The 57,671-nt window shown below is 72.0% G+C and carries 43 protein-coding genes, 2 rRNA genes and 2 pseudogenes (2 of these 47 cut by a window edge); 15 read left to right on the top strand and 32 right to left on the bottom strand.

The window, feature by feature from the left end; translation table 11 throughout:
- A protein-coding gene (locus JGS22_RS19750) for a DUF5685 family protein (RefSeq protein ID WP_211043611.1) crosses the window boundary here: on the bottom strand, positions 1–607 show its 5' portion. 527 nt of this gene lie to the left of the window's left edge; 607 of the gene's 1,134 nt are visible here — the first part of the coding sequence; its start codon is at positions 605–607; its stop codon lies beyond the left edge, outside the window.
- Between the two features lie 265 nt (positions 608–872).
- Here JGS22_RS19750 and JGS22_RS19745 point away from each other — a divergent pair, with 265 nt between their 5' ends.
- Positions 873–1,319, top strand: a complete 447-nt coding sequence (locus JGS22_RS19745) for a cell division protein SepF (RefSeq protein WP_211043609.1) — start codon at positions 873–875, stop codon at positions 1,317–1,319.
- Between the two features lie 282 nt (positions 1,320–1,601).
- Here the strand turns inward: JGS22_RS19745 and JGS22_RS19740 are convergent, their stop codons facing one another.
- Positions 1,602–2,789: an acyl-CoA dehydrogenase family protein gene (locus JGS22_RS19740; RefSeq protein ID WP_211041607.1), complete on the bottom strand. Its 1,188-nt coding sequence runs from the start codon at positions 2,787–2,789 to the stop codon at positions 1,602–1,604.
- 44 nt (positions 2,790–2,833) lie between these two features.
- Positions 2,834–4,612, bottom strand: a complete 1,779-nt coding sequence (locus tag JGS22_RS19735; RefSeq protein ID WP_211041606.1) for an MFS transporter — start codon at positions 4,610–4,612, stop codon at positions 2,834–2,836.
- A 434-nt stretch (positions 4,613–5,046) separates the two neighbouring features.
- Between JGS22_RS19735 and JGS22_RS19730 the strand changes: the two genes are divergently transcribed.
- Positions 5,047–6,219: a putative hexosyltransferase gene (locus tag JGS22_RS19730; protein WP_211041609.1), complete on the top strand. Its 1,173-nt coding sequence runs from the start codon at positions 5,047–5,049 to the stop codon at positions 6,217–6,219.
- Between the two features lie 241 nt (positions 6,220–6,460).
- Positions 6,461–7,435, top strand: coding sequence for a phosphatase PAP2 family protein (locus JGS22_RS19725; RefSeq protein WP_308405760.1), 975 nt, complete (start codon positions 6,461–6,463; stop codon positions 7,433–7,435).
- Between the two features lie 118 nt (positions 7,436–7,553).
- Here the strand turns inward: JGS22_RS19725 and JGS22_RS19720 are convergent, their stop codons facing one another.
- The 4 genes from JGS22_RS19720 to JGS22_RS27155 all read right to left on the bottom strand — a co-directional run bounded on the left by JGS22_RS19720 (position 7,554) and on the right by JGS22_RS27155 (position 10,937).
- Positions 7,554–7,769, bottom strand: coding sequence for an I78 family peptidase inhibitor (locus JGS22_RS19720; protein WP_211041605.1), 216 nt, complete (start codon positions 7,767–7,769; stop codon positions 7,554–7,556).
- Positions 7,770–8,020: 251 nt separating this feature from the next.
- Positions 8,021–8,992 (bottom strand): helix-turn-helix transcriptional regulator, encoded by a 972-nt coding sequence (locus JGS22_RS19715; RefSeq protein WP_211041604.1) that lies wholly within the window; start codon positions 8,990–8,992, stop codon positions 8,021–8,023.
- A gap of 130 nt (positions 8,993–9,122) precedes the next feature.
- On the bottom strand, positions 9,123–10,001 hold the full coding sequence (locus JGS22_RS19710; RefSeq protein WP_211041603.1) for a hypothetical protein: 879 nt from the start codon (positions 9,999–10,001) through the stop codon (positions 9,123–9,125).
- Between the two features lie 642 nt (positions 10,002–10,643).
- Entirely contained in the window at positions 10,644–10,937 is a 294-nt protein-coding gene (locus JGS22_RS27155; RefSeq protein ID WP_308405759.1) for a transglycosylase family protein, read from the bottom strand.
- A 308-nt stretch (positions 10,938–11,245) separates the two neighbouring features.
- On the opposite strand from JGS22_RS27155, the gene JGS22_RS19700 reads away from it, so the two are divergent.
- Both JGS22_RS19700 and JGS22_RS19695 read left to right on the top strand, forming a co-directional pair.
- The gene (locus JGS22_RS19700) at positions 11,246–12,022 is read left to right on the top strand and encodes a DUF8842 C-terminal domain-containing protein (protein ID WP_211041601.1); all 777 of its coding nucleotides are present in this window, start codon (positions 11,246–11,248) and stop codon (positions 12,020–12,022) included.
- Between the two features lie 133 nt (positions 12,023–12,155).
- Entirely contained in the window at positions 12,156–12,425 is a 270-nt protein-coding gene (locus JGS22_RS19695) for a hypothetical protein (RefSeq protein ID WP_211041610.1), read from the top strand.
- A gap of 102 nt (positions 12,426–12,527) precedes the next feature.
- Here JGS22_RS19695 and der read toward each other — a convergent pair whose 3' ends face one another.
- The 12 genes and pseudogenes from der to pyrG all read right to left on the bottom strand — a co-directional run bounded on the left by der (position 12,528) and on the right by pyrG (position 27,840).
- Positions 12,528–14,006 carry a ribosome biogenesis GTPase Der gene (gene der / locus JGS22_RS19690; RefSeq protein WP_211041600.1) on the bottom strand — a complete coding sequence of 493 codons (1,479 nt, stop codon included), beginning with the start codon at positions 14,004–14,006 and terminating at the stop codon, positions 12,528–12,530.
- A gap of 175 nt (positions 14,007–14,181) precedes the next feature.
- Positions 14,182–14,907, bottom strand: a complete 726-nt coding sequence (gene cmk, locus JGS22_RS19685; protein WP_211041599.1) for a (d)CMP kinase — start codon at positions 14,905–14,907, stop codon at positions 14,182–14,184.
- A 140-nt stretch (positions 14,908–15,047) separates the two neighbouring features.
- Entirely contained in the window at positions 15,048–16,136 is a 1,089-nt protein-coding gene (locus tag JGS22_RS19680) for a prephenate dehydrogenase (protein ID WP_211041598.1), read from the bottom strand.
- Positions 16,137–16,281: 145 nt separating this feature from the next.
- Positions 16,282–17,613 carry a pseudouridine synthase gene (locus JGS22_RS19675; RefSeq protein ID WP_216815042.1) on the bottom strand — a complete coding sequence of 444 codons (1,332 nt, stop codon included), beginning with the start codon at positions 17,611–17,613 and terminating at the stop codon, positions 16,282–16,284.
- 27 nt (positions 17,614–17,640) lie between these two features.
- Positions 17,641–18,366, bottom strand: a complete 726-nt coding sequence (gene scpB / locus JGS22_RS19670; protein WP_211041362.1) for an SMC-Scp complex subunit ScpB — start codon at positions 18,364–18,366, stop codon at positions 17,641–17,643.
- Positions 18,367–18,376: 10 nt separating this feature from the next.
- Positions 18,377–19,579 (bottom strand): segregation and condensation protein A, encoded by a 1,203-nt coding sequence (locus JGS22_RS19665; protein WP_236073215.1) that lies wholly within the window; start codon positions 19,577–19,579, stop codon positions 18,377–18,379.
- 128 nt (positions 19,580–19,707) lie between these two features.
- On the bottom strand, positions 19,708–20,262 hold the full coding sequence (locus JGS22_RS19660; protein ID WP_211041361.1) for a hypothetical protein: 555 nt from the start codon (positions 20,260–20,262) through the stop codon (positions 19,708–19,710).
- Positions 20,247–21,176: pseudogene (locus JGS22_RS19655) on the bottom strand (ParA family protein); the annotation flags it as partial. The gene JGS22_RS19660 and the pseudogene JGS22_RS19655, both read right to left, overlap by 16 nt.
- Positions 21,177–22,003: 827 nt before the next feature.
- On the bottom strand, positions 22,004–23,119 hold the full coding sequence (gene ald, locus JGS22_RS19650; RefSeq protein ID WP_211041368.1) for an alanine dehydrogenase: 1,116 nt from the start codon (positions 23,117–23,119) through the stop codon (positions 22,004–22,006).
- A gap of 193 nt (positions 23,120–23,312) precedes the next feature.
- Positions 23,313–25,421 (bottom strand): tetratricopeptide repeat protein, encoded by a 2,109-nt coding sequence (locus JGS22_RS19645; RefSeq protein WP_211041360.1) that lies wholly within the window; start codon positions 25,419–25,421, stop codon positions 23,313–23,315.
- A 127-nt stretch (positions 25,422–25,548) separates the two neighbouring features.
- Positions 25,549–26,190: an NUDIX domain-containing protein gene (locus JGS22_RS19640; RefSeq protein WP_211041359.1), complete on the bottom strand. Its 642-nt coding sequence runs from the start codon at positions 26,188–26,190 to the stop codon at positions 25,549–25,551.
- Between the two features lie 3 nt (positions 26,191–26,193).
- Positions 26,194–27,840 (bottom strand): CTP synthase, encoded by a 1,647-nt coding sequence (gene pyrG / locus JGS22_RS19635; RefSeq protein WP_211041367.1) that lies wholly within the window; start codon positions 27,838–27,840, stop codon positions 26,194–26,196.
- A 427-nt stretch (positions 27,841–28,267) separates the two neighbouring features.
- Between pyrG and JGS22_RS19630 the strand changes: the two genes are divergently transcribed.
- The 3 genes from JGS22_RS19630 (at position 28,268) to JGS22_RS19620 (ending at position 32,951) form a co-directional block, all read left to right on the top strand.
- Entirely contained in the window at positions 28,268–30,082 is a 1,815-nt protein-coding gene (locus JGS22_RS19630) for a glycoside hydrolase family 15 protein (RefSeq protein WP_211041358.1), read from the top strand.
- 371 nt (positions 30,083–30,453) lie between these two features.
- On the top strand, positions 30,454–31,056 hold the full coding sequence (locus JGS22_RS19625) for a nucleotidyltransferase (RefSeq protein ID WP_308405756.1): 603 nt from the start codon (positions 30,454–30,456) through the stop codon (positions 31,054–31,056).
- A gap of 827 nt (positions 31,057–31,883) precedes the next feature.
- On the top strand, positions 31,884–32,951 hold the full coding sequence (locus JGS22_RS19620) for a LacI family DNA-binding transcriptional regulator (RefSeq protein ID WP_211041357.1): 1,068 nt from the start codon (positions 31,884–31,886) through the stop codon (positions 32,949–32,951).
- Between the two features lie 114 nt (positions 32,952–33,065).
- On the opposite strand, the gene JGS22_RS19615 is transcribed toward JGS22_RS19620, so the two are convergent.
- The 8 genes from JGS22_RS19615 to JGS22_RS19580 all read right to left on the bottom strand — a co-directional run bounded on the left by JGS22_RS19615 (position 33,066) and on the right by JGS22_RS19580 (position 42,136).
- Entirely contained in the window at positions 33,066–34,220 is a 1,155-nt protein-coding gene (locus JGS22_RS19615) for a glycosyltransferase family 4 protein (protein WP_211041366.1), read from the bottom strand.
- An 843-nt stretch (positions 34,221–35,063) separates the two neighbouring features.
- Positions 35,064–36,809, bottom strand: coding sequence for a DNA repair protein RecN (gene recN / locus JGS22_RS19610; RefSeq protein WP_211041356.1), 1,746 nt, complete (start codon positions 36,807–36,809; stop codon positions 35,064–35,066).
- A 102-nt stretch (positions 36,810–36,911) separates the two neighbouring features.
- The gene (locus tag JGS22_RS19605; protein WP_211041355.1) at positions 36,912–37,838 is read right to left on the bottom strand and encodes an NAD kinase; all 927 of its coding nucleotides are present in this window, start codon (positions 37,836–37,838) and stop codon (positions 36,912–36,914) included.
- Entirely contained in the window at positions 37,835–38,641 is an 807-nt protein-coding gene (locus JGS22_RS19600) for a TlyA family RNA methyltransferase (RefSeq protein WP_211041365.1), read from the bottom strand. Before JGS22_RS19600 ends, JGS22_RS19605 begins: the two co-directional genes overlap by 4 nt.
- 21 nt (positions 38,642–38,662) lie before the next feature.
- Entirely contained in the window at positions 38,663–39,121 is a 459-nt protein-coding gene (locus JGS22_RS27445) for a hypothetical protein (protein ID WP_211041354.1), read from the bottom strand.
- Between the two features lie 10 nt (positions 39,122–39,131).
- Positions 39,132–39,902, bottom strand: coding sequence for an ABC transporter ATP-binding protein (locus JGS22_RS19590; RefSeq protein WP_211041364.1), 771 nt, complete (start codon positions 39,900–39,902; stop codon positions 39,132–39,134).
- A gap of 147 nt (positions 39,903–40,049) precedes the next feature.
- Entirely contained in the window at positions 40,050–41,078 is a 1,029-nt protein-coding gene (locus JGS22_RS19585) for a FecCD family ABC transporter permease (protein WP_211041353.1), read from the bottom strand.
- Positions 41,075–42,136, bottom strand: a complete 1,062-nt coding sequence (locus JGS22_RS19580; RefSeq protein WP_211041352.1) for a FecCD family ABC transporter permease — start codon at positions 42,134–42,136, stop codon at positions 41,075–41,077. The genes JGS22_RS19585 and JGS22_RS19580 overlap by 4 nt, the downstream gene beginning before the upstream one ends.
- Before the next feature lie 166 nt (positions 42,137–42,302).
- Here JGS22_RS19580 and JGS22_RS19575 point away from each other — a divergent pair, with 166 nt between their 5' ends.
- Both JGS22_RS19575 and JGS22_RS19570 read left to right on the top strand, forming a co-directional pair.
- On the top strand, positions 42,303–43,361 hold the full coding sequence (locus tag JGS22_RS19575) for an ABC transporter substrate-binding protein (RefSeq protein ID WP_211041351.1): 1,059 nt from the start codon (positions 42,303–42,305) through the stop codon (positions 43,359–43,361).
- A gap of 160 nt (positions 43,362–43,521) precedes the next feature.
- Entirely contained in the window at positions 43,522–44,418 is an 897-nt protein-coding gene (locus JGS22_RS19570) for a siderophore-interacting protein (RefSeq protein WP_211041350.1), read from the top strand.
- Between the two features lie 184 nt (positions 44,419–44,602).
- Here the strand turns inward: JGS22_RS19570 and JGS22_RS19565 are convergent, their stop codons facing one another.
- Positions 44,603–45,643 (bottom strand): HAD hydrolase-like protein, encoded by a 1,041-nt coding sequence (locus JGS22_RS19565; RefSeq protein ID WP_216815041.1) that lies wholly within the window; start codon positions 45,641–45,643, stop codon positions 44,603–44,605.
- A gap of 207 nt (positions 45,644–45,850) precedes the next feature.
- Between JGS22_RS19565 and JGS22_RS19560 the strand changes: the two genes are divergently transcribed.
- Positions 45,851–47,116, top strand: coding sequence for a DUF1015 family protein (locus JGS22_RS19560; protein ID WP_211041349.1), 1,266 nt, complete (start codon positions 45,851–45,853; stop codon positions 47,114–47,116).
- A 129-nt stretch (positions 47,117–47,245) separates the two neighbouring features.
- Here the strand turns inward: JGS22_RS19560 and JGS22_RS26465 are convergent.
- Positions 47,246–47,335, bottom strand: a pseudogene (locus JGS22_RS26465) (mini-circle protein); the annotation flags it as partial.
- A 342-nt stretch (positions 47,336–47,677) separates the two neighbouring features.
- On the opposite strand from JGS22_RS26465, the gene JGS22_RS19555 reads away from it, so the two are divergent.
- From JGS22_RS19555 to JGS22_RS19540, 4 genes are read left to right on the top strand one after another with little or no spacing between them, the layout of a single operon-like run.
- A complete protein-coding gene (locus JGS22_RS19555; protein ID WP_308405755.1) occupies positions 47,678–49,318 on the top strand; it encodes a pyridoxal phosphate-dependent decarboxylase family protein in 1,641 nt (546 codons plus the stop codon).
- A gap of 29 nt (positions 49,319–49,347) precedes the next feature.
- Entirely contained in the window at positions 49,348–50,670 is a 1,323-nt protein-coding gene (locus tag JGS22_RS19550; protein ID WP_211041347.1) for a lysine N(6)-hydroxylase/L-ornithine N(5)-oxygenase family protein, read from the top strand.
- Positions 50,667–51,302, top strand: a complete 636-nt coding sequence (locus JGS22_RS19545) for a GNAT family N-acetyltransferase (RefSeq protein WP_211041346.1) — start codon at positions 50,667–50,669, stop codon at positions 51,300–51,302. Before JGS22_RS19550 ends, JGS22_RS19545 begins: the two co-directional genes overlap by 4 nt.
- Positions 51,299–53,104, top strand: coding sequence for an IucA/IucC family protein (locus JGS22_RS19540; RefSeq protein ID WP_211041345.1), 1,806 nt, complete (start codon positions 51,299–51,301; stop codon positions 53,102–53,104). The genes JGS22_RS19545 and JGS22_RS19540 overlap by 4 nt, the downstream gene beginning before the upstream one ends.
- Positions 53,105–53,436: 332 nt before the next feature.
- Here JGS22_RS19540 and JGS22_RS19535 read toward each other — a convergent pair whose 3' ends face one another.
- The 3 genes from JGS22_RS19535 to JGS22_RS19525 all read right to left on the bottom strand — a co-directional run.
- Entirely contained in the window at positions 53,437–54,162 is a 726-nt protein-coding gene (locus tag JGS22_RS19535) for a hypothetical protein (protein WP_236074163.1), read from the bottom strand.
- Between the two features lie 1,039 nt (positions 54,163–55,201).
- A 5S ribosomal RNA gene (gene rrf / locus JGS22_RS19530) occupies positions 55,202–55,318 on the bottom strand.
- A 125-nt stretch (positions 55,319–55,443) separates the two neighbouring features.
- A 23S ribosomal RNA gene (locus JGS22_RS19525) occupies positions 55,444–57,671 on the bottom strand; it runs 901 nt beyond the window's last position.

Here is a 57,671-nt window from a genome sequence, read left to right as displayed (position 1 = left end):
CCGCCTCGAAGAGCGGAGCCGAGTTGCCGGGCCTGCCGGCGAGCACCGCGGTGTGCGCGAACGCCGCCGCGGTGGCCATCTCGGTCGGCTCGGTCACCGCCAGGACAGAGGTGCCCCGGCCCGCCGCCGACTCCAGCTCCTGCTGGCGCCCCACCGCGTCGAGCAGCACCGCGGTGTCGAACCCCAGGCCCGCACCCGCGCGTTCACCGCCGCGGTCCCAGCTGCGTGCAACGCGCTCCGCGGCAGCGGCGACCGGCCGCCTTCGCATCGCGCCGTCACCGTCCACGACATGGTCGCGCAGCTTGGCGGAGGCCAGCACCAGCGAGACCGTCGCCGCCAGATGCGCTCCCTGTCCCTTGGCAACCGAGGCGGTGCGCATCCCGCGCAGCGGGCACGGGCCGGCCGTACGGCGCTCGGGCGCCAGCTCCCGCGGCAGCTGAGCGTCCGTCAGGACGGAGAGCACGAGCCCGTCGTAGTTGGTCGCGACGCGCGCGAACTGACCGTGGTCGGCGCGCAACGCGAGGCAGAGGCCGCACAGATGGGCCATCCATTCCGTGCGCAACCGTTTACTCAGCCGGTGTGAACACGGTCTGATGATTCCGAACACTCAACCCACCCCGTTGAACTGGCTATGCGTCATGGTGGTGTGTGACTCACTCTTTTGGGCGGTCACTCACCCTTGCGGCGGGAGAGACGTGATCTTTCCCTCCGCCCCCACTCGTATACCGCAACACCGCAGCTCCGGGAGCTGCCGTTCTGCACCAGAACTGTCACGAAACCCGCCCGAGGCGCATATCCGCTTGGCGCATCGTCCGCCTCATGCAGGACGATAGGCATGCGGACAGCACAGACCGCACGCGAGAGGAGGCGTCATGGGATCGGTGCGTAAGGCGAGTGCCTGGCTTGGCCTCGTCGACGACAGCGAGATGCGCTACTACGACGATGACTACGCCGAGGGGCCCGAGCCCGGGGACGCCGCACGCGAGACGTGGGTGACCGACCCCCGTATCCGTGCGACCGCGGAGACGGCCCAGGACCAGGGCACCAGGATCGCGACCGTCACTCCCAACGGCTTCCGGGACGCCCGGGGCATCGGCGAGCTGTTCCGGGACGGCGTTCCGGTGATCGTGAACCTGACCGCGATGGAGCCCGGCGACGCCAAGCGAGTGGTGGACTTCGCGGCCGGACTGACCTTCGGGCTGCGCGGCTCCATCGAGCGGGTGGCGACCCGGGTCTTCCTGCTGACCCCGCCCGACTACCAGGTCCTCACCGGCGAGGATCGCAGAACGACCGAGGGCGGATTCTTCAACCAGAGCTGACCCGTATCCGCTGCCGCCGAGGAGGGCGGCAGCGGGTGCGGTCATGATCGGCTGGACGCGGCTGACGCGTTCGGCGTAGACCGCATACGTCCAACTGCCCACCGCAACCACCTGAGTTGACGGTAGGCGGTCCGGGCGAATCTCCGGCGGACGCGCGACCGGCGCGAGAGCCGGCCGGCGGCCGGAAGCGGCGGCAACCGGGGCTCCCCGGGCCACGGGCCTTCGGACGCCCGCCCGCTGATGCGCTCCCCACCCGCGCGCCCCCGCCCGCCGTTGGGTTCCCTAGCGGAAGGCGTCCTGGCCGGTGAGCGCCTTCCCCAGCACCAACTGGTGCATTTCCACGGTGCCTTCGTAGGTCAGCACCGATTCCAGGTTGGTCGCGTGCCGCATCACCGGGTACTCCAGCGAGATCCCGTTCGCGCCCATGATGGTGCGCGAGGTGCGGCAGATCTCGATCGCCTCCCGCACGTTGTTCAGCTTTCCGAAGCTCACCTGCTCCGGGCGGAGCCTGCCCGCGTCCATCCGCACACCGAGGTGGTGGGCGAGCAGCACGCCCTTGTGGAGCTCGACGGCCATGTCCGCCAACTTCGCCTGGGTCAACTGGAATCCGGAGATCGGCCGGCCGAACTGCTCGCGGGATCCGGCGTAGTCGAGAGCGGCATCGAAGCTCGCCCTGGCCGCGCCCATCGCGCCCCAGACGATGCCGTACCGCGCGTGGCTGAGGCAGCTGAGCGGGCCGCGCAGGCCGACCGCGTCCGGCAGTACGGCGTCGGCGGGCAGCCGTACGCCCTCCAGCACCAACTCGCTGGTCACAGAGGCCCGCAGTGACCACTTGTGCTTGATCTCCGGTGCGGAGAAGCCCGGGGCGTCGGTGGGTACGACGAAGCCCCTGATGCCGTCCTCGGTCTGTGCCCAGACGACCGCCACCGCGGCGACCGAACCGTTGGTGATCCACATCTTGCGACCGTCGAGCACCCAGTCACCACCCTCGCGCCGCGCACGGGTGCGCATCCCGGCGGGGTCGGACCCGTGGTCGGGCTCGGTCAGGCCGAAACAGCCGATGAGTTCGCCCGCGGCCATCCCCGGCAGCCAGGCCTGCTTCTGCTCCTCGGAGCCGAAGCGGTGGATCGCGTACATCGCGAGGGAGCCCTGGACGGAGACGAGCGAGCGGATGCCGGAGTCGGCGGCCTCCAGCTCCAGACAGGCCAGGCCGTACTGGACCGCGGACGCACCCGCGCAGCCGTACCCCTCCAGCGGCATGCCCAGGGCGCCGATCGCACCGAGCTCCCTGGCGAGTTCGCGGATGACAGGGAGCTCTCCGCGCTCGTACCAGTCGGCCACGTGCGGCAGCACCCGGTCGGTGGCCCAGGACCGTACGGTGTCGCGGACGGCCAGGTCCTCGGGCGAAAGCAGATCGTCGATGCCGAGCGGGTCGGCGCGGTCGAACGGCGGCAGGGTCGAACGGGACATCGGCGGCCTCCGGCGGCGTGGATCAGACGAGGGTTCGACCGACGTTACGGCCGGGTAATCCGGCTCGGCAAGCGGGTCCCGCCGTCGCCGCCCCGAGGCGAGCCGGTGCCGTCGTCGCCCGGTTCATCACGGTCCGGGCGGGCCTCGGCCGGTTCGTCGCAGTCCGGGCTGGTGTCGGCCGGCTTGTCGCGGTCCGGGCGGGTGGGCTCTCCGCCGCGGGGCTGCCGCTCGCGGAGGCCCGGTTCGCGGTGGCCCGTCCCCCGGCTCTGCGAGGTGCGCGGCCCGCCACCGGGCTTCGGCTCGGCGCGGCTCTGTTCCGGCACCGGGGAGCGGCGGGGCGCGAGGGCTCGGGGCAGCCGCAGCGCGGCGAGCGCGCCGCCGAGCAGCAGTACGGCGCTGACCACCAGCGCCGCCCGCATCCCGTGCACGAAGGCGAGTTGGGCGTGGTCGCGCAGCGCAGCGCCGGCGGCGTCTCCCAGGTCCTCCGCGACGGCGTACGCCTCGCTCAGCGAGTTGCCCGCGGCTCCACTGTTCTCTGCGATCTCCTCGTTCCGGCGGAACGCGGCGGCGTAGGCACCGTGCATCACGCTGCCCAGCGCGGCGATGCCGAGCCCGGCGCCGAGTTGGTACGCCGTCTCTCCGATCGCCGCGGCGCCGCCGGCCTCGCGCGGGGGTGCGTCGCTCAGCATCGACTCGTAGCAGCCGAAGAGGGTGGTCTCCAATCCGAAACCGAGCAGCACGAAGCCCGAGATCATCACGGCCGGATTGTCGTCCGCGCCGAGCGAACTGAGGGCGAGCACGGCGACCGCGGTGGCCAGGAAGCCGAGCGCGACCATCCTGCGGGGGCCGACCAGCGGCAGCACGCGGGGGCCGAGCAGTCCCGCGGTGACGGCGGCGATCGAGAGCGGCAGCAGCCGCAGGCCGGTCTCCAACGGGGAGAGGCCGAGGACCAGTTGGAGGTACTGAGCGGCGATCAGGGCCAGTCCGACGAGCGCCATCACCGTCAGCACGATGCAGCCGACAGCCGTACCGAAGGCGGGCCGGGCGAACGCGGTGAAGTCGATCAGCGGGTGTGCCAGCCGTCGCTGCCGCACGACGAAGAAGGTCAGCAGGCCGGCACCGAGCACGAGGGCCGCCGCGGTGTCGGGTGCCAGCGGGTCACCGCCGCCGGCGCGCTTGATCGCGAAGATGACGGCGAACAGGCCGACGGCGGCGAGCAGCGCACCGGCGGCGTCCCAGGGGCCCTCCCGGTCACCGGTGGACTCGGGGAGCAGCATCCGGCCGACAGGGACGCTCAGGATCATCAGCGGGATGTTGATCAGGAAGACCGAACCCCACCAGAAGTGCTCCAGCATCGCCCCGCCCACCAGGGGCCCGATCGCGGCACCGATCGCCGCCACCGCGCTCCAGATGCCGATGGCCAGGGCGCGTTCGCGTCGGTCGGGAAAGACCTGCCGCAGTATCGAGAGCGTGGCGGGCATGATCATCGCGCCGCCCGCGCCGAGCAGCGCCCTGGCGATGATCAGCAGCGCCGGGCTGTCGGCCACTACCGCGAGGGTGGAGGCGAGCCCGAAGACGACGTAGCCGCACAGCAGCACCCTTCGCCGTCCGATCCGGTCGCCGAGTGTGCCGAAGAGGATCAGCAGTGAGGCGCACACCAGCGGATAGGCGTCGACGATCCACAGCAGCTCCATCGGCCCCGGGCGCAGATCGGCCGACACCTCGGGTATCGCCACGTGCAGCACGGTGGCGTCGACGGTCACCAGCAGCAGGCTTGCGCACAGAACGACCAGCACGGTCCAGCGGTTTGACTTGGCACCCATACCTGTTTGTTGACCCGTCGCTTCCCTAGGGGCTGTCGCGAGCCGCCGGCGCACACAACCGTCCGGTGTCCGTACAGCCGCTCCCACCACCCGCGTCGGCGCCCGGGCCCTGTGATGGGGCGTCAGGGGCGGTCAGAGGGGCGGGTGCCGCAACAGCGTACGCGAGGCCCGGTCGCCGTCCCGAGCGCAGGTGGCAACAGCGGGCGGGCCGTGCGAGCCCTACCGGTACGCGGCGGCGGTGCATCCCGCTCTCGGAGGCCGTTCGGCGGTGGCCGATAATCGTGCAGGTGAGCGATCCAGCCGGCCGCCCGAAGACCGGGACGGGCCACATACCCCGAAGCCCGACCCCCGACCCGCGTCGGGTCCCCGACCCGCTTCGGATCCGCGGCCCGCGTCGGATCCCCGAGGCCGGCCGCACTCCCGGCCCGCGCCTCCTGCCGGGCCCGCGCCGCTCCCCGGCCCCGGCGCCCGCGAGCGGCCCGACCGGGCGCCGTGCCGCCCATGCTCTGCGCCGCGCGGCACCGGCACTGCTGGGTTACGCGGCCGTACGGGCGCTGGTCGCCGTGGTGCTGCTGGTCTGGGCCGAGCTGAGCGACCGAGACGGCCACCAACTGCTCTCCGCACGCTGGGACTCGCTCTGGTATTCCCGTATCGCCGAGAACGGCTACGGCTACACCGCCGTGCTGGAGGACGGCACCACCCACCCCGATCTCGCGTTCTTCCCCCTGCTTCCCTGGCTGGAACGCGGCATTGCCGAGGCCTCCGGCCTCTCGGTCGCCGACGCGGGCCTGCTGGTGTCCGCCGTCGCCTCCCTGGCCGCGGCCTGGGGGCTCTTCGCTGTCGGGGACCTGCTGCACGGACGCCGCGCCGGTGTGCTGCTCGCCGTGCTGTGGGCGGCGGTTCCGGTCGGCATCGTGCAGTCGATGGCGTACAGCGAATCGCTGTTCACCGCACTGGCCGCGTGGGCGCTGTACGCGGTGCTCACCGATCGCTGGGTGTGGGCCGGCGGGCTGACCGCGCTGGCGGGTCTGACACGGCCGGTGGGTGCGGCGCTGGTCGCCGCCCTGTGGCTGACCGCGGCGCTGCGGCTGTACCGCGAACGCCGCCTGCCGGGACGTGCGGTGTGCGGGCTGCTGCTGGCGCCGGTCGGCTTCCTCGGGTACGCGGTCTGGGTGGGCGTGCGCCGGGAGAGCGTCACCGGCTACCTGGACGTCCAGGGGGAATGGGGCAACGGCTTCGACGGCGGGCTCGCCTTCGCCCGGTTCATCGGCGGGTTCCTGGTCGGCGGCCCGCTCTCGCTGCTCGCCGGGCTGGCGCTGCTCGCCGGAGTGGGCCTGGTGGTGTGGGCGCTGGTGCTCTGCTTCCACGGAGGCCAGCCCCCGCCGCTGCTGGCGTACACCGCGCTGGTGGTGGCGCTCGCACTGTGCGCCAAGGGGTACTTCGGGTCCAAGCCCCGGCTGCTGCTGCCGGCCTTCCCGCTGCTGCTGCCGCTCGCGGTGACGATGGCGCGGTCACGGACCCGGACCGCTGTCGCCGTACTGGGCCTGCTGAGCGCGGGGGCGGCGGTGTACGGAGCGTTCTGGCTGCACGGATCCGGTCCGCCGTGAGCGGCGGTACGGGAAGTGGCCGGTGCTTTTCCGGTTAATCCCCGATGGACGGCACGGTAAGTGAAGGAGAATCCGAGTCCCGCACTCTCCGGATTATCCGTGGATAGGTAAACCGGGAGTCCATAAAGGCGGTAACGCCGCAGGCCGGAAGTGCGGCGCAGACCACATTCCACATCACATCGAGATTACGAAGCCCATCCCGAGAGCGGCGACTGCCGTCACCCGCTGTAATCTCTATTGCGTGCGTACCGACCGTGTCCTCGCCCGCCTGGAGCAGGAGCCAGCGCGGCCAACGATCCCGCCCCCCGGCATGAGCGCCGTGCGCCGGTCGCTGTTCGCGGCGACGCTGGGGTTCTACGTGGCGATCGTCGTGGCCGTACTGAACACCTCGCTCCTGGTCCGGATGGACTGGCAGGTGATGCTCTTCCGCCCGTACAAGCAGTGGCCGGAGCTGCACGCGTTCCTCGACTACTTCGTCGTGATGGGGCAGCGCGGGCCGACCGCGGTGCTGGTCGCCGCCTGGCTCGGCTGGCGCTCCTGGCGGCAGCGGACGATACGGCCGCTGCTCGTGCTGGCCTCCTCGCTGCTGGCGCTGAACGTGACGGTCGGGGCGGCGAAGCTGGGCATGGGTCGCGAGGGACCGCACTACGCGAACCTCATGGGCTCCAACGAGATGTTCCTGACCGGGGACATATTTCCCTCGGGTCACACGGCCAACGCCGTCGTGACCTGGGGCGTGCTCGCCTATCTGGCCAGCACGCCCAGAGCCCGCCGCTGGCTGTCGATCCTCGCCGCGGTCTTCGCCCTGGGGGTCGGCACGACCACGGTCTACCTCGGTACGCACTGGGTCAGCGACGTCCTCCTCGGCTGGGCCGCAGGGCTGCTGATCCTGCTGGCCCTGCCCTGGGGCGAGCCGGTGATCGCCCGTATCCAGGAGCACATCGAGGTCTACTGGGCCAGGATGCGTTCCGCCGCGCGGCTCCCGTTCCTCGGCCTCCCGCCGGTGGGCACCGGTACGGCCTGGCCGGTGCGTCCGGCCGCCGACCGGGCGAGCAGCGGCGCGGCCTCGTCCGACCGGCACCGCGGCGGCACGGGCGGGCCGCCGCACGGCGGCACCCGTACCCACGCGGTACGGGCCCCCGCGCTGCGCGGCGCGCGGCGCGGACCGCGGGACGGGCGGACCGGCCGTACGCTCTCGCCGGCGCCGTGGAACTGACGCCCCGGGACGTGCGTGCATCCGCTCACCGGGACGCACTCCGCCCCGTGTTCCGTCGCGGAACACGGGGCGGGGCCGCCTGCTCGGGCGGGTGCGGCGGCTGCCGCGGCGGCGGGCCTCAGCCCTGCCAGCAGCGCACGACCTTCTCGTCCTCGACGGTGAAGTTCAGCCGGCCCTCCACGTACTCCATGGTGATCATCGCGCCCGGCGGCAGACTCCGTACGTTGGCCCAGCCGCGGCTGCGTGCCTGCTCCTCGGCCTGCCCGCCGGGCAGGCCGACGTAGGCCTCCGGGTCGTCGGTCCGTTCGGTCGGCTCTGCGGGTCGGTCATCCATGTCCGCCACCGTACGGGCCGGGCGCACCACACGGAAGTGCCGTACGGATCTTCGAGCCGTCACGCTTGTGTCACAGTCGGGCCGCGTTTCGTCCGATGGTCGGAGGTTGCTTTTCCCGGCGCTCGGAACCGTATTGGAGCGGTATTCCGGCGACCTCCCCGAGCGGGTTCCGCGCTTCGCCCACAATGGCCCGCGGGGTAATGGCCGCGACCGTTCCCGGACCTGCGTCCGCAGGAATGAACGGGCGTCGCTCAGCCCTTCGAGGAGTCGAGCGAACGGCTCAACCGGTCCCGCATTGCGGCCAGTTGATCAAGCATCTCGACCGGCTCCAGCACGGTGAAGTCCACGCCGTAGAAGAGCAGGTGGATCACCACCGCCTCCAGCGAATAGGACCCGGTCCGCAGCAGGCAGCTGTCCGCGTCCACGGCCTCCAGGGATCCGGTGGACGGCCGGACGACCGCCGCCGCCCGCTCTACGGGCATCCGCAGGAGAACGGTGGCGCGGACCGCGTGGGCGCGGGTGGAGACCCCCTCGGAGACATAGGCGGCCAGGTCCTCGGCAGGGGGCGTACGGGGCTCGAAACGCGGGCCGTGGGGCGGCGCGAGCGTCAGGCGGTCGACCCGGAACGTGCGCCAGTCCCCGCGACCGGTGTCCCAGCCGACCAGGTACCAGCGCCGGTAGCTGCTCACCAGCCCGCAGGGCTCGACGACGCGTGCGGTGGCGCTGCCGTCGTGGGATTCGTAGTGGAAACGCAGTCGGGTGTGGTCGCGGCAGGCGTGGGCGAGCTCCACCAGGGTCGCCGCCTCGATCGAGGGGCCCTCGACGCGGTGACGCATGGGCGCGGTGAAGGAGTTCAGCGCGCCCACCCGGCGACGCAGCCGGTGCGGAAGGACCTGCTCCAGCTTGCCCAGCGCCCGCACCGAGGATTCCTCCACTCCCGACACACCGCTGTTGACCGCCGCGCGCAGTCCGACCGCGACCGCCACCGCCTCCTCGTCGTCCAGCAGCAACGGCGGCAACTGAGCGCCCGCGCCCAGCCGGTAGCCGCCGGCGGTACCGGTGGCCGAGTGCACCGGGTACCCCAGCCCCCGCAGCCGTTCCACATCGCGGCGCACGGTGCGGGGGCTCACACCCAGACGGTCCGAGAGGGCACCGCCGGACCACTCCCGTCGCGTCTGGAGAAGGGCCAGCAGACGCAGCAGACGCGCGGAGGTCTCGACCATGGGAGGAGTCTGCCAGCACGCTCGGCCGTCGCCCTCCCGGGCCCGGCGGGCCAACGGGCGGGCCAACGGGCGGGGCCGGGGGCCGCGGCGGGAGGCGTACGGGCTGCGGCCGGACCTGCGTACGTACGTCTCAGCCGGGCAGGGTGCTCCCGCCGGTGCGCAGATCACCGGCGGGCGGGCGGCTCTCCCAGCGGATGGCCAGGTCGTTGTCCCCGGTGTAGCAGGGGCGTACGCCCTGGGTGCCGGACAGCAGCGGAACGGCCGGGTAGCGGACCGCGTGACGCTTGTCCACCAGATCGTCGAGGATGCGGGCAACCCGTACCGCCGGGGTGTCACCGCCCGGACGCAGCCACAGCAACCAGCCGCTCTCCTGCGGCTGTTCGGCCAGGGCGCCCAGCGGCAGCCTCGCGGTGAAGCTGTGCTCGTCCCTCACCAGGGGCACACCGAGCGCCACCTCGCCGCTGTCGCGGGTACGGACCTCCAGCCGCGCCCCGTCCGTGAACTCCGCGCCGTGCAGCCGGCCGCGCACGGTCATCCCGCCGTCCTCCACCCGCAGTTCACTCGCCTCGGCGTGCGGCCAGCGGTGCCAGGACCGCACCGAGAGACCTCCGCCCTGGGTGCGGTACGGGATGCGGACCCCCAGCCAGGTGCGACCGCTTCGCGGCACCCTGGCCACCAGCGAGCGCAGATCGTGCGTCCCGGACCTGAGCCTGCGCGGCGCCCGGTCGCCCAGCACCAGGCTTGCCCGCCACCGCCCCTCGGCCAACCGCATCGTGCTCGGAAGCACCGCGCGCAGCACACCCGCCCCCGCGGGCACCAGCGGCAGCCGTACGGGGTCCGCGCCGTCCTGCGCGCCGTGCAGCAGCAGAGCGGCGTCCCACCGCTCCTTCCGGCCTCCCAGCGCGATGTCGAAGGTGAGCCCGCCCGCGGTGTCTGCGGTGCACTCCGCGACCGGAGCGCCGGCGGTGGGGCGGGGGCCCGGAACCGACCGGCGGGCAGCGGTGGTCACAGAGCGCCTCTCCTTCCGGGCGCGCTGCCGACCGCGGGGGCGATGAGCTGCGGGAGGGCGCTGAACATGGGTCCTCTGTCCGTGGTGCGGTGCGGGGAGCGCGTCCGCTGCCTCCGCCCTTCAAGGAGTCAGACGCCCCAGAGGCCTCTCGGGTTGGCCCGATCGGCGGGTTTTGTTGGGAAGTTGTGCGCAGTCGGTGAAGCCGTCGCCGCGGCGGGACGGCGGGCGGGGGCTGCTACGTGCCGTCGCGGCGCCCGCCCGAGGACGGATCACGGCCCGTCCGCCCCACGAGCCGGCCGGTGCGCGCAGGGTCCGGACACGCGTTCCAGGAGGTGAGGAACGTACGCGCCGAGCCGGCCGGATACGCGTTCGGGGCGGGCAGGTCTCGGGCCGGGGCCTCGGGCCGACATGGCTCGGGCCGGGGCCTCGGGCCAGGAAGAGGGCGGAGCCGGCGCAGAGCCGATCGGGCCGGTCGCCGAGCAACTCCCCGTTGAGCCGGTGCAGTTCGCGCCAGCCGCCGGGGACCCCGTGCAGTCGGGCGATCGAGTTCAGCGTCTCGCTCGGCGGCACCAGGTGCACCGGGCTGCCAGCGTCGGCGTGCGTGGTCAGTTCGCAGCGTTGCGAGCAGACCGGCCACGCCTTTCAGCCCTGCCGGGCCGGTACGCGTTCGGCGACAGCGATCTGCTCGGTTCGGGCGGCCAGGTCCGCGCGGGGCGCGTACCGCAGCCCGCCGAACTCCTCCCAGGTCGGCTGCCAGAACCGGAGGCCGCCGTAAAACCCGTTTCCGGTGTTCGCGCTCCAGTCGCCGCCGGCCTCGCACCGGGAGAGGCAGTCCCAGGGCGACTGCCCGGCGGCACAGGGCCCGCGGTCCGCACCGCGGGCGTGCGCGGGACGGTCGGCCGGCAGGGCCAGGGCCGTGACCGCCAGGGCCGGCACACCTGCACGCAGCGCCCCGTCCGCAGTCCGCCGGCCCGCGGCTGTCCGTGGAGCATCCGGCCCCCGCCGGTGTGGGGCGCTGTGACGCGCCGCCGATGCGTCGGCTTCATCCGCGCCACACGGTAGGTCGGCGCCGCGTGCGGGGTCCGCTCGCGGCGCCGCACGGGTGGGCGTACTGCAGCCGGCCACCCGGTCGGCGGAGGGGCCGGCAGGAGCGGCGGATGTCATACCGGCGGGGCCGGTTGCGTGACCGAGGGGCCGCAGACCCGTTGTCCTTGTGAAACAGCACCGAACGCCAGGAGTCTCCTGTGTCCCCCATCCTTGACGTCAGTGACGACGTACGCGCCGAGATCGGCGAAGAAGAGGTCACCCGCCTCCTCGCCGGCGAGACCGCCCCCGGCAGCTACGACTGCACCTCCTGCCGCACTCCGGGCGACACCGGCAGGGAGCGCACCAGCACCGTACTGTTCATCGGCGACGAGACGGCCGTCCTCGCCTTCGCCCACGCCACCTGCGTGCCCTCGCAGATCGTGCGGGTCAGCGAGGAGCAGATCCAGGGTGCCGTGCGCACCATCACCGGTGACTCCGCCGACGCCCCCGGCAGCCCGGGCGAGCAGGCGGTCCTGAAGGTCACGTGCGGTCAGGTGCTGGTCGGCGACCAGCTCCGCGCGGCGATCGTCGTCGAGCCGAGCGCCGCGATCGTTCGCCCCGGCTCGACGGGGACGCAGGACGAGTTCCTCACCCTGCTGCTGGAGCACGGGTTCAGCACGCTCGGCGACATCGACCGGATGCCCGCGGCCATCCCCGGCTGGTCGGTCCTGATGGCGGCCGGGCAGCTGCACGCGGTGCTCCAGCCCGGCCCGGAGGGCACTCCGACCGAGTCGTGGTGGCAGGCGCACCAGCCGCTGCCGGTCACCGACGAGTGGCGAAGCACCGCCAACCGCAACAGCACCGTGCTGGTGTACGCCACTCCCACCGGCTGGGTCGGCGACCAGCCGCGCGAGGACCTGATGCGCCAGGCGCTGGAGAAGGCCGCGGCGAACGGCAGCCTGGTGGCCGCCGCGATGCCGCTGGCGGGCACCTGACCGGTGGCGATCCGGCACACGTTCGCCCGCACGGCCCCGCATCCAGCGGGGCCGTGCGGTCGTTGGCCACGGTGTGCAGCCATACGAACCTTCCCGACCCCGTCCGCAGCCCGTCCACAGCCAGATTCCCGGCATGCGACCCGCCCGCGAGACCGCCGACCGCGCTTCCCGGGAGCGCTCCAACACCCCCATCTACGACGCTCTCTACGCGGAGTACCGACGGCTCTTCCGCACTCTGCCCGGCGATCGCTCGGGCGAGGAGTCGTTGCGCTTCGAGGGCTTCGGCACGCTGTACAGCACCGGTCTCTCCGGCTCCTGGCACGAAGACCGCCGGCTGCGGGGCCACTCGCGGCCGGCCGCGCTGCCGCCCGGGCGCGGTGACGCGCGCGAGCACGGGCTCTGACCCGAAGGCACCCGCCCACGGGCCAGAGCCCTCCGGGCGGGTGCGCGCGGGCCCGGCGCCGGGCGGTCCGGGCACGCGGCCCGGACTCCCGTACCGCCGCTGCTACTTGCGGGCGTTGCGACCGCCCCGGCCGCGCTTCTCCCGAACCCGTACCGACACCTGGATCGGGGTGCCGCGGAAGCCGAACTCCTCGCGCAGCCGGCGCTCGATGAAGCGACGGTAGCCCGCCTCCAGGAAGCCGGAGGCGAAGAGCACGAACCGCGGCGGGCGGGTGCCGGCCTGGGTGCCGAACAGCACGCGCGGCTGCTTGCCGCCACGCACCGGGTGCGGGTGGGAGGCGGCGATCTCACCGAGGAAGGCGTTCAGCCGCCCGGTCGGTACGCGCGTCTCCCAGCCCTCCAACGCGGTGTCCATGGCCGGCACCAGCTTCTCGGTGTGCCGGCCGGTGGCGGCCGAGATGTTGACCCTGGGCGCCCACTGGACCTGGACGAGATCGCGCTCGATCTCGCGCTCCAGATAGAACCGGCGCTCCTCGTCGAGGGTGTCCCACTTGTTGTACGCGATCACCACGGCCCGGCCGGAGTCCACCGCCATGCTGATGATCCGGGTGTCCTGCACGCTGATCGGCTCGCTGACGTCGATCAGTACGACCGCGACCTCCGCCTTCTCCAGCGCGGCTGCGGTGCGCAGCGAGGCGTAGTAGTCCGCGCCCTCGGTGAGGTGGACGCGTCGCCGGATGCCGGCGGTGTCGACGAACGTCCAGGTGCGGCCGGCCAGTTCGATGCGCTCGTCCACCGGGTCGCGGGTGGTGCCGGCGACCTCGTTGACCACCACGCGGTTCTCGCCCGCGACCTTGTTCAGCAGCGAGGACTTGCCGACGTTCGGGCGGCCGATGAGGGCGATGCGCCGCGGGCCGCCGAGGGCCTGCCCGAAGGTCTGGGCGGGCGCCTCGGGAAGGACGTTCAGCACCTCGTCGAGCATGTCGCCGGTGCCGCGGCCGTGCAGCGCGGAGACCGGGTGCGGCTCGCCGAGGCCCAGCGACCACAGCATCGCCGCGTCCGCCTCGCCGGACTGGCCGTCGACCTTGTTGGCGCAGAGCACCACGGGCTTGCCCGCGCGGCGCAGCAGCTTGACGACTGCCTCGTCGGTGTCGGTGGCGCCGACGCCGGCGTCGACCACGAAGATGACCGCATCGGCCGCCTCGATGGCGAACTCGGCCTGGGCTGCCACCGAGGCGTCGATACCGAGGACGTCCTGCTCCCAACCACCGGTGTCGACCACCTTGAAGCGGCGGCCGGCCCACTCGGCCTCGTAGGTCACCCGGTCCCTGGTGACGCCCGGCCGGTCCTCGACGACCGCCTCGCGGCGGCCGAGGATCCGGTTCACCAGGGTCGACTTGCCGACATTGGGGCGGCCGACGACGGCCAGTACGGGCAGCGGCCCGTGGCCCGCCTCGTCCAGCGCGCCCTCGATGTCCTCGGGGTCGAAGCCCTCCTGCGCGGCGAGCTCCATGAACTCCGCGTACTCGGCGTCGCCGAGCTCACCGTGCCCGTCGTCGCCGGAGTGGATCTGGTCGTTCATGAAGTCCTGTCCCTGTTCTCATCAGTCGATAGGTGGCTGTACGGGCCGACCCGTACGGGCTGGGCAGTCGCGCCCCTCGCTCCTGCCGCGCCCGCCGCCCGGTGGCGCCCGGCGCACTTGCGTGGCGCCCGGCCGCACACGCGTGACGGGGTGCTCCCGCCCGGCCGCGAACCCGTCAGGCCCGCTGCTTCTCCACGATCAGGGTGACGACGCACTCGATGACCTGCTCCAGCGTCAGCTCGGTGGTGTCGACCTCCACCGCGTCGTCCGCCTTCAGCAGCGGCGACACGGCTCGGCTGGAGTCGGCCCGGTCGCGCTTGAGCAGCGCCTCCTGGGTGGCGGCCAGATCGGCCTGGCCGTTCTTGGCCTTGAGCTCGCCGCCCCTGCGCTCGGCCCTCGCCTCGGGAGAGGCGGTGAGGAAGATCTTCAGATCTGCGTTCGGCAGAACGGTGGTCCCGATGTCCCGGCCCTCGACGACCATGCCCTCGGGTGCCGAGGCGGCGATGGAGCGCTGGAGCTCGGTGATTCGGCTGCGCACCGCGGGCACCGCGCTGACCGCGCTCACCGCGGCGGTGACCTCCTGGGTGCGGATCGGCCCGGAGGCGTCCTCCCCGTCGGCGGTGATACCGGGAGCGGCGGGGTCGGTGGTGGAGACGATGGCGGGCCTGCCGGCGGCCTCTGCCACGGCCGCCGCGTCGTTCACGTCCACCCCGTGGGTGAGCATCCACCAGGTGATCGCGCGGTACTGCGCGCCGGTGTCGAGGTAGCGCAGCCCCAGTTTGGCGGCGACCGCCTTGGAGGTGCTGGACTTGCCCGTCCCCGACGGGCCGTCGATGGCGACGACGACGGGAGCCCGGGCACCAGGGCGTACGGGGTTCGTCTCCTGGGGGGATGCAGCCACGGTGACAGGGACCTTTCGTGAACGCGGGAGTCGCGAGGAGGTGTCGTCGGCGTCGGGACGCGGGCACGACGGGCGACCGGCACAAGGCTACCGGCTAGCCCTACCGGTCCTGAAACGCGTATCCGCCCGGGACCGCACCCTCAGCGCGCCCTGATCGCCCAGCCCCTGGCGCGCAGCGCGGCGGCCAACGAGGCGGCCGAGCGCGGCTCGACCATCAGCTGTACGTGCCCCGCCTGCTGGCCGGCGGCGTGCTCGATACGCACGTCCTCGATGTTGACCCCCGCCTGGCCAGCGTCGGCGAAGATCCGGGCCAGCTCGCCCGGTTCGTCGGAGATCAGCACGGTGACCGTCTGGTACGCGGTCGGGGCCTGGCCGTGCTTGCCCGGCACCCGCGCCCTGCCGCTGTTGCCGCGGCGCAGTATGTCGGAGATGCCGGCGCCGCCCTCGGACCGCTCGACGCCGTCGGCCGAGGCGAGCGCCCGCAGCGAGGCGACCGTCTCGGTCAGGTCCTCGGCGACGGCCGCCAGTACGTCGGCGACCGGGTCCGGGTTCGCGGCCAGGATGTCCAGCCACATGTCGGGGTCGGACGCCGCGATCCTGGTGACGTCCCTGATGCCCTGGCCGCAGAGCCGCACCGCCGTCTCGTCGGCCGCCTCCAGCCTGGCGGCCACCAGGCTGGAGAGCAGTTGCGGCGTGTGCGAGACCAGGGCCACGGCACGGTCGTGCGCCTCGGCCTCCATCACGACCGGTACCGCGCGGCACAGCGAGATCAGCTCCAGTGCCAGATTCAGCACCTCGGTCTCGGTGGCGGGAGTGGGAGTGAGCACCCACGGCCTGCCCTCGAAGAGGTCGGCGGAGGCGGCGAGCGGACCCGCCTTCTCCTTGCCGGCCATCGGATGCGTACCGAGGTAGGTGCTCAAGTCGCCGCCGAGCGAGGCGAGTTCACCGCGCGGACCGCTCTTGACGCTGCCCACGTCGAGGTACCCGCGGGCAACACCCTCCTGCTGGGCCGCCACCACCGCGGCGGCGATGTGCGCCGGCGGCACCGCGATGACGGCGAGGTCGACCGGCTCCTGCGACTCGGCGTCCGAACCCGCGCCCCGCGAGGCGGCGAGCGAGGCGTTGTGCGGATCGACGTCGCGCAGCCGCACCGCCACACCCCGGGCGGAGAGGGCCAGGCCGACCGAGGTGCCGATCAGTCCGGTGCCGATGACGAGTGCGGTACGCATGTGTGTGCGGTGTCCTTGCGCTGTGCGGGCCCCGCCCCCGGGCGGTACGGCCCTGGTCCGGTGCCGAGTGCTGCCAGGATACGGACCGGCCGGACCGCGTCACCCGGTGTCCAACAGGTGATCGGCCCGGCCGCACCGACTTCGGTCAGAGACCGACCTCGTTCATCAGCATGCCGACCTCGGTGTTGGTCATCCGGCGCAGCCAGCCCGACTTCTGGTCGCCCAGCGGAATCGGGCCGAACTTCGTCCGCACCAGCTTCTCGACCGGGAAGCCCGCCTCGGCGAGCATCCGGCGCACGATGTGCTTGCGGCCCTCGTGCAGGGTGACCTCGACGAGGTAGTTCTTGCCGGTGTTCTCCACCACGCGGAAGTGGTCGGCGCGGGCGTACCCGTCGTCCAGCTTGATGCCGTCCTTGAGGCGCTTGCCCAGCTCGCGCGGCAACGGCCCCTGGATCGCGGCCAGATAGGTCTTGCGCACGTGGTAGCGGGGGTGCGTGAGGCGGTGGGCGAGCTCACCGTGGTTGGTGAGCAGGATGATGCCCTCGGTCTCGGTGTCGAGCCGGCCGACGTGGAAGAGACGCGTCTCACGGTTCTGCACGTAGTCGCCGAGGCACTGGCGCCCGTCCGGGTCCTCCATGGAGGCGACCACGCCGGCGGGCTTGTTGAGCGCGAAGAAGAGGTACGACTGGGTCGCAACGGTCAGCCCGTCGACCTTGATCTCGTCCTTCTCCGCGTCCACCCGCAGACCCTGCTCCAGCACGATCTGGCCGTTGACCTCGACCCTCGCCCGCTCGATCAGCTCCTCGCAGGCACGGCGCGAACCCATGCCGGCACGGGCGAGCACCTTCTGCAGACGCTCGCCCTCGACCTCGCCGAAGGTCTTGGGCAGCTTGGCGAGCGGCTTGTCGTGCCGGGCGCGGTTGCGCTCCTCGATCTGCGCCTCGTACTCGCGGGGCCTTGAGGGAACGGTCCGCTTGCGGCCCTGCTGACCCTTGCCGCCCTTGGGACCGCCGAAGCCCTTGGGGCCGCCGGAGCCGGTGGGCTTGCCGCCGGCCTTGTACGCGGGCTTCGGCCGGCCCGAGCCGCCGGCTCCGCCCTGATCCCGACCGCCCCGACTCCGGTCGTCCCGGCCCCGGTCGTCCCGGCCGCCGCGGTCCCGGTCGTTCCGGCTGCGGTCGTCCCGGCCACCACGACCCCGGTCGTCCCGGCCCCGGCTGTCCCGACCCCGGTCGTCCCGGCCGCTCTGGCTCCTGCCACCACGGTCCCGGTCGTCCCGGCTCCGGTCGCTGCGGCTGCGCTCTCCCTGGCCCGCGCCGCCCCTCGGGCCCTGGCCGGGGCCGCCCTCGCCGACGTCGTAGCGCCGCTCCTCGGGACGGGGACGGCGCTTGCGCTGCTCGTCGCGGCCCTTGCCCGCGCCCCCGGGATTCCGGTTCCCGCCGCGGGTATTCCGGTTGCTGTCGTTGCCGCTGCTTCGCATTGCGTCTTCCGTCTTAACTGTCGGGGCTCAGCCGGCGGGCCGCGTCGGCTCGTCGCTGTCGTCGTCTACGTCGAATGACGGCACACCTTCCTGACTCTCGCCCTCGACCGCCTCCGCCTCCGGGAGGAAGGGGGCAAGGTCCGGCAGCTCGTCCAGGCCTCGCAGGCCCATTCGCTCCAGGAAGTAGTGCGTCGTCGCATACAGGATCGCACCTGTTTCGGGTTCGGTGCCCGCCTCGGCCACCAGCCCGCGCTGTAGAAGGGTACGCATCACGCCGTCGCAGTTCACCCCGCGGACCGCGGAGACCCTGGATCGGCTGACGGGCTGACGGTAGGCGACCACCGCCAGCGTCTCCAGCGCGGCCTGGGTGAGACGGGCGTGCTGCCCGTCCAGGACGAACCCCTCCACCGCGTCCGCGTACGCGACACGGCTGTAGAAGCGCCATCCGCCGGCGACCTCGCGCAGCTCGAAGCCCCGGCCCTGGGCCGTGTACTCCGCGGCGAGCTCACGAAGCGCCCCGCTGATCGCCCGCCGCGGTCGCTGCAAGACCCTGGCCAGCAGTTCCTCGCTCGCCGGCTCGTCGACGACCATCAGTACGGCCTCCAGCGCAGGCCGCAGTTCCAGTTCCGCGACGGCGCTCTCCCCCGCCGGCGGGCCGGACTGCTGCTCCGGCAGCGAGGTCGGGTCCGCGGCACCGGCCGCGCTGTACGTGTCGACGCGGGCGGCGGAGCCCGCGGCGCTGCGTTCGGTCATGGATGCGCCCTCATACGTGTGTGTCGTGGTCCAGCGTCCCGGCCGCGGCCCGGGGGCTCGCGGGCGTCGTCTCCTGGTCGAACTCGTCGCTCACGACGGGCCGTTGACTGCTCTCGCCGCTCCAGCGCACGAGGAGCGCCCCGAGCGCCTCCGGCTGGTCGAGAGCCACCGCGCGTTCGCGGTAGAGCTCCAGCAGCGCGAGAAAGCGGGCGACGACGGTGAGGGTGTCCTCGACGTCGTCGGTCAGCTCGGCGAAGCTCAACTCCCCGCTCCCGCGGAGACGTTCGACCATCAGGTCGGCCTGCTCCCGCACGCTGACCAGCGGCGCGTGAATGTGGTCGACGTACACCTCGGGCCGCGGTCTGGGCTGCATCGCCTTCACGGCGAGAGCGGCGAAACCCTCCGGCCCCAGCCGGATGACCACCTCGGGCAGCAGCTCCGCAAGGTGCGGTTCCAGGCCGACCGTCCGCGGGTGTCTGCGCGCCTCGGCGGCCATCCGCGCGGAGAGGATCTCCACGATCTCCTTGTATGCGCGGTACTGGAGCAGCCGGGCGAACAGCAGGTCACGCGCCTCCAGCAGCGCGAGGTCGGCTTCGTCCTCGATCTCGGCGTCCGGCAGCAGCCGGGCCGCCTTCAGATCCAGCAGGGTCGCCGCCACCACCAGGAACTCGGTGGTCTGGTCCAGGTCCCAGTCCGGTCCCATCGCCCGCAGGTGCGCCATGAACTCGTCGGTCACCCGGGAGAGCGCGACCTCGGTGACATCCATCTTGTGTTTGGCGATGAGCTGCAGCAGCAGGTCGAAGGGGCCCTCGAAGTTCTCCAGCACCACCTTGAACCGGCCGTCGTCCGGGGCCGCTTCGGCGACTGCCGAGTCGGCGGACGGGCCCGCGGCCGAGGCGTCGGCGGCGGAGCGCTCGACAGCCGTCGCCGGTGTCGCGGCGGAGCGTGTGGTGGAAAAGGGGCGTGTGGCGGAAAACACGACGGGCTCGGGCTCTTCGGAGGTCTCGGCGGGCGATAGCGCGGGAGGAGCGGGCTCGTCGGACGGGAGCACCTCGAAGGACTCGACCGGCGCGGGGCTCTCCGAGGGCTCGTGCGCGGGCTGCCCGTGCGACTCGCCGCCGTGCGCCCCGCTGCCGTACGCCTCCTGCGGGCCGCGCCCAAGAAGGCGGCGGGTGGGGCGTACGCGGTCGGCGGGCTCCTCGGGCACGGTCATCGCTGGCACATTACCGCGCCGGGCTCCGCCGTCCGCGGGGGCGAGGACGTGGCGCTGCGGCCTGTCGGCCTCCGCCCGGCACTCCATCACTCGTGGTGCGACGAACACTCGTGGTGCGCGATCCGCGGCTAACGGCCGCGCAGACGGCGGACCAGGATGCTGGCGTCGCCGCGCGACTCCAGATCAGCCAGCACCACGGCCACCGCTTCCCGCACGATCCGCCCGCGGTCGACCGCGAGTCCGTGCTCTCCGCGCAGTACGAGTCGTGCGTGCTCCAGGTCCATCAGTTCTTCGGCGGAGACATAGACCGTGATCTTCTCGTCGTGTCGCTCGCGGCCACTGGGCCTGCGTGCCGCACGGGGGCGGCGGCCGGCGCTGTCCGTACCGCCGCCGGAACCGGTGGCGCCGCCCTGCCGGGCGGTACGGCCCTCGCCGCCCGCGGACGAACGCGTCTGCCGCGGCGTACGGGCGCTCCCCCGGCTGGTCTGCTCGGATCCCTCGCCCTGGTCCTCGGCGGTGGCGTGCTCGGTGGGCTCGGAGTCGCCGCCCGGCGCGGGCACTCTGGAAGCCGCCCTGGCACGGGTGTTGTCCTCGCCGCTCGACGGCGCGGACGGCTGTACACCCGGCCCTCCGGTGTTGCGGAAGAGCTCGTCGGCCGCCGGGAGGCTCACTCGGCGTGGCACCGGGCGAGCACCTCCCTGGCCAACTGGCGATACGCGGCGGCACCGACCGAGTTGGAGGCGTACGTGGTGATGGGCTCGCCGGCGACCGTGGTCTCGGGGAAGCGCACGGTGCGGCCGATCACGGTGTGATAGACGCTGTCGTCGAACGCCTCGACCACCCGGGCCAGCACCTCTCTGCTGTGCACCGTGCGCGAGTCGTACATCGTGGCGAGGATGCCGTCGAGGTTGAGAGCCGGGTTGAGCCGCTCCTGGACCTTCTCGATCGTCTCGGTGAGCAGCGCCACACCGCGCAGCGCGAAGAACTCGCACTCCAGCGGGACGATCACCTTGTGCGCGGCGGTCAGGGCGTTGACCGTCAGCAGACCGAGCGAGGGCTGGCAGTCGATGACGATGAAGTCGTACTCGGACATCAGCGGCGCGAGCGCGCGCTGGAGCGAGGACTCCCGTGCCACCTCACTGACCAGCTGGACCTCGGCGGCGGAGAGGTCGATGTTGCTCGGCAGCAGGTCCATCCCCGCGACCGCCGTCTTCAGCAGCACCTCGTCGGGCGTCATGCCCCGCTCCATGAGCAGGTTGTAGACGGTGAGGTCCAGCTCCATGGGGTTGACGCCGAGGCCCACGGACAGCGCGCCCTGCGGGTCGAAGTCGACGAGCAGTACGCGGCGGCCGTACTCGGCGAGCGCGGCACCCAGGTTGATGGTCGAGGTCGTCTTGCCGACCCCGCCCTTCTGGTTGCACATCGCGATGACCTTGGCCGGTCCGTGCTCGGACACCGGCCCGGGGATCGGGAAGTACGGGAGCGGGCGTCCGGTCGGGCCGATGCGCTCGCGCCGCTGACGCGCGGCGTCGGGCGCGAGTGTGGCCGCGTACTCCGGGTCGGGCTCGAACTCCGCGTCCGGGTCGTAGAACTGGGCGTCGGGCATCCCTGCGTGGTCCCTGCTGTGCGTGTCTCCGGTATCGGACAACTGAGCCGATCCCCCCGGGTGTTCACCGATGGCGGCGCCGGCGTGCGGTGTGTTGGCGCCCTGCTGGGTGTTGTGATGGACAGTCATGCTCAATGGGTCCTGAGGGGCGGGGTGGGTGTGTACAGCGACGGTGCCGACGTCTGCGGTCCCCACGGACCCCTGGCCAGGCGCTGTGCTCCTGGTCGTTCTCCCCCGGGAGAAAATGTCGACTCATTCACAAGCCGTCTCGCCTCCTTGGGTGACCAGGATCCTTATCGACAAGGTCAGCGTGGCACCGTGCCGACGGTCTGCGACTCTATGGCGTGTCGGCCGTTCGCAGCAACACAATCCACCGGACGCGACGCGATCCGTCAGTGAGTGAACACACACTTGTCAAGGGCGCACAGAGTCCCTCGAAGCGCCGGTCGTGCGGTGCGAATCGGTAAAACCGTGATGTTCGAGGCGAGTTGAGTCCGGAAATCGCACCTCACACAGATATCGCCGGCGCACCCCGTCAATTCGGAGCACACCGGCGACACTTCGCGGGCTCCTCTCTGATCGAGAGGGATCCCACTTTCGAAGTACACGGCACCTACGCGAAGTTGACGTCGCGGGTCCGTAAAAGTCGATGATGCGAGTTCGGCACTTTGTCGACACCGGGCCTTCCCGAAGCCGTGTCACCGGCGAGGCGGATCACTCCCCTCGCCGGGACACACGCGATCCGGGTCGGCCACGCCGCCGGGCCGGCCCCGTTCGGACCGGCCCCACTCGGGCCGGCTCCGACCCGAGCGCGGCCATCAGCCCAGCAGGGCCGCCAGTTCGACGCTCTCCAGTCCGTGCGCCTCGGCGACGGGACCGTAGACCACCTTGCCGTCATGGGTGTTGAGGCCGAGCCCGAGGGCGCCGTCCCTGCGCAGCGCCTCGACCCAGCCGCGGTTGGCGAGCTCGACGATGTACGGGAGCGTGGCGTTGGTGAGCGCGTAGGTGGAGGTGTTGGGCACCGCGCCGGGCATGTTCGCCACGCAGTAGAAGACCGAGTCGTGCACCCGGAACGTGGGCTCGGCGTGCGTGGTGGGCCGCGAGTCCTCGAAGCACCCGCCCTGGTCGATCGCGATGTCGACGAGCACACTGCCCGACTTCATCCGGGAGACCAGCTCGTTGGTCACCAGCTTCGGCGCCTTCGCCCCGGGGACGAGGACCGCGCCGATCACCAGGTCCGCCTCCAGGACTGCCTGCTCCAGCACGAGCGCGTTGGAGGAGATCGCACGGACCTTCGTGCCGAAGATCCGGTCCGCCTCGCGGAGCTTGTTGATGTCCTTGTCCAGCAGGGTCACGTGGAAGCCCATGCCGACGGCGATCTGGGTGGCGTTCCAGCCGGAGACACCGCCGCCGATCACCACGGCGCGGCCCGCGTGCACCCCGGGCACCCCGCCGGGGAGCACACCGCGGCCACCGGCCGAGCGCATCAGGTGGTACGCGCCCACCTGCGGCGCGATACGGCCGGCCACCTCCGACATCGGCGCCAGCAGCGGCAGCGCACGGCCGGCCGTCTCCACGGTCTCGTAGGCGATGGCCGTGGTGCCCGAGTCCAGCAGCGCGTCGGTGCACTCGCGAGAGGCGGCGAGGTGGAGGTAGGTGAAGAGGATCTGGTCCTTGCGCAGCCGGTGGTACTCCTCGGCGATGGGCTCCTTGACCTTCAGCAGCAGGTCGGCGACGGCCCAGACCTCGTCGGCGGTGTCCAGGATGGCGGCACCGGCGGCGACGTACTCCGCATCGGAGATGGAGGACCCGAGACCGGCCTCTCGCTCGACGACGACCTGGTGGCCGTTGCGAACGAGCTCGTTCACGCCGGCCGGGGTGATGGCCACGCGGAACTCGTTGTTCTTGACCTCGCGGGGGATGCCCACCTTCACGTCGATCACGGTCCTGTTCTGGGTACTGAGGGGCGTCGGTCGCGCCGGGCGACTGGGGGCCTCGTACCTGAGGTGAACACGCCGGCACCGGAGCAACTCCGTACTCATCAGTACACATCGGCACAGAAGAGATAAGCCGGGAGTAGCCAGTACCGCCTCGACTACGCAAGTCTAATGAAGGATCCCTTCGTGTCTAGCCTTGCAATCGGTTAGATTCTTGAAGCTTGCCTTGGCTTTCACAGGTCAGCCCTTTGGTCTGGCTCTCCACCGCAGGTGATTCGCCCGACTCGGCGACGAAATCGGGGCCCTCCGGCGGCCGGTCGGCTGCCGTCAGCGGCTCGGCCGACGCCCGGTGGCCCCGCGCCGCCCCGTACTCGCCCAACCGGTCCAGGGTGTCCGCGAGACGCAGGTGGAGAGCGGCCCGCATCCGCCGATCGTCCGCCTGCTCGGCCCATTTGAGCGCTTCCTGACAGGTCCTGAGCGCCTCGTGCGGACGGCCGGCGTACTCCTGGGCACGAGCCACCTCGCTCAGGGCATGGGCGCAGGCACCGGCCTCGCGCAGCCTGCGATGGCCCGACGCCGCCGCGCGCCAGGCAGCCAGCGCTTCCGTCCACTGCCCCGCGCACATCTGCACCGCGCCGATACGGGCCTGAAGCGCGGTGCCGGCCGCGATGTCGCCGCCGGTCTGCACGAGGACCAGCGCCCGGCCGTACCAGTCCGCGGCCCGTGCCCAGTCGCCCAGTTCACCGTAGGTCCCGCCCAGCGAGGTCATCGAGCGGACCGAGGCCCGGCCCCGGTCGGACTCGTCCGCGATCCGCCGGGCCGCCTCCAGCGCAGCGCGGTAGCGGGGCAGCGCCTGCGCGGGACGGCCGCCGCGCACGTCGAGGTCGCCGAGGTTGAGCAGGGCCGCCGAACGCTCCGCGTGCAGCTCCCGCCGCTCCGCCACCCGCAGAACGAGTTCGTGCAGCCGGTACTGGTCCGGTTCCACCTCTCCGGGGCTGCGGTGGGCCGCCAGCGCCTGGGCCAGCCCGGCGATCAACCGCCGGGCGAGGGTGTCCAGTTCGCCGGCCGCCACCGCCTGCCGGGCCGCCGTCATCAGCGCCGGAAGCCGGGAGCGCAGCCAGCGCTCGGCCGCCTGCTCGGAGACGAACCTGATCGCCGCGGGCTCCGCGTCGAGCTCCCTGCGCGCCGGCGACCCCGGCGGTTCGGTGATCGCCCAGCACGCCCGCAACTGCCGTACCGTGCGCTCCCACATGCGTGCCCGCGCGAGCGTCACGTCCGCGGGGCGCTCCTCGCGCTCGGCGACCTCCAGCAGCAGCGGATGCAGGCAGGCGGGCAGCGTGTAAGCGCCCGCGCCCAGGGGCCGCAGCAATCCGAGCCGGGCGAAGTCCTCCAGCGCCGCCCGGGCCGCGGCGAGCGAGCAGCCCGCCAGTCCGGAGACCAGCTGGGCGTCCACGAAGCCCGCGGGCACCAGGGGCAGCATCCGGGCCAGCCGGGCCGCGTTTCTCGGCAGTGCGTCCATCACGAGCCGGAACGCCCGTACCAGTGCGCGGGGTTCGTCGCGGTGGACGGCGAGCGCGCGGGCCGCCTCCAGCACCGAGACCTGGGGATGCGCGGCGAGCCACCCGCCGACCAGGAGCAGCGCGGCCGGCTGCATCCCGCACAGCTCGGCGACCCGGCGGGCGGCGGTCGGGTCGACGGTGATCCGGATCTCGCTGCCCGCACGGCGGGAGAGTAGCGTCACGGCCGAGCGCGGGTCGAGCCCGCCGATGGTGCACGGCCGTACGTCCGGCACACCGGTCAGCGGCCCCTCGGCGGTGGCCACCACCAGGGCGCCCCGGTGGTCGGGCACGAGCTCCAACAGCTGCTCGGCAGCGGCCACCTCGTCCAGCAGCAGCAGTGCGCGACGCTCGTGCACGGCCGCGCGGACGGCCTGGAGCAGCTCGTCCTCCGCGGTGCCGGCGGGCGCCGGGACCCCGAGCCCTTCCAGCAGCTCCCTGGCGACGCGCTCCAGCGGTACGACGGAGCCGTCCGGTTCGGTGAGCACGGCCCGTACGACTCCGCCCGGGTACTCCCCCCGCACCTGACGGGCGAACTCCTCGGCCAGTGCCGTCCGCCCGGAACCCGGCTGGCCCGCGATGAGCAGCACCCGGGCGCGGGCAGCCGGCCTGCCACCGAGGGTGTCGAGTCCGGCCCGTTCGACATCGGCCCGCAGCTCCTCGAGCTCCCGCTCCCGGCCGAGCCAACCTTCGCCTGTGGCAGCGGCCCCGGGGACGCTGCTTCGCACCGCCTGATCCGTCACGGGGCGAGCCTACGGCCTGGCCGCAGCACTTTTGTGGATCAGCGGTGAGGGCCGGGGGCCTCGTACGCCGCACGGCCCGCACCCGACGAGCCGGGCGGGCCGTACGGGAGTGCGCGGCCGGGCCGAGTCAGTCGCCCGTGCCGGTGAACGGGCGGGCCGGCCAGGGCGAGTCGGCGGGGCGCAGGGACTCCAGCCCCTCCCCCGCACACGCAGCCGCGTAGCCGAGCACGCCCACCGCCAGTGCGTTGTTCTGCAGCTCGCCCGCGAGGACGCCGCGCACCAGGTCGGCCACCGGCACCCGGTCCAGCTCCATGTCGGCCTCCTCCTCGCTCACGGCGTACCGCTCGCCCGAAGCACGGGTCAGCCCGGTCGCCAGGAAGACGCGCACCGCCTCGTCGGTCCCGCCGGGGCTGGAGAAGATGTCGCACAGCACTCGCCACCGAGCGGCCTCCAGATGGGCCTCCTCGTAGAGCTCGCGCGCTGCGGCCAGTCGCGGGTTCTCGCCGGGGACGTCGAGCAGCCCGGCGGGGATCTCCCACAGCTTGTGCCGCACCGGGTGGCGGTACTGGCGGATCACCACCGCCCGCTCCCGGTCGTCCACCGCCAGCACCGCGACCGAACCGGGATGGGTCTGGTAGTCGCGACGGGCGGTGCTGCCGTCCGGCATCACCACCTCGTCGGTGACCACGCCCGTCTTGGCCCCGGTGAACGGAGTGCTGGTCGCGGTGACCGCCCACTCCTGCGGCATGTCGCGCAACGGACTGCCCATCGCTCAGGCCTCCTTGCGCTCGACGGCCGCCTTGACCAGGCCGGCGAAGAGCGGGTGCGGCCGGGTCGGACGGGAGCACAGCTCGGGGTGTGCCTGGGTGGCGACGAGGTAGGGGTGCGTCTGGCGCGGGTACTCCACGAACTCGACGAGCTTGTTGTCCGGGGAGGTGCCGGAGAAGACGATGCCGGCCTTCTTCTCCAGCTCGCCGCGGTAGGCGTTGTTGACCTCGTAGCGGTGCCGGTGGCGCTCCTCGACGTACGGCTCGCCGCCGTACACCTCGCGCACGATCGAGCCCTCGGCGAGCTTGGCCGGGTAGAGGCCGAGCCGCATGGTGCCTCCCATGTCGCCGTCGCCGGCGACGATGTCCAGCTGCTCGGCCATGGTGGAGATCACCGGATGCGCGGTGGCCCGGTCGAACTCGGTGGAGTTCGCGCCCTCGATGCCGGCGAGGTTGCGGGCGGCCTCGATCACGACGCACTGCAGGCCCAGGCAGAGGCCGAGCAGCGGTACGCCGTTCTCCCGGGCGTAGGTGATGGCCTGGAGCTTGCCGTCGACACCGCGGTCGCCGAAGCCGCCGGGCACGCAGATCGCGTCGACGTCGCCGAGCTGGGCGCGGACGCCCTCGGGGGTCTTCAGGTCGTCGGAGGCGACCCACTTGATCGAGGCCCGGGCGTTGTTGGCGAAACCGCCGGCGCGGATGGCCTCGGTGACCGAGAGGTAGGCGTCGGGGAGGTCGATGTACTTGCCGACCAGCGCCACCTTCACCTCGTGCGCGGGCTGGTGGACACGGCGCAGCAGGTCGTCCCACTGGGTCCAGTCCACGTCCCGGAAGGGCAGGTCCAGGCGGCGCACGACATAGGCGTCGAGCCCCTCGGTGTGGAGGACCTTGGGAATGTCGTAGATCGACTTGGCGTCGATGGCGGCGACCACCGCGGCGTCGTCGACGTCGCACATCAGCGAGATCTTCCGCTTGATGGCGGTGGGCACCTCGCGGTCGGCGCGCAGCACGATCGCGTCCGGCTGGATGCCGATGTTGCGCAGCGCGGCTACCGAGTGCTGGGTGGGCTTGGTCTTCAGCTCGCCGGAGGGGCCGATGTAGGGCAGCAGCGAGATGTGGACGACGAAGACGTTGTCCCGGCCGACCTCGTGGCGCACCTGGCGCACCGCCTCCAGGAACGGCAGCGACTCGATGTCGCCGACCGTGCCGCCGACCTCGGTGATGACCACGTCGACGTCGTCGGTGGCCATCCGGCGGATGCGGTGCTTGATCTCGTTGGTGATGTGCGGGATGACCTGGACGGTGTCGCCCAGGTACTCGCCGCGGCGCTCCTTGGCGATGACCGAGGAGTAGACCTGGCCGGTGGTGACGTTGGCCGAGGCGTCCAGCTCGACGTCGAGGAAGCGCTCGTAGTGGCCGATGTCCAGGTCGGTCTCGGCGCCGTCGGCGGTGACGAAGACCTCGCCGTGCTGGAAGGGGTTCATCGTGCCGGGGTCGACGTTCAGGTACGGGTCGAGCTTCTGCATGGTGACCCGCAGGCCGCGCGCCTTGAGCAGCGCGCCGAGGCTGGAGGCGGTGAGCCCCTTGCCGAGCGAGGAGGCGACGCCCCCGGTGACGAAGAGGTGCTTGGTCGTCCTGGAGGAAGGTGGCAAGGCCAAGAGGGGGCTCCCGTGGTCGCGATTGAGGTGCGGGTCGGTCCCTGGAGCCGGATCTTCCGGCGGGGTCGCCGTCGCTGCGGTGCGGGGGATTTTCACCCTCCGTCCACGGGCCACCAGGGTATCAGCCGGACAGAGGGCCTCTGCGGTGTGCAGGTACCCGCTGTCCACCGGGCTGTCCACCGAGCTGTCCACCGGGGGCGCCGCCCCGGGGCGGCGCGACCGCGTCCGCGTCGGGGCGGGGCTCCGCCACGGTGTGTGCAAGTCAACGGGGCCGCGGCTTGTCGGGCGACGCCCGCCGAGTCCACCATCGAGCGGTGGTGCGGCCCGCCTCGTTATCCTGCTCTGATACTCCACCGGGCAGCACCGACGGGCACAGCCCGCAGACCGTACACCCTTCGGGGCCACCACCGTTCGACTGGAGATGCACGTGGCCGGGCGCATCGAGGACTACGCACTCATCGGGGACATGCAGACCGCAGCCCTCATCCGCCGCGACGGAACGGCGGACTGGCTCTGCTTCCCGCGGTTCGACTCCCCCGCGGTCTTCGCCGGACTGCTCGGCACCGAGGAGCACGGCTTCTGGCGGCTCGGTCCGGCCACAGCCGGCGGCGGGGCTCCCCCGTACGCGACCCGGCGCCGCTACGTGGGCGACTCGCTGGTGCTGGAGTCGGAGTGGGACACCGCTCGGGGCACGGTGCGCGTCACCGACTTCATGCCGCCCCGGGACAGCGAGACCCCGCGGCTCACGCGAATCGTCGAAGGTGTCAGCGGCCGGGTGCCGATGACCTCGACGCTGCGGATGCGGTTCGCGTACGGCTGGGTGGTGCCGTGGGTGCACCGCTCGGACGACGGGCGCACGGTCGCCGTCGCCGGCCCGGACTCGGTGTGGCTGGACACCGAGTTGGAGACGTACGGCAAGGACCTCACCACCTACGCCGACTTCACCGTCGCCGCCGGTGAGCGGATCGCCTTCACCATCAGCTGGCAGCCCTCGCACCTGCCCCCGCCCCCGATGCCCGAGCCCGAGGCGGCGCTGGTGGCGACGGAGGAGTTCTGGCGGGAGTGGGTGAGCCACTGCACGTACCAAGGCCCGTACCGGGAGGCGGTGGTGCGTTCGCTGATCACGCTCAAGGCGCTGACGTACGCCCCCACCGGCGGCATCGTGGCGGCGCCGACGACCTCGCTGCCGGAGGCCATCGGCGGCAGTCGCAACTGGGACTACCGCTTCACCTGGCTGCGGGACGCGGCAATCACGCTCTCCTCGCTGCTGCGCACCGGCTACCGCGACGAGGCGCGCGCCTGGCGCGAGTGGCTTCTTCGCGCCGTGGCGGGCGACCCGGAGAACCTCCAGATCATGTACGGCATCGCGGGCGAACGCGAGCTGAGCGAGGCCGAGTTGGAGTGGCTGCCCGGCTACGAGGACTCGCGTCCGGTACGGGTGGGCAACGGCGCGGCCGGCCAGCTCCAGCTCGACGTCTACGGCGAGGTCACCGAAGCCCTGCATTTGGGCCACATGACCGGGCTGGCGCGCAACGACTACGCAAGCCTGCTCCAGCTCAAGCTGATCCAGTACATGGAGGACCACTGGCAGGAGCCGGACGAGGGGATCTGGGAGATCCGCGGGCCGCGCCGCCACTTCGTCCACTCCAAGGTGATGGCCTGGGTCGCGGTCGACCGGACGATCAAGCTGATCGAGTCGGGCGAGGTCGACGGACCGCTGGAGCGCTGGCAGGAGCTGCGGGACACCATCCACCGCGAGGTGTGCGACAAGGGCTACGACCGCGAACGCAACACCTTCACCCAGTCCTACGGATCCAAGGAGCTGGACGCCTCGCTGCTGCTCATCCCGCAGATGGGCTTCCTGCCGCCGGACGACAAGCGGGTGATCGGGACCGTGGAGGCGATCCAGCGCGAGCTGTCGACCGAGGACGGGTTCATCCTGCGCTACCCGACTGCCGCCGAGGGCCCGGGAGTCGACGGGTTGGAGGGCGAGGAGGGCGCGTTCCTGGCCTGCTCGTTCTGGCTGGCGGACGATCTGGCGATGATCGGCCGGGTGGACGAGGCGCGGAAGCTGTTCGAGAAGCTGCTGTCGCTGCGCAACGATCTGGGCCTGCTGGCCGAGGAGTGGGACTCCCGGGAGCAGCGCCAGGTCGGCAACTTCCCGCAGGCGTTCAGCCATGTGCCGCTGATCGACACCGCGCTGCGGCTCACCACCTCGGGCGCGTACGGCAGTTGAGGCGTGTGGGATTTGTTTCCCGCGTCGTTCGCCGTACCGGATGTCGTGCCGTGCCGCGACCGGCACGTCAACAGGGTTCACGCCCGTACGGCCGGGCAGGCCGGCAGCGTTTCGGTGACCGGGTCACGTCGTCGCAGAGGGCGCGAGGCTGGGGTCTGCCCGGCCGGGTCTGAGCCCGACGCCTCGATTCGGACGGGCATTCGACAGTCGACAGGGCGGTGGCAGTGGATCTGTCGTGAGCATCCGCGCCGCTCGATCTCCTGGGGAACGCACAGAAGGAGCCTTCGCCTTCTCCGTCGAAGAACAGGGCCCGGTCCGGTACAGCCCGCTCCGACTCCTCCGCCACCGACCTCCGTACGGGGACAACCTCGGTGAGTGACCTCCCCGCCGAGGTCGGGCCCCTGCTCGAACGCTTCGCCTCCGATGTCGGTGCCGTGGTGCCCGTGGTGGCCCTGTGGGCGCACGGATCGCTGGCACTGGGGGACCATCAGGGAGGACGCAGCGATCTCGATCTGGTGGCGCTCGTCGGCACGGAACTCACCGACCGGCGGCAGGAGGAACTGCGAGCTGTCCACAGGCGGTTGATTGCCGACATCCCTCTCGCCCGGACCCTGCACTGCACCTATGTGCCCCGGGGCAACGAGTCAGATGCGGCGCGGGCGCACCCGACCTGGGCGATGGGCGAGTGGTTCGAGCGCCCCGTCACCCCCGTGAGCCGTCGCGAACTGGCCCTGGGAGCAGTCGTCCTGAGCGGGCCCCCGCCGGTCGACGTGCTGCCCGGCGTGAACGATCGGGAGCTGACCGAGTTCATCCGTGCCGAACTGGAGGAGTGCTGGCTGCCCGTGACAGCCGACGCCAAGGCGGAACTGTGGCTCCAGGACATCTGGGTGGACCTGGGAATGCCGACCTTCGCGAGAGCATCGGTGACCCTCCGCGACGGCCGGTTGATCACCAAAGGGGAGGCCCTCGAGTAGCTGCGCTCCCTGGGAGCACCCACGGCAGTCGTGGCGGACATCCACCGGCGCAGATACGGGACGGACGGTCCAGCTGCCTCCGACGACTGGCGGGCCCGACGCGCCCTACAGGCCCGAGAGTTCGTCCGCACAGGGAACACCGCTCTCCTGGCCCAGCGCGAGCGCCCGCCGACAACGCCGTTCTCCGACACCGACCCCGCGCACTGATCCCTCGTCCGGCCCGCCGGCGCGGATCGAGTCTGCCGGGGCGCTCTGCTCGCCCCGGAGGCGCGTTGCGGGCGGTTCGAGAAAGCGACAGAGCCGTGGGCCGGAGCCACCGCCCCACCCGCCGGGACCGCCACCGGAAACTCCGCAGCGGCGCCGGGGCCACGGCGCCGGGCGCATGGTCCGGCGCCCGGCGCCCGCCCCGTTCGTGGCCCGGATTCCGGCCGGGTGCAGGACCGGTTTGCGACCCGGCGGGTGGCCCGGCGGCTGTCTTTCCTGCGCCGGGTGCCGGTAGCACGCCGCGTGCCGGGATCGATGTGTTTCGGTCAGCCCTGCCGGGGGCGAGTTCCGGCGTCGCGCACCGCCGCCCGGCACTGTCGCGACCTGCGTTTCGACCCCGGGCTGGAAGAGCCTCTTGCGTGGTGGGAGGCGTGCGAACGCCTCGTAGCGGGGCGGGTCCCGCCTCGGCGGGGCAGCCGCGAGCGGTGCGCACGGGGCTCGGAGGGTACGGGCGGGTCGGAACCGGACGAGGAGGGCCGTAGGCTCGAAGCACGGGGGCTGAGAGCGCTCCCCGGAGTGCGCCGTCACAGGGGCGGGACTCCGTCAGAGCAGAGGAGTACAAAGTGTCCGGAAGTCGGCCCACACTCGAAGCGGTCGCCGCCCATGCGGGCGTCTCACGCGCCACCGTCTCGCGAGTGGTCAACGGCGGCGCCGGCGTGCGGGGCGAAGTGCAGGCGCGGGTGACGGCGTCGATCGAAGAGCTGGGCTACGTACCGAACCGGGCGGCCCGCTCCCTGGTCACCCGTCGCACCGGAGCGGTGGCCGTGGTGATCGCCGAGCCGGAGACCAGGGTCTTCGCCGACCCCTTCTTCGCCCAGCAACTGCGGGGCATCAGCCGGGAGTTGTCCCGGCAGGACATCCAGCTGCTGCTGCTTCTGGTGGAACAGCGCGCGGACTACGAGCGCATCGGCCGCTATCTGTCGGGCGGGCACGTCGACGGCGCGCTGATGTTCTCCCTGCACCACGACGACCCGCTGCCGGCGATGGTCGCCGACTCCCGGTTGCCGACCGTCTTCGGCGGACGCCCCGGCTGGGTCGGCGCCGAGGACCACGAACGGGGCGGCGGCCCGCTCTACGTCGACACCGACAACGTCGACGGCGCGCGGCAGGCCACCCGTCACCTGCTGGAGCGGGGGCAGCGCAGGGTCGCGGTGATCACCGGCCCGCTGGACCAGACCTCGGCCCAGGACCGGCTGAGCGGCTACCGGCAGGCGCTGACTGACGCGGGGCTGTCCTACGACGAGTCGCTGGTCGCCCGGGGCGGCTTCACCGCGGTGGGCGGCGAGAAGGCGATGGCCACACTGTTGGATCGGCGCCCGGACCTCGACGCGGTTTTCGCCTGCAACGATCTGATGGCGTCCGGTGCACTGCGCACACTGCGGGCGCGGGGGCGGCGGTTGCCGGAGGACGTGGCCGTGGTCGGCTACGACAATCTCGACTCCGCGGTGGACTGGTCGGAGCCCGCACTCACCACGGTGAACCAGGACGTGGAGGAGATGGGACGGATGATGGCCCAGCTTCTGCTGCGGCTTCTGGAGGCCGGTGGCGGCAACACCGGCGGCCGGGAGGACTCCACCGAGCTCCGGCCGGTGATCACCCCTGCACGGCTGGTCGTTCGGGACTCCACCTGAGGCCGGGGCCTGAGGGTTTGCGCCCCAGGGCCGGGAACCCGTGTGTACGGCGCCACGGGCTCCGGACGCCCACGAGCAGGGCCGGGGCCGTACGGACGCGGTCCGGCGCAGGTGCTAGAGCTCGACCAACTCGTCGTAGATGCCCAGAAGTTGGTTGACGGTGCCGTCCTCGGTCGGCCATGCGGCGGCCTGGACCCTGCCCAGCGCGGCCAGCGCGGCCCGTCTGCCGGAGTCCTCCAGCAGCGCACCGACCTCCGCACACAGGGCGTCCGCGTCGGCGTACGGGACCAACACCGCGGCGGCGCCGACCAGTTCGGGTACCCCTTCGACGGCGGCGACCAGCGGCACACCGCACTCCATGGCGTGCCGCGCCAGCGGCGAGCGGGGCGAGCGGCGGGCCGGCAGCACCGCCACATCCGCGACCTCCAGCACGTCGCCGGCCCACTGCGGGTCACCGGCCGACCGCGAACCGCCGGGCAGCGCCCCGAGCAGCCGCACCGGCAACCCCTCGTCGTCGATGCGGCGTTGGAGCGCGGTGCGCCTGCTGCCCTCCCCCGCGAGCAGGACCAGCGGCACCGGCTCGAGCTGCCGCCATCCGCGTGCCGCGGTGAGCAGGGACTCGCATCCCTGGTGCGCTTCCAGCGGTCCGGCTGCGACGATCAACGGGCGGTCCACCGCGCCCAGTTCAGCCCGGATCTTCTCCCGCCGCTCCGCACCCGACTCCGCCCTCGACACACGGGGGAACGGGGCTCCGAGGTCGACGGGCACCAGCCTCGCGTCCCGCGCGCCGCGGTGCCGGGCTCTGGCCACCAGATCCGACGAGACACCCAGGACGATGCGCGCGGCACGCACCGCCCTGCGCTCCAGCAAACGGTTCACCCGGGCCTGCGCGCCGCCCCGCGGGGCGCGGTGGTGCCAGCTGAGAACCAGCGGCGCACGCCGGCGTCTGCCGCTCAGGGCGAGGTCGCCGAGCAGGCCGGCACGCAGTCCGTGGGCGTGCACCACGTCCGCCGAGGCGCATGCGGACCGCAGCGTCGCAACGAGGTCCGGATGGCCGCACGGCAGCGCCACGAACTCCGCACCCGCTTCACTGAACCGGTGCCGCGCCTGCGCCGCGGGCGGCGCGCACACGGTCACCCGTACGCCTCTTGCCACCAACCCCGAGGCCAGCGACCGGACATGGTCTCCCACGGAGTCGGTACGGCCGCTCAGGACCTGGACGACGTGCAGCGGCTCGCGGCGGTGCGAGGAGCGCGGGGTTCGACTCACCACAGGTGGGCTCCGGGAAACGGGTAAGGCGTCGGCGGGGAGGGGACGCGTGCCCCGATCGCGGGGAGTGTGCCGTCACCGGAGTGTACGGACGCGTTGTTCGACCGGGTGTCCCGGTCAAGGATGCCAGTCCCGGCCGTCAACACGGCAATCACACTGGTCAGTCCGGTCGCGACCGGGCCGCGGAGCGGGGGCGCGCCCCCGCTCCGCGCACGCACGGCCGCCGCACGAGGTCCGCGGCAACCGCTGGTCGGGCGCCCCGGCCCGGGCGTTCCACGGCCTCCGCGCGGTCGGCGACGGGCAGCCCTGCCACTCCGCCGGGCGCGGCGCAGGCGCCGCCCGGGCGGTACGGACGAGGCGGGACGGGGCGGGACGGGAGGACGGAACCCGGGCACGCCAATCGGCACACGCCAATCGGCACACGGCGCGGACGAGGCGTACGAGGTGAGCGAGGCGCACACCCGTCCGGGCCCGTACTCGCCGGCGCGGACAGGGCGCGGTGCACCCCCGGGGCGGACGACAACGGCCGGGCGCCGTGGGCGAGTTCGGCGTTCAGCCCGTACCGCCCTTCCGCTCGGGCAGCGATACCGCCCCAACCACCCGTACGGACGACAACGGCCGGGCACCGTGGGCGAGTTCTGGGTACGCGCCCGTACCGTCCAGCCCGTCCAGCCCGTCCAGCCCGTCCAGAGCCCAACGCCCCGGCGTCCTCAGCGAGTTCGGCGTCCAGCGCGCACAGCCCGTGCAGCCCGTCCCGCCCGTGCAGCCGTACCGCCCAGGCCGTCGCCCGCCGCTCGACGCCCCGGCTGAGGCCGGGTCGTCGGTCCGCGTGCGGTGGACCGTTCAGTCGTCGGAGCGGGCCGCGGCGAGCAGCTCCTGGGCGTGGGCGCGGGCCAGTTCCGAGTCCTCCTGGCCGGCCAGCATCCGGGAGAGTTCCCGGACCCGGTCCTCGCCGACGACGGACTGCACTCCGCTGCGGGTGACCGAGCCGTCGTTGGTCTTCTCCACCACCAGATGGCGGTCGGCGAAGGCGGCGACCTGCGGAAGGTGGGTGACCACGACCACCTGGGCGCTGCGGGCCAGTCGGGCGAGTCTGCGGCCGACCTCCACCGCCGCCTTGCCCCCGACCCCCGCGTCGACCTCGTCGAAGAGATAGGTCGGCACCGGGTCGGAGCCCGCGAACACCACCTCGACCGCGAGCATCACCCGCGACAGCTCACCGCCCGAGGCGCCCTTGGCGATCGGTCGGGGCTGGGCACCGGGGTGGGCGGCGAGCAGGAGTTCGACCTCGTCGGTCCCCTGCGGTCCGTATGCCAGTACGCGGTCGCCGCACTCCAGGCCCTCCGGGTCCTCGCTCTGGCGCACCGAGAACGTCACTCCGGCGTGCGGCATGGCGAGCTCTCCGAGCTCGGCCGTCACCGCCACGGCCAGCGACTCGGCCGCCGCACTGCGCGCACCGGTCAACTGCACGGCGAACCGGGCCAGTTCGGCACGCAGCGCGTCGCGCTCCTCGGTGAGAGCTGCGATCCGGTCGTCGTCGCCGTCGAGTTCGGTCAGTTTGGCGGCGCTGTCCTGCGCCCACTGCAGAACGGCCGCGATGTCCTCGCCGTACTTGCGGGTGAGCTGGGCCAGCGCGGCGCGGCGCTCCTCCACCGCGGCCAGCCGCAGGGGGTCGGCCTCCAGATCGTCCACGTAACCCGCGAGCTCGCCGCCGATGTCACCGAGGAGGATCTGGACCTCGCCGAGCCGGTCGGCGAGGGCGGCGAGCCGACCGTCGTGGGCGCGTACCGCTTCCAGGGCGCGGCTCGCACCGGCGACCACGGTCCCCGCGTCCACGGACTCGGGGTCGGCGGGGTCGCCCGTCAGCGCCGCGTGGGCGGACGCCGCCGCGGCGCCGAGCGCTTCGGCGTGGCCCAACCGCTCGGCCTCGGCGGCGAGTTCGGTGTCCTCGGCGGGCCGGGGCTCGGCGGCTCCGATCTCCTCCAGCCCAAACCGCAGCAGGTCGGCCTCCTGGGCCCGCTCCCTGGCGCGGTCGGTGAGCTCGGCCAGCTCCTCGACGACCCGACGCAGCCGTCCGTACGCCTCGCCGTAGGCGGCCAGCGGTGCGGCCACCGCATCGCCGGCGTAGCGGTCCAGTGCCTTGCGCTGGCGTGCGGGGCGCAGCAGGCCCTGCTGGTCGGTCTGGCCGTGGACGGCGACCAGGTCGGCGCTCAGCTCCGTCAGCAACCCGACCGGTGCGAACCGGCCGCCCACGTAGGCCCTGCTGCGGCCCTCCGCCGAAAGCGTACGGCTGATCAACAGCACGGTGCCGTCGTCGAGTTCGGCACCGGCCTCGACCGCGCGCCGGGCCGCCGGCGCGTCCCGGCCGAGCGCGAACCGCCCCTCCACCACGGCGGAGTCGGCTCCCGCCCGTACGAGCCCGGCGTCGGCGCGACCGCCGAGCAGCAGCCCGAGACTGGTGACGACCATCGTCTTCCCCGCGCCCGTCTCACCCGTCACCGCCGTGAAACCGGGGGACAGCTCGAACGCGGCGTCGTCGATCACGCCCAGGGTCTGGATCCGCATCTCCTCCAACACGGATACGACCATACGAGGTTCCCGGCCCGCGCCGCGACGTGCCCCGTGGGCACGGCGGTTCCCCGCGCCGATCGCGGTGTGCGGCGGTCTCCTGTGATACAGGGCCCGGCGCCGTCAGCGCTGCGCCGCTCCGCGCCAACCGGCCACCGGCAGCGCGAACTTGGCCACCAGCCGGTCGGTGAACGGTGCCCGATGCAGCCGCGCCAGGCGCACCGGCACCGCGCCGCGCCGCACCTCCACCCGGGCGCCGGGCGACAGCTCCACGGTGCGGCGGCCGTCGCACCACAGCACTCCGTGCGGGGTCTGCGGCTGCACCTCCACCGCGAGCACCGAGCCGGGTGCGGTCACCATCGGCTTGGCGAACAGTGCGTGGGCACTGATCGGGACCATCAGCAGCGCCTCCACCTCCGGCCACACCACGGGCCCGCCGGCGGAGAAGGCGTACGCGGTGGAGCCGGTGGGCGTGGCGCAGACGACGCCGTCGCAGCCGAAGCGGGTCACGGGGCGGCCGTCGACCTCGGTGACGACCTCCAACATCCGCTCTCGGGAAGCCTTTTCGACCGAGGCCTCGTTCAGCGCCCAGCCGCGGTAGCAGACGTCGGCGTCCGGCCCGCCGTTGCGCACCTCGACGTCCAGGGTCATCCGCTCCTCGACCTCGTAGTCCCGCGCGACGACCCGGCTCACCACCTCGTCCAGGTCGTCCCGGTCCGCCTCGGCCAGGAAGCCGACCCGGCCGAGGTTGACGCCGAGCATGGGCACACCGGAGGCGCGGGCGAACTCGGCGCCCCGCAGCAGCGTGCCGTCGCCGCCCAGCACGATCAGCAGCTCGCACCCCTCCAGCTGCTCCCCGCCGGGCTCGACGACCTGTACGCCGGGCTGCTGGTCCGGCAGCGGCAGCAGGGCCGCCTCCTCGGCCGGCACCCGTACGGCCACGCCTTCGCGCAGCAGGCTCCCGGCGAGCAGCTCGGCGCTGCGCAGCGCCGCACGGCGGCCGGTGTGGGTCAGCAGGAAGACGGTGCGCTCGGGTGGTGTGGTCGTCACGAAGGCCCCTTGCTCACGGCGCGGTCGACGTCCGCCGGGTCGAGGTCGGGCGCCCCGGCGCGCAGCCACAGGAAGTACTCGACGTTCCCCGACGGGCCCGGAAGCGGGCTGGCGGTGACACCGAGCGCGCCCAGGCCGAGCGCTGCGGCCTGCCCGGCCACGTTGCGCACCGCCTCGGCGCGTAGCTGTCCACTGCGTACAACGCCTCCGGCGCCCAGGCGTTCCCGGCCGACCTCGAACTGCGGCTTGACCATCAGGACCAGGTCGGCGTCGGCGGCGCAGCAGCGCACCATCGCGGGGAGCACCAGCCCGAGCGGGATGAAGGACAGGTCACCGACGACCAGGCCGACCGGTTCGCCGTCGAGGTGTTCGAGCGTCAACTCCCGTACGTTCGTGCGGTCCTTGACCACTACACGGGGATCGCTCCGCAACGACCAGGCGAGCTGCCCGTAGCCGACGTCGACGGCCACCACCTCGCGCACGCCCGCGCGCAGCAGGACGTCGGTGAAGCCGCCGGTGGAGGCGCCGGCGTCCAGCGACCGGCGACCGCGGACATCGAGACCCTCCGGACCGAACGCCTCCAGGGCGCCGGCCAGTTTGTGGCCGCCGCGCGAGACGTACTCCGGGTCCTCGCTGTCCTCGCGCACCACGATCGCGGCGTCCAGACCGACCTGGGTGGCGGGCTTGACCGCCAGTGCCCCGCCGACCGTCACCCGGCCCGCCGCGATCAACTGGCTGGCGTGCTCACGCGAGCGTGCGACCTTGCGGCGCACCAGCTCGGCATCGAGTCTGGCGCGCCGGATACGTGCTGCGGCCACCTGTGTTCAGCTCCCGGGATCGTGCTGGTCGAGTGCGGTCAGCGTGGACCGCAGACCGCGGTGCACATCCTCGTACACCTCCAAGTGGCCGGAGACGGCGAGGTGATCGACGGCCGCCAGCCGCCGCATCCCGCTGTCGACCTCCGCGTGCCCGGTGGGCTGGACGACGAGGCCGAGCGGGCGCGGCGCGGCCTGCTCGCCGGCCGGCCGGACCTCGGCAGCCTCCCTGCCGGGCGCCTGCCCGCCGGGTGCCTGCCCGTCGGCAACCTGCCCGTCGTTCCGTGCGTCCTCGGCGGGCGTCACGTCGGCGGCACGCGTCGGCGCGGGGTGCGGGACGGTGCCGTCCGGCACCGGCGGGGCGGCTGGAACGACGGGCTGCGGCACGGGCGGAACGCCGTCGCCGACCTGCTCGCCGGGGGTGCGGGACGGTGCCCCGCACCCGTCGTCGGGTGTCGCTTCGTGCATGTCCCCGACGCTACACGGCGGCCCGCCTGCGGGCGGCCGGTACGACCAGCGGCGTACCGGTCTCGGGATCGTCGATGACCTGGCAGCGCAGCCCGAAGACCTCCTCGACCAGTTCGGCGGTGACGATCCCCGACGGCTCGCCCTCCGCGACGATCTGTCCGTCGCGCATCGCAATCAGATGGGTGGCGTAGCGCGCGGCCTGGTTGAGGTCGTGCAGCACTGCGACCAGGGTGCGGCCCTGCTGCTCGTGGAGATCGGCGCAGAGGTCGAGGACGTCGACCTGGTGCTGGATGTCCAGGAAGGTGGTCGGTTCGTCGAGCAGCAGGAGCGGCGTCTGCTGCGCGATGGCCATCGCGATCCACACCCGCTGCCGCTGCCCGCCGGAGAGTTCGTCGACGAAGCGGTCGACGAGTTCGGCGACACCGGTGGAGCCCATCGACTCCTGCACGATCCGCTCGTCCTCGCGCGACCACTGGCGCAGCAGGCCCTGGTGGGGGTACCGGCCGCGGGCCACCAGATCGCCGACGGTGATGCCGTCGGGCGCGATCGAGGACTGCGGGAGGAGCCCGAGCGTACGGGCGACCTGCTTGGCCGGCATGGTGCTCAGGTCCGCGCCGTCCAGCAGCACATGGCCCTCCTTGGGCCGCAGCATCCTGGAGAGCGCGCGCAGCAGTGTCGACTTGCCGCAGGCGTTGGGGCCGACGATCACGGTGAAGGAACCGTCGGGGACGGTCACGTCCAACTTCCGGGCGATGGTGCGCTGGTCGTAGGCGAGGGTCATGCCTTCGCCGCGCAGCCGGGCGCGGTCGCTGCGGTGGTCCACGGTCGGGTTCCTTCCGTCCTGCGGCCCGGAGTCGGTTCCGGGACCCGGTGTTCGGCGTTGGAGCGGCGGGCGGGGGCGCCCGGTTCGGGATGCTGCCGACGGCCCTCAGATACGGCCCGCCCTGCGCTGGGTGGCCAGCAGCCAGACGAGGTAGGCGCCGCCGAGCACGCCGGTCACCACCCCCGCCGGGAGCGGCTGGTCGCCGAAGGCGCGACCGGCAAGCAGGTCGGCGCAGACCACCAGGGCCGCCCCCATGCACAGCGCGGGCACCAGGTTGGGGCCGGGCGCTCGGGTGAGCCTGCGGGCGAGCTGGGGCGCGGTGAGCGCGACGAAGGCGATCGGCCCGGCCGCGGCGGCGGCGAACGCGGTGAGCAGCACCGCGCAGACCAGCAGCACCAGTCGTACGCGCTCCACCGGCACCCCGAGGGAGTACGCGGCGTCGTCGCCCATCTCCAGCGCCCGCAGTCCGCGCGCGCAGCCGAGCAGGACGACCGGAAGCAGCAGGCAGAGCGCGAGCAGCAGCGGCACCGCGTTGCCCCAGCCGCTGCCCTCCAGACTGCCGGTGAGCCAGAGCACGGCGCGGCCGGCCTCGTTGATGTCGGCGCGGGTGAGCAGATACCCGTTGACGCCGGTGAGGATCGCGGCGACACCGACGCCGACGAGGACCAGCCGGTTGCCGTGGAGCCCGCCCCGCCAGGCGAGCAGATAGACCAGCACTCCGGTGAGTGCGGCCCCGACCACCGCGCCGCCGGCCAGCGCGGCGCTGCTGCCGCCGAAGAGCACGATCACCGAGATCGCGCCGGCGGAGGCGCCGTGGGTGAAGCCGAGGATGTCCGGGCTGCCGAGCGGATTGCGCACCAGCGCCTGGAAGACGGCACCGGACAGTCCCAGGGCCGCGCCCACCAGCAGTCCGGTCACCACTCGCGGCAGCCGGACCTCCTGCACGATGAAGACGTCGGCGGGGTGCCCCTGGCCGGTGAGTGTCTCCACCACCCGGGCGGGGCTCATCGGGTACTCGCCGCTGCCCACCAGAAGCACGGACGAGCCGAGGGCGAGCAGGACGAGCAGCAGCCCCACCGCCAGCGACCTCGGGTGGGCGTGCACCGACCACTGCCGGTAGCGGACGACGCTCATGCCTGGGCCATCCTTCGACGACGTACGAAGTAGAGGAACACCGGCCCGCCCAACACCGCGGTCACGATGCCCACTTGGAGTTCGCCGGGCCGGGCGAGCACCCGTCCGAGCACATCGGCCCCGACGAGCAGGACGGGCGCCAGCACCGCGCAGTACGGCAGCATCCAGCGCAGATCGGGGCCGGTCAGCGAACGCACCAGGTGCGGGACCATCAGCCCGACGAAGACGATCGGCCCGCAGGCGGCCGTGGCCGCACCGCACAACACGGTCACCGCGGCGATCGTCCAGCCCTTGGTGGCGCCCGGCGAGGCACCGAGCGCCCGGGCGCTGTCCTCGCCGAGCGCCATCGCGTTGAGCGGACGCGCCATCAGCAGCGCGATCAGGGTGCCCGCGCCGACGAAGGCGGACAGCCGCACGACCGTGTCCATGTCGGCCGAGGCCAGCGAGCCGACGGTCCAGAAGCGCATCCGGTCCAGTGCCGCGGTGTCCAGCAGCTGCACGGCGTTGACGTAGCTGATCAGCGCCGCGTTCAGGGCGGTGCCGGCGAGGGCGAGCCGGGCGGGGGTGGCCCCGCGCCCGCCCCCGACCGCGTACACCAGCACCGAGACGACAGCGGCGCCCAGGAAGGCGAACCACACGTAGCCGGTGTAGGCGGTCACGCCGAGGAAGGCCATCGCGGAGACCACCGCCGCCGAGGCGCCGGCGTTGATGCCCAGCAGCCCCGGGTCGGCCAGCGGATTGCGGGTGAGCGCCTGCATCAGGCAGCCGGCGAGTCCGAGCGCGAAGCCGGCCAGCAGACCGAGCAGGGTGCGCGGCATCCGCATCTCGGTGACGATGCTGTGCGCCGGCGCGGACTCGTCGGTGAGCCCGGCGTACGCCTCGCCGAGGCTGATCGGTTTGGCGCCGACCGCGAGGCCGAGCCCGACGACCAGGAGCAGCAGCGCGAGGGCGGCGATCAGTCCGAGGGCACGCAGCGCGTTCCGGGAGTGCGCGCGCGGTGGTCGCGCCGGGCTTTCGGCACACGCCCCGTGCCTCTGCGGGGACTTGACGGAGGACACGTTCCAGCTCCCGGGAGCGGCCAACCGGAATGCTTCCGGCCGGAGTGGGGGACAAATCTTCGGTTAGGTTAACCTAACCGCGATTCGTCCCGTGTTGCGGTCCGTCGAAGGCGCCGTCCCGCGCCCGGGCCGCCGCATGCCGTACCGCCAGAAAGCAGGCACCGAGATGTCCACTCCGCGCGCCACCGCGCCGGCACCCGCCGGTCAACCCACCGCGACGCACCGCTCGTTGACCCGGCGCGGGCTGCTCGCGGCCGGTGGCGCGGTGGGGCTGACCGCGCTGCTCGCCGCCTGCGGGGACTCCGGCGGCAGCGGCTCCTCCGACGGCGGGGACGCCGGCTGGTCCTTCACCGACGACCGGAAGAAGAAGGTCACCACCGACGGGCGCCCCGAGAAGATCGTCGCCTTCACCGGTGCCGCCGCGGCCCTGCACGACTTCGGCGTCACCACACAGGTGGCCGGGGTCTTCGGCGAGACCCGCACCAAGGGCGGCAAGGCCGACCCGGCGGCCGGCAGGCTCGACGTCGACCGGGTCGAGGTGATCGGCAACGCCTTCGGCGAGTTCAGCGTCGAGCGGTACGCGAAGCTCCGCCCCGATCTGCTGATCACGCACATGTACGACCCCGACGTGCTCTGGTACGTGCCGGAGGAGAGCAAGGACAAGATCCTCAAGCTCGCGCCCAGCGTGGGCGTCACCACCGGCCGCATCCCGCTCAGGGAGGTCGTCGAGCGCTATGCCGAACTCGCCGAGTCGCTCGGCGCCGACCTGACCGCGGAGCGCGTCACCAAGGCCAAGGACCGGTACGAGGCGGCGGCCGAACGGCTGCGCCGCACCGCCAAGGGCTCCCGCATCCGGGTGCTCGCCGTTTCCGCCACCAACGACACCCTCTACGTCGCCGGGCCCACCATCCAGGCGGAGTTGATGCAGTTCAAGGAGCTGGGAGTCGACGTCATCAGCCCCAGCATCAAGGGCCAGGACTACTTCGAGAACCTCTCCTGGGAGAACGCCGACAAGTACGACGCCGATGTGATCATGCTCGACGAGCGCGCCATGAGCCTCCAGCCCGACCAGCTGGAGGAGAAGCCCGGTTGGCGCGATCTGCCCGCGGTCCGCGCCGGCCAGGTCACCGGGTGGAACTACGTCGCGCCCTACTCCTGGGTGGGCGCCGCCGAGTTGCTGGAGGACATCACCCAGGCGATCGGCGACGCCAAGCGGCTGGACTGACCGGCCTCCGCCCGTACGGGCGCCCACCGCCCGTACGGGACCGCCCGACCGCAACGGGGGTCGGGCCGGCGCACGACGCACCGCACGCACCGCCCTGGGGCACTGCCCCGCACGCCCGGAACCGAGTGCCCGCACGCACCCGTCGAAAGGACTCGCCGCCATGGCCGTCAGCGCGCCGTCCGCCTTCCGCTTCTTCCCCGTCCGAGTGGCACGGTCGACGCGGCTGAGCCCGTCGCTGGTGCGGATCACCTTCGCCGGCGAGAGCCTGCGGGACTTCGACTCCGGCGGACGGGACCAGAGCTTCTCGCTCTTCCTGCCGCACCCGGGCCAGGAGTTGCCCGTGCTCCCGGACGTCGACGGCGACGGATGGTTCGCCGCCTGGCGGGCGATGGACCCCGAAGTGCGGGCCATCATGCGCTCGTACACCGTCCGGGAGCACCGCCGGAGCCCCCGCGGCCCGGGGCCGGGACCGGCGGGCGCCCGGGACGACGGGGGCTCCCGGGACGACGGCGACGAGGTGGACGTCGACTTCGCGCTCCACGGCGACCTCGGCCCCGCCTCCCGCTGGGCGCGCGCCGCCCGCCCCGGCGACCGGACGACCCTGCTGGGCCCGGCCGTTCGGGAGAACAAGAGCATCGGCTTCCGGCTGCCGCAGGACGCCGACTGGGTGCTGCTCGCCGCCGACGAGACCGCCCTGCCCGCGGTCGCCGGCATCCTCGACTGGTTGCCGCCCACCGTGCCCGCACACATATGGCTGGAGGTTCCGGACACCGCCGACCGTCGGGCGCTGCCCCACCACCCCGGCGCCAAGGTCAACTGGCTTGTGCACGAGGGCAGTCCGGCCCGCCGCGGCGAGCTGCTCACGGCGCTGCGCGAGGCGCCGTTCCCGGCGGGCGCGCCGTACGCGTGGCTGGCGGGCGAGGCGGGCGCCGTCCGGGCGATGCGCCGCCATCTGGTGCGCGAACGCGGCCTGGACCGGGCTCGTGTGCAGTTCTCCGGCTACTGGCGGCTGGGCGCGACCGAGGAGGACCTGCGCCGCGAGGCACTCGCCGGCTGAGGCGGCCCCGTACAGGCGCACGGGCCGGCCCGGACACGGAGCAGCGGGCACGAACCGGCCGAACACGAACCGACCCCGGACGGCCCGGACACGGACCGGCCCCGGAGCGGCTGCGCGCGGGGCGGTGAGCCCGTACGCCGCGCTCTCCGCCGCGCTCTGCGCCGAGGCCCGGTCGGCGCGGTCCCTACAGTCCCAGCGCGTCGAGTGCGGCCGTCGCCTCCCACTCGCAGCCGGGCGCACCGGCTGCGTCCGCGGCGGTCCAGGCCGCGGCACACAGCGCGCGCAGCCCGTCCACCGGATCACCGCCGCCGGACAGCAGCAGCCGGCCCGGGCCGGCCGAAGCCTGCCAACCGCCGCACTCCCACGGGGAGTCCGGGCCCTGCGCACGCACGGGTTCGCGGTGCGCGGCCAGCAGACCGCGCAGATCGGCGGCCAGATACGTCGGCCGGTGCACCGGACGGGCGGTGAGCAGTTGCGCCGCGTCGGTGACGCCGGTGAGCACCAGCAGGGAGTCCACCCCGCCGCCGTGCGCGCCCTCGATGTCGGTGTCGAGCCGGTCCCCCACCACCAGCGGTCGGCGCGCGCCGGTGCGCAGGATCGTCTCCCGGTGCATCGGCGGCCGGGGCTTGCCGGCGACCTGCGGCTCGGGGGCGTCGCGCATCCACCGGGTGGCGATGCGCACGACTTCCACGGCGGCACCGTTGCCGGGGGCGATACCGCGCTCGCCCGGGATCGTCAGATCGGTGTTCGAGGCGAACCACGGCACTCCGGCGCCGACCGCGAGGGCCGCCTCCGCCAGCCGCGCCCAGGGCATCTCGGGGCCGCCGTAGCCCTGCACCACGGCGGCCGGAGAGTCGTCCGCGGACTCCACGACGTCCAGGCCGCGTTCGGTCAGCGCCACCCGCAGACCTTCGCCGCCCACGCACAGCACCCGGGCGCCGGGCGCCACCTGTTCGGCGATCAGCCGGGCGACCGCCTGCGCGGAGGTGACGACCTCGGCCGCCTCCGCGGGCACGCCCAGTCGCGTCAGATGGTCGGCGACCGTCGCGGGCGTACGGGCGGCGTTGTTGGTGACATAGGACAGCCTCATGCCCTCGCCGCGGGCCCTCGCCAGCGCCTCCACCGCGTGCGGTACGGCCCGGCCGCCCGCGTAGACGACCCCGTCGAGGTCGAGCAGCGCGGTGTCGTAGGCGGTGTGCAGCTCCTGCGGGCAGGCTCGCAGCATGGGTGTGGGGCTCCTCGGTCGCGGGGACGGTCGGGGGCGGGCGGGTACCGGCCGGGCCGCCAGTCTCCCAGCCCCGCCCACCTGCCCGGCGGCCGGGCAGCGGCCTCGGGACGGAGCGCGTCGCGGGGCCCGCGGCCGGCGCAGGTGCGTGGACCCGGCGCACTCCGTGCGCCTGCCGGGTCGGGGCGCGGTACTAGCATTTGCCGGATGCATCCCGACGGCCTCCACCTCACGCCCTTCCGCGGCCTGCGCTACGACCCGGCGCGGGTGACCAGCCTCGCCTCCGTCACCTCGCCGCCGTACGACGTGGTCGTACGGCCGGACGGTGTGCACCAGTTGGAGACGGCCGACCCGTACAACATCGTGCGGCTGATCCTGCCCCGCACCGGTGACGCGGACGCCGGACACCGCCAGGCCGCCGACACCCTGCGGCGCTGGGAGCGGGAGGGGGTGCTGCGCCGCGATCCGGCCCCCACGCTCTACGTCTACGAGCAGCACCGCGGCGCGACCCTGCAACGCGGGATCATCGGCACCCTGCGGCTCACGCTGCCCGAGGACGGCGTCGTACTGCCGCACGAGGACGTGATGCCGCAGATCGTGGAGGACCGGCTCGGACTGATGCTGCGGGCCCGCGCCAACCTGGAGCCGCTGCTGCTCTCCTACCGGGGCGGCGACGCCGACCGGGGCGCGTCCGCGGTGATCGAGCGCGCGGTGGCGCAGCCCGCGCTGCTGACCACCTGCACCGAGGACGGCTTCACCCACCGCCTCTGGCCGGTCACCGACCGGGCCGAGCTGGCCGAGGTCACCGAGGATCTGGCGACCAGACGCGCGCTGATCGCCGACGGCCACCACCGCTGGGCCACCTATCTGCGGCTGCGTGAGGAGGAGCCGCAGGATCCGGGCTGGGCGTACGGGCTCGTGCTCCTGGTGGACAACGAGCGCTATCCGCTGGAGGTCCACGCCATCCACCGGGTGCTGCCCCGCCTCGCCCCCGACAAGGCCCGGCGGCTGCTGGAGGGCGTGGCCCGGCTGCGTCCGCTCCCCGGTCCGCCGCAGAACGCGCTGGAGCAGCTGGAGCGGGCCGAGGGCAACGCGTTCCTGCTCTACGGCGACGGTGAGTTCGTGCTGGTCGACCGCGTCTCGCCCGAGCTGCTCGCCCGTACGGTGCGCGCCGACCGGCCCGCCGCCTGGCGGGAGTTGGACGCGACGGTGCTGCACTCGGCGCTGCTTGACGAGGTGTGGCGGGTGCCGGACCAGCCCTCCGACATCAGCTATCTGCACTCCGCGCGCACGGCGCTCTCACAGGCCGATCGCACCGGGGGTACCGCGGTCCTGCTGCGCGCCGTGACCGAGGCGACCGTACTGGAACTGGCCCGCCAGGGCGTCTCGATGCCCCGCAAGTCCACCTCCTTCGGCCCGAAGCCGGCGACCGGCCTGGTGCTGCGCACCCTGGACGGGCCCGACGGGGTGTGAGTGCGCGCCGGGAACTGGCCGGTCACTCCCCTCGCCCCGGTACGGCCCGGCCGCTCGCTGCCGGGCCGTACCGGCTTGCGCCGCCGACGCGACCGAGGCCGGCCGATGCTGACCTGGGCGATAGACCGTCAGCTCGCGCAGGATGTCCGCGCGGCCGGCGTGCCGCCCCTCGATCAGATGCGCCGAGGCCTGACGGACCGCGGGAGCCGACCCGTTCGGCGCTCGGCCGAAGCCGAGAACCGGGGGCCGGGAGCCGAGAACCGGGAGCCGAGAACCGGGAGCCGGGAGCCGGGAGCCGGGAGCCGGGCAGCGGCAGTGAAACCGACCACGTTCGGGTGAACATTCCCCCATCGAGCGCCGGTTGAGCGTTCCGTCGCCCTGCCGAACGGAACGCCTCACTCCACCCTTTGCTTTTCAACTTAGGGAAGGCTAACCTCACTTCCACCTGCCCACTCCGCCGTGCCCATGGGCTCCCCACCTCGCATTCCCACGAACGCGCCCGCCCATGAGGCGACTTCGTGCTGCCCGCACGGCGCCCGCCCACTCCTGGGAGGACCGATCGTGAGCTTCCTCGCGCACCCGGCCGAGGACCACACGTCGCCCGCCGACCCCACCGGCCGAGACGACGACCCCCGCGACCAGCTGCTGGCCGCGACCACCACCGACCACTACCGGCGCACCGTCACCGAAGGAGTGAACCGCGTCGCATCGAAGATCGCCCGGACCACCCGACCGCTGACCGGCGTCTCCACCACCGAACTCGGCCCCCTCGTCCGCGAGGTGGACCTCGACACCCCGCTCGGAGACGCCGGCGCAGCCCTCGACGAGCTGGAAACCCTCTATCTGCGCGACGCCGTCTACTTCCACCACCCTCGCTACCTCGCCCATCTCAACTGCCCGGTAGTCATACCCGCGCTGCTCGGCGAGGCCGTGCTCTCCTCCGTCAACTCCTCGCTCGACACCTGGGACCAGAGCGTCGGCGCCACCCTCATCGAACGCCGTCTCATCGACTGGACCGCCGAGCTGATCGGCCTCGGCGGCGCGGCCGACGGCGTCTTCACCTCCGGTGGCACCCAGTCCAACCTCCAGGCCATGCTGCTCGCCCGCGAGGAGGCCTGCCGACGCGTCGCCAGGAAAAGCGAACGCCCGCTGCGCGCCGCCGAGACACTGCCCAGGCTGCGCATCCTGACCTCCGAGGCCGGCCACTTCAGCGTCGCCAAATCCGCCGCCCTGCTCGGGCTCGGGTACGACGCGGTCATCGCCGTGCCCGTCGACGAGCAGCGGCGGATGTCGCCCGAGGCCCTCGCCGAGGAGCTCGACCGCTGCGCCCGCGAGGGCCTGGTGCCGATGGCCGTGGTCGGCACCGCGGGCACCACCGACTTCGGCAGCATCGACCCGCTGCCCGAGCTGGCCGAACTCTGCGCACGCCACGGCGCGTGGCTGCACGTGGACGCCGCCTACGGCTGCGGCCTGCTCGTCTCGCGCACCCGCAGGTCGCTGCTGCGGGGCATCGAGCACGCCGACTCGGTGACCGTCGACTACCACAAGTCCTTCTTCCAGCCGGTCAGTTCGAGCGCCCTGCTGGTACGGGACGGGGGCACGCTCCGGCACGCCACGTACCACGCCGACTACCTCAACCCGGAACGGGCGGACCGCGAGCTCACGCCCAACCAGGTCGACAAGAGCATCCAGACCACCCGCCGCTTCGACGCTCTCAAACTCTGGCTCACTCTGCGCACCATGGGCGCCGCAGGCGTCGGCGAACTCTTCGACGCGGTGGTGGACCGTGCCGCCGACGCCTGGGCCCTGCTGCAAGCCGACGACCGGTTCGAGGTGGTCACCCGCCCCACCCTCAGCACCCTGGTCTTCCGCTACCGGACCCCGAGCGGCACCCCGCCCGCGCTCCAGGACGAGGTCAACCTCCACGCCCGCCAGGCGCTCTTCGACTCGGGTCTGGCGGTCGTCGCCGGCACCAAGGTCGACGGCGCCCACCACCTCAAGTTCACCCTGCTCAACCCGCACGCCACGCTGCGGGATGTCGGCGCCGTCCTCGACCTCCTCGCTGGCCACGCCGAAGACCGCCTGGCCGCCACCGAGCGGGAGCAGCGGACACCGACCGCCCGGCCCGCCCCCGCCGACGCTGCCACCGACGCGGCCGAGGCGACAGCCGACCGGCCGCTCGCCCCGCTCCGCGCCGGCTGAGCCGCGCCCGTACCGGACTGGAGAAGCAGTTGACCCCCGCGCACGACTTCATCGCCATCGGGCTGGGCCCGTTCAACCTGGGCCTGGCCGCACTGACCGAACCCATCGACGAGCTGGACGGACTCTTCCTGGAGAGCAAACCCGACTTCGACTGGCACCCCGGGATGCTGCTGGAGCACAGCACACTCCAGGTCCCGTTCCTCGCCGACCTCGTCACCATGGCCGACCCGACGTCGCCGTACTCCTTCCTGAACTACCTGAAGCAGTCCGGACGCATCTACCCCTTCTACATCCGCGAGAGCTTCTACCCGCTGCGCAACGAGTTCAACGACTACTGCCGCTGGGCGGCGCACCAGCTGTCCACCGTCCGGTTCGGCCAACAGGTCACCGAGGTCCGGTATCTGGAGCAGGACGCGCTCTACGCGGTCCACACGCTCGAGAGCGCCACCGGCGAACGCCGGGTCCACCACGCCCGCCGCCTGGTGCTCGGCACCGGCACCCCGCCCCACCTGCCCGACTCCTGCCGAGGCCTCGGCGGCGACCTGCTGCACAACTCCGACTACCTCGAGCACAGGGAAGCCCTCCAGGCAAAGAGCAGCATCACCGTCGTCGGCAGCGGCCAGAGCGCCGCCGAGGTCTACCACGACCTGCTCCAGGACATCTCCGTTCACGGCTACCACCTGAACTGGGTGACCCGATCCCCCAGGTTCTTCCCGCTGGAGTACACCAAGCTCACGCTGGAGATGACCTCTCCGGAGTACGTCGACTACTTCCACTCGCTGCCGCCCCGCACCCGGGACCGGCTCAACGCCGAGCAGAAGCACCTCTACAAGGGCATCGACGCGGCCCTGATCAACGACATCTTCGACCTGCTCTACACCCACGAGCGGCGCGGCGGCTGCCCCACCAGGCTGCTGACCAACACCGCGCTCGACTCCGCCGAACACGACCCGGCGACCGGCACCTACACGCTCCGGCTCCACCAGCACGAGCAGGAGCGGGACTTCACCCTGGACACCGAGGGCCTGGTGCTCGCCACCGGCTACCGCTACGAGGTGCCGGCGTTCCTCTCCCCCGTCGCCGACCGCATCCGCTGGGACGACGCCCAGCGCTACGACGTGGCGCGCAACTACAGCATCGACCACGCGGGCGAGGAGATCTTCGTCCAGAACGCCGAGCTGCACACCCACGGCTTCGTCACCCCCGACCTGGGGATGGCCGCGTACCGCAACTCCTGCATCATCCGCGAGCTGCTCGGCCGCGAGCACTACCCGGTCGAACGGTCCATCGCCTTCCAGGAGTTCGCCGCCCCGCAGGCCGCCGATCACCCGCTGGAGGCCAGCCCCGCATGAGCATCCGCACGGACACCGGACCCGCCACCGGACCCGCCGGCGCACCCACGCCCGCACCCGCACCCGCACCCGGGCACGGCAGCACCTCCGCAGGCGGGGTGGGAGAGCTGACCGTACGACCCGTCGACCCGGACCGCGACACACCCCTGCTGCACCGCTGGCTCACCCATCCCAAGTCCGCCTACTGGCTCCAGCAGGACGCCACCCCTGCCGACGTCGCACGCGAGTACCGCACGATCGCCGGTTCACCGCACACAGACGCCTGGCTCGGCCACCACCGCGGCGAACCGGCCTTCCTCGTCGAGCGCTACGACCCCCGCGAGATCGAACTCAAGGGCCTCTACCCGCCGGAGCCGGGCGATGTGGGCATGCACTTCCTGGTCGCACCGACCGACACCCCCGTGCACGGCTTCACCCTCGCGGTCATCACCACCGTGATGGAGCTGCTCTTCTCCGACCCCGACACCGCCCGTGTCGTCGTGGAACCGGACGTCGGCAACCACGCCGTGCACCGCCTCAACGAGGCCGTCGGCTTCCGGATCGAACGACGGATCAGCAAACCGGAGAAGGACGCGTACCTGAGCACCTGCACCCGCGCACAGTTCCTGTCCGCACGAGGAGTCAGCCGATGAGCACCGACCACCAGCAGACCGTCCCCCATCTGACACCCGAACTCTGGGACCGCGCGGGCAGGTTGCTGATACGCAAGGCCCTCGCCGAGTTCGCCCACGAGCGGCTGCTGCACCCGGCCGAGGAGACCGCCGGCCACTACGTCGTCACCAGCGACGACGGACGCAGCGCGTACCGGTTCACCGCGACCCGCGGAGCGCTCGACCACTGGCGCATCGACCCCGACAGCATCACCCGGGAACGGGACGGCAGCCCGCTCCCCCTCGACGCCCTGGACTTCTTCCTCGAACTGCGCAGCTCGCTCGGGCTGACCGAGGAGGTCCTGCCGGTCTACCTGGAGGAGATCAGCTCCACCCTGGCGAGCACCGCGTACAAACTGGAGCACCGCCGGCTCACCGCCGCACAGCTCGCCGAGGCGGACTTCCAGACCGTCGAGGCCGGTATGACCGAGGGCCACCCCTGCTTCGTCGCCAACAACGGCCGGCTCGGCTTCGGTTCCCACGAGTACCTCGACTACGCGCCCGAGGCGGCCTCTCCCGTACGTCTGGTCTGGCTCGCCGCCCGTCGCGACCGCGCCACCTTCACCAGCTCCCACGACCTGGACCACCGGACGCTGATCACCGAGGAGCTCGGCCCGGACCTGCTGCGCCGCTTCCGCGACCGGCTGACCGCGCTCGGCCTCGACCCGGAGGACTACCTCCTGATGCCGGTCCACCCCTGGCAGTGGCGGCACAAGATCTCCGTCACCTTCGCCGCGGAACTGGCCCACCGGCGCCTGGTACACCTCGGCGAGGGCGACGACACGTACCAGGCACAGCAGTCGATCCGCACCTTCTTCAACACCTCCGACCCAGGCAAGCACTACGTCAAGACCGCCCTGTCGGTGCTCAACATGGGCTTCGTCCGCGGCCTCTCCGCCGCCTACATGAAGGCCACCCCAGCCATCAACGACTGGCTCGCCCGTCTGATCGCCGACGACGAGCTGCTGCGGGCCACCGGCGTCCGCGTCATCCGCGAACGCGCCGCCATCGGATACGAGAACCGCGAGTACGCCGCCGCGGCCGACAAGAGCTCGCCCTACCCCAAGATGCTCGCGGCTCTCTGGCGCGAGAGCCCGGTACCGGCCCTCGCCCCCGGCCGGCGGCTCGTCACCATGGCCTCGCTGCTCCACACCGACCAGCAGGGCCACTCCCTCGCCGCAGCCCTCATCCGCAGTTCGGGACTTGAGCCGGCGCAGTGGCTGCGGCACTATCTGCGGGCCTACCTCACCCCGCTCCTGCACAGCTTCTACGCCTACGACCTGGTGTACATGCCGCACGGCGAGAACATCATCCTGGTCCTGCGGGACGGCGTACCCGAGAGCGCGATCCTCAAGGACATCGCCGAGGAGATCGCGGTGCTCGACCCCACCGCCGTACTTCCGCCCGAGGTCGAGCGCATCCGCGCCGACGTCCCGGACGAGATGAAACTGCTCTCCCTCTTCACCGACGTCTTCGACTGCTTCTTCCGCTTCCTCGGCGCCACCCTCGACGCCGAGGGCACCCTCCCGGAGGACGCGTTCTGGGCCGGCGTCGCCGAATGTGTACGCGACTACCAGGAGTCCGCCCCGCAGTTCGCCGCGAAGTTCGAGCAGTACGACCTGTTCGCGGCCGAGTTCGCGCGCTCCTGCCTCAACCGCCTCCAGCTCAGGGACAACACGCAGATGGTCGACCTCCAGGACCCGGCGAGCGCCATCCAGATCAGCGGGACCCTGCACAACCCCCTCGCCGTCCACGCCCGCACCCGCGAGCCCTCAGCGACGTAGCCGCAGCGGCACAGCCCGGCAACGCAGGCCGGCACTGCAGAGGCCGGCACCGCAGGCCACGGTTCACAGTTAACGGCTCACCGCGCCGTCCGGCGGCACGGGCCGCGACCGTGCGCGCAGGGCGGGGCCTGCGAGCCGCACCGACGAAGGCGGCGGCGCCCGGTGCGGCACAGCACAGCACAGCAGCCCAACGGCCCAACGCAGCAGCCAGGGGCGGGACTTCACCTCGAAGTCCCGCCCCTGGCGCGCTCGCCCGCTGCTCCCCGCCCGGCGTGGGGGGCACCCGTTACGGGTCAGTGCACGTGCACCTCACGCCTCACGACGCACCGGAGTCATGCCTCGTCGTCCACCTCGGGGTCGAGCGCGTCGGTGAACTCGACGCCGTCCAGCTCCGCGAGCCGGTCGGAGGCGTCCGTCACTCCGCTCTGGTCCGCCTCCACCGCCTTTGCGAACCAGTCCCGCGCCTCCTGCTCCCGGCCGACCGCCAAGAGCGCGTCCGCGTAGGCATAACGCAGCCGCGCCGACCACGGCTGAACCGAACCGGACGCCAACTCGGGGCTCTGCAGGGTCACCACGGCCGCCTCGGCCTGGCCCATGTCCTGCCGGGCACCCGCGGCGACCAGGCGCATCTCCACCTGGCCCGCCTTGTCGAGCTTCTGCACCTCGGGCTCACCGGCCATGGCCAGCGCCTTCTCCGGACGCCCGAGACCGCGCTCGCAGTCCGCCATCACGGGCCACAGGTGCTGGGCACCCGTCATCCTCCGCGCCGCCCTGAACTCCGCAAGCGCCTCCGCGTACTTCTCAGCGCCGTACGAGGCGAAGCCCATCGCCTCCCGCACCGCCGGCACCCTGGAGGCCAGACGGAGCGCGACCTTGGCGTATCCGTACGCCTCCTCGGGGTCCTCGTCCAGAGTCCTGGCCACCATAACCAGGTTCTTCGCGACGTCCTCGGCAAGCGTCTTGGGCAGAGTGCGCAGTTCCTGGTGGACCGACGCGTCCAGCTCCTCGCCGGTGACGTCCTCGGGGATCGGCAGCCGACGCAGCGGCGGCCGGTCCATCCGCCGGTCGTCCCGCTGGAAGCCCTCGCGACCGCCGCGGTAACCACCACGGTCGCCACCGGGCCGTCCCTGCCCGTACGGGCGCCGCCCGCCGCGGTCGTCGTCCCGCCGCGGACGGTCGTCGCGGGAGCCGGCGTACGGCCGGTCGTCACGACGCGGACGGTCGTCCCGGTCCCTGCGGAACCCGTCACGGTCGCCGTCCCGGCGGGGGCCGCCGCCCGAGGGGCGGTCGTCACGACGCGGGCCCCGGTCGTCCCGGTTGCCCCGGAAGCCACCACGGTCGCCATCGCCACGCGGCCCACGGTCGTCCCGGTCACGACGGAAACCACCACGGTCATCGTCACGACGCGGACCGCCGCCCGACGGTCGGTCGTCACGACGCGGACCACGGTCGCCGCGGTCGCTCCGGAACCCGCCGCGGTCCCCGTCACGGCGCGGGCCACCGCCCGAGGGGCGGTCGTCGCGGCGCGGACCACGGTCGTCCCGGCTGCCCCGGTAACCACCACGGTCGCCATCCCCACGCGGACCGCCGGTGGGACGGTCACCCCGGTCCCCCCGGTAACCGCCACGGTCGCCGTCACGACGCGGGCCGCCGCCCGAGGGGCGGTCGTCGCGGCGCGGGCCCCGGTCGTCCCGGTTGCCCCGGTAACCACCACGGTCGCCATCGCCACGCGGCCCACGGTCGTCCCGGTCACGACGGAAACCACCACGCTCATCGTCACGACGCGGACCACGGTCGCCGGCGTCCCGCCGGAAGTCCCGGTGTCCGTCGTCCCGGCGCGGATGCGAACGTTCGTCCCCGCGGCCGCCACCACGGAACTCAGTGCCCCCGCCGGGCCGTTGGCCCCTGGGCCGATCCGAACGCTCGGGCCGGGACCTGCTGTCCTCGGGGGAGTTCGACATTGTGTGGCTCCTGTCCTGAAATCTCTGCGCAGTTGTGCCCACGTCCACTCTTCGTGAACGCAATACGAGCGGGAAAACAAAAAGGGCCGTCGGTCTCAGCAACAAGTGTGCTGAGGCCAACGGCCCTCTAATGATTGTTCGGCGGCGACCTACTCTCCCACACGCTCCCGCATGCAGTACCATCGGCGCGGACAGGCTTAGCTTCCGGGTTCGAAATGTAACCGGGCGTTTCCCCATCGCTATGACCACCGAAACCCCATCACCGCCATTCAAGGCGGAAACCTGACAAGGTGTGAACAAGCACACTCTTCAGTTGTTCTGAAAGCAACCGGAACAGGTTGCTGTCTCAGAAACTACACAGTGGACGCGAGCAAATCTATGGTCAAGCCCTCGGCCTATTAGTACCGGTCAACTCCAACCCTCACGGGTCTTCCATATCCGGCCTATCAACCCAGTCGTCTACTGGGAGCCTTACCCCATCAAGTGGGTGGGAGTCCTCATCTCGAAGCAGGCTTCCCGCTTAGATGCTTTCAGCGGTTATCCCTCCCGAACGTAGCCAACCAGCCATGCCCTTGGCAGAACAACTGGCACACCAGAGGTCCGTCCGTCCCGGTCCTCTCGTACTAGGGACAGCCCTTCTCAAAACTCCAACGCGCGCAGCGGATAGGGACCGAACTGTCTCACGACGTTCTAAACCCAGCTCGCGTGCCGCTTTAATGGGCGAACAGCCCAACCCTTGGGACCGACTCCAGCCCCAGGATGCGACGAGCCGACATCGAGGTGCCAAACCATCCCGTCGATATGGACTCTTGGGGAAGATCAGCCTGTTATCCCCGGGGTACCTTTTATCCGTTGAGCGACGGCGCTTCCACAAGCCACCGCCGGATCACTAGTCCCGACTTTCGTCCCTGCTCGACCCGTCAGTCTCACAGTCAAGCTCCCTTGTGCACTTACACTCACCACCTGATTACCAACCAGGCTGAGGGAACCTTTGGGCGCCTCCGTTACTCTTTAGGAGGCAACCGCCCCAGTTAAACTACCCACCAGACACTGTCCCTGATCCGGATCACGGACCCAGGTTAGACATCCAGCACGACCAGAGTGGTATTTCAACAACGACTCCACACACACTGGCGTGTGCGCTTCAAAGTCTCCCACCTATCCTACACAAGCCGAACCGAACACCAATATCAAGCTATAGTAAAGGTCCCGGGGTCTTTCCGTCCTGCTGCGCGAAACGAGCATCTTTACTCGTAATGCAATTTCACCGGGCCTATGGTTGAGACAGTCAAGAAGTCGTTACGCCATTCGTGCAGGTCGGAACTTACCCGACAAGGAATTTCGCTACCTTAGGATGGTTATAGTTACCACCGCCGTTTACTGGCGCTTAAGTTCTCAGCTTCGCCATGACGAATCACAGCTAACCGGTCCCCTTAACGTTCCAGCACCGGGCAGGCGTCAGTCCGTATACATCGCCTTACGGCTTCGCACGGACCTGTGTTTTTAGTAAACAGTCGCTTCTCGCTGGTCTCTGCGGCCACCCCCAGCTCAAGGAAGCAAGTCCCTATCACCAGAAATGGCCCCCCTTCTCCCGAAGTTACGGGGGCATTTTGCCGAGTTCCTTAACCATAGTTCACCCGAACGCCTCGGTATTCTCTACCTGACTACCTGAGTCGGTTTAGGGTACGGGCCGCAACACAACATCGCTAGAGGCTTTTCTCGACAGCATAGGATCATCCACTTCACCAAAAAGGCTCGGCATCAGGTCTCAGGCACACAGCACACGGATTTACCTGCATGCCGCCCTACACCCTTACCCCGGGACAACCACCGCCCGGGCTGGACTACCTTCCTGCGTCACCCCATCACTCACCTACTACCACCTTGGATCAGCGGCTCCACCACTCCCCCACACTCCAAAGGAGAACAGGGGCGGCTTCACGGCCTTAGCATCAGAAGATTCAGTGTTGGGCGCTGTATCACGGGTACCGGAATATCAACCGGTTGTCCATCGACTACGCCTGTCGGCCTCGCCTTAGGTCCCGACTTACCCTGGGCAGATCAGCTTGACCCAGGAACCCTTAGTCAATCGGCGCAAGAGTTTCCCACTCTTGTATCGCTACTCATGCCTGCATTCTCACTCGCGTACCATCCACAACTCGCTTACGCGGCTGCTTCACCCGGCACACGACGCTCCCCTACCCACCCCAACAACCGTTAGGTCTCATGTTGGAGTGACACGACTTCGGCGGTGTACTTGAGCCCCGCTACATTATCGGCGCGGAATCACTTGACCAGTGAGCTATTACGCACTCTTTCAAGGATGGCTGCTTCTAAGCCAACCTCCTGGTTGTCTCTGCGACTCCACATCCTTTCCCACTTAGCACACGCTTAGGGGCCTTAGTCGATGCTCTGGGCTGTTTCCCTCTCGACCATGGAGCTTATCCCCCACAGTCTCACTGCCGCGCTCTCACTTACCGGCATTCGGAGTTTGGCTAAGGTCAGTAACCCGGTAGGGCCCATCGCCTATCCAGTGCTCTACCTCCGGCAAGAAACACACGACGCTGCACCTAAATGCATTTCGGGGAGAACCAGCTATCACGGAG

Origin of the sequence: Streptomyces tardus (assembly GCF_018101125.2) — a bacterium.
Taxonomy (GTDB): Bacteria; Actinomycetota; Actinomycetes; order Streptomycetales; family Streptomycetaceae; genus Streptomyces; species Streptomyces tardus.
The sequence above is the reverse complement of the archived record's forward strand: the minus strand, read 5'-3'. Positions and strand labels throughout refer to the sequence as shown.

Coding starts and splice junctions, on each gene's coding strand:
- JGS22_RS19545 (WP_211041346.1), top strand. CDS start 50,667: ATGAGCATCCGCACGGACACCGGACCCGCCACCGGACCCGCCGGCGCA.
- JGS22_RS19680 (WP_211041598.1), bottom strand. CDS start 16,136: ATGCGTACCGCACTCGTCATCGGCACCGGACTGATCGGCACCTCGGTC.
- JGS22_RS19745 (WP_211043609.1), top strand. CDS start 873: ATGGGATCGGTGCGTAAGGCGAGTGCCTGGCTTGGCCTCGTCGACGAC.
- JGS22_RS19675 (WP_216815042.1), bottom strand. CDS start 17,613: ATGCGAAGCAGCGGCAACGACAGCAACCGGAATACCCGCGGCGGGAAC.
- JGS22_RS19695 (WP_211041610.1), top strand. CDS start 12,156: ATGCGACCCGCCCGCGAGACCGCCGACCGCGCTTCCCGGGAGCGCTCC.
- JGS22_RS19715 (WP_211041604.1), bottom strand. CDS start 8,992: ATGGTCGAGACCTCCGCGCGTCTGCTGCGTCTGCTGGCCCTTCTCCAG.
- recN (WP_211041356.1), bottom strand. CDS start 36,809: ATGGTCGTATCCGTGTTGGAGGAGATGCGGATCCAGACCCTGGGCGTG.
- JGS22_RS19735 (WP_211041606.1), bottom strand. CDS start 4,612: ATGGGTGCCAAGTCAAACCGCTGGACCGTGCTGGTCGTTCTGTGCGCA.
- JGS22_RS19665 (WP_236073215.1), bottom strand. CDS start 19,579: ATGACCGTGCCCGAGGAGCCCGCCGACCGCGTACGCCCCACCCGCCGC.
- JGS22_RS19585 (WP_211041353.1), bottom strand. CDS start 41,078: ATGAGCGTCGTCCGCTACCGGCAGTGGTCGGTGCACGCCCACCCGAGG.
- JGS22_RS19540 (WP_211041345.1), top strand. CDS start 51,299: ATGAGCACCGACCACCAGCAGACCGTCCCCCATCTGACACCCGAACTC.
- JGS22_RS19740 (WP_211041607.1), bottom strand. CDS start 2,789: ATGTCCCGTTCGACCCTGCCGCCGTTCGACCGCGCCGACCCGCTCGGC.
- JGS22_RS19565 (WP_216815041.1), bottom strand. CDS start 45,643: ATGCTGCGAGCCTGCCCGCAGGAGCTGCACACCGCCTACGACACCGCG.
- JGS22_RS19575 (WP_211041351.1), top strand. CDS start 42,303: ATGTCCACTCCGCGCGCCACCGCGCCGGCACCCGCCGGTCAACCCACC.
- JGS22_RS19570 (WP_211041350.1), top strand. CDS start 43,522: ATGGCCGTCAGCGCGCCGTCCGCCTTCCGCTTCTTCCCCGTCCGAGTG.
- JGS22_RS19720 (WP_211041605.1), bottom strand. CDS start 7,769: ATGGATGACCGACCCGCAGAGCCGACCGAACGGACCGACGACCCGGAG.
- JGS22_RS19640 (WP_211041359.1), bottom strand. CDS start 26,190: ATGGGCAGTCCGTTGCGCGACATGCCGCAGGAGTGGGCGGTCACCGCG.
- JGS22_RS27445 (WP_211041354.1), bottom strand. CDS start 39,121: ATGCACGAAGCGACACCCGACGACGGGTGCGGGGCACCGTCCCGCACC.
- JGS22_RS19630 (WP_211041358.1), top strand. CDS start 28,268: ATGCACGTGGCCGGGCGCATCGAGGACTACGCACTCATCGGGGACATG.
- der (WP_211041600.1), bottom strand. CDS start 14,006: ATGAACGACCAGATCCACTCCGGCGACGACGGGCACGGTGAGCTCGGC.
- JGS22_RS19590 (WP_211041364.1), bottom strand. CDS start 39,902: ATGACCCTCGCCTACGACCAGCGCACCATCGCCCGGAAGTTGGACGTG.
- scpB (WP_211041362.1), bottom strand. CDS start 18,366: ATGACCGAACGCAGCGCCGCGGGCTCCGCCGCCCGCGTCGACACGTAC.
- JGS22_RS19560 (WP_211041349.1), top strand. CDS start 45,851: ATGCATCCCGACGGCCTCCACCTCACGCCCTTCCGCGGCCTGCGCTAC.
- JGS22_RS19535 (WP_236074163.1), bottom strand. CDS start 54,162: ATGGACCGGCCGCCGCTGCGTCGGCTGCCGATCCCCGAGGACGTCACC.